Origin of the sequence: Dactylosporangium sp. NPDC005572, from assembly GCF_040605515.1 — a bacterium.
In the GTDB taxonomy this organism is placed as follows: domain Bacteria; phylum Actinomycetota; class Actinomycetes; order Mycobacteriales; family Micromonosporaceae; genus Dactylosporangium.
The window spans coordinates 1-56,312 of the sequence record NZ_JBEXCY010000038.1; the positions used below are offsets into that span (position 1 = coordinate 1).

Here is a 56,312-nt window from a genome sequence, read left to right on the forward strand (position 1 = left end):
TGGCCGCGGCGACGTCGACGCACTTGCCGCCGTAGCCGGTGATCGGGCCGACGGTCGCCGCCGACGCGGTGCTCATGCTGACGAACGCGATGCCGGCGGCCGCGAGCACGGTCGCCAGCGCGGCGAGGCCGAGCCGCAGGCGCGGCCTCGAACGGGTGGGGGTCACGGGCGGGGTCCCTTCTGGGCGGGGCGGCCCACGCCGAAGGACCCGATGTCGGGGGTCGGGTCCGAGGGCGGGCGGTAGATCTGTAAGGCAACCTCACAGATCCACCGGAGGCTATTCCCGCCCAGGACCACAAGTCAATACGAGACTCGAATTAAGGGAGTGAGCTGCTGATTTAAGCTTTCCCGTTAAGAATCTGGCCGGCGCCACCGGCCGTTTCCTGGACCGATTCCAGGTACGCCTTCATGTCCGTGTCCTTGAGGCCGGTGCCGGCCACGACCACGGTGTCGCCGACGATGAGCGTCGGGTACATCTTCGCCTGGTCCTGCGCGTACGCCTTGGCCGCGTTGGCCGACTTGAACTCGACGAAGATCGCCTGCTGGACGCGGCGCGGCATCGCGTCGCCCTTCTTCTCGTAGCAGTCGAACTGCTTGAAGCTCGCCACGGCGGAGCGGTACTTCACGTCGACGCCGGTCGAGTTCGAGTCCCACTGCCCGACCGGGCAGTTCGGGTCCTTGGTGAACAGCTCGCCGGTCAGCTTCCCCACGGTCTGGAAGCTCAACTGGCCCGCCTTGCCGGAGGCGGCGCCGGAGGCCTTGGCCGACCCGCTGGGCGCGGCACTGCCGGACGCGTCGGCGGCCGGGGCGGCCGAGGTGGCGGCCGACGGCGCGGCGGCCGGGGTGTCGGCCTTCTTGTCGTCCCCGCAGGCGGCGGTGAACAGCATGGTGGCGCAGGCGATGGAGCCGGCCAGCAGCAGACGCTTCATTGTCTTCTCTTCCATATGTGGTACCGCATAAGGCGGGTGATCTCGGTTGACGCGAGCAACGTATGCGTCCGGCGGCGCCGTTGACTCCCGGATGTATGCCACCCGACAACGAACGTGCGCCGCGTCACTCGAAACCGTCGAACCGCCTTGTGTGGCGCCGTTTTCCGACTGTCCGAACCGCTACGGGCGGCTGGACAGCAGCGCGTGCTGCCCCGCCGCGAGCAGCCCCGCGGGCACCGCGACGAGCGGCAGCACGGCCGGCGCCCAGCCGTCCGGAACGACGCCGGTGAACAGCCCGGCGCCCAGCAGCCCGACCGCGAGCAGGCCGCCGCCCGCGCCCACGAGCAGGCCCCGGCGCCGCGCGCCGGGCGAGGCCCGGCCGAGCAGCCGGCCCACCCCGACCGTCCGGTCGATCTGGGCGGCGAGGAAGGTTGCGAGCACCACGAACGGCAGCGGTCCCACCACCGCCGCGATGCGGCCGGCGAGGAACCACGCCGGCAGCGAGACGACGACGGTCATGACGGTGAGCACCAGCGCGACGAGCCAGGCGAGCACGGCGTGGGCGACCGCGCGGCCGGGCGCGAACGGCGGCACGGTGTCCACAGTGGACATCTCGGCGGCGGGCCGAGGGCGGATCGCCCATCCCCACAGCAGCAGGGCGACGCCCGCCAGCGCGGCCAGCACGGTGACCGCGGTCAGCCCGGTGAGCACCCGGACGTCGGCCGCACTCAGGTACTCGAAGCGGGCGCCGTCGCCGGCCACACACGTGACGCCGACGGGGAACACCCGGGTCTGGACGGTCCAGTACCCGCGCGGACCGAACCGCTCGATGCAGTCGTCCTCCGGGTCGAGCCAGTCCGGCGACAGCGACTGCGCCTCGAAGCCCGCGGCCATCGTGCCGAGCGTGCCGCCGATCAGCAGCGCCCACCCCAACGCCAGTTTCATGGCGCGATCATGGCAGGGCGGCGCTGCCGGCAACCGGACAGCGACCGCGGGCAACCAACCGTCCGCCGTGGCGGTCGCTAGCCCCGGACCGACAGCGCGGAGTTCTGCGCGATCGTGGTCAGTGCGGCCGGGGCCGGCAGCAGCGGCAGCGCGAGGAGCAGCACGAAGCCCGGGCCGTCGCTCCAGATCCACACGCCGGCCAGCAGCGCGAACGCGACCAGCAGGCCGCCCGTGCCGACCAGCAGGCCGCGGTGGCGGGACCGCAGCGACCCGCGGCCCAGCGCGCGGCCAGGGCCGACCGTGCGGTCGACGAGCGCCGCGAGGACGCCGCCGAGCACCAGCACGGGCAGCGGGAGGACGGCGCCGGCGATCGGGCCGGCGACGAACAGCGCGCACGCCACGAGCAGGGCCACGACGCCGGTGAACACCAGGACGATGAACCAGATGAGGACGGCGTGCGTCGCGACCTTGCCGCCCTCGTACGGGGCGGCGGGCTCCACGGTGGACGGTCCCGCCGGGCGGCGCAGCCAGCCCAGGCCGATGAGGACCAGCCCGGCGAGCACCGCCAGTACCATCGCCGCCAGAATCGACGACGCGATCACCGTGTCGCCGGGATCGACGAACTCGAGCCGCGCTCCGCCGTCGCTGACGCAGGTCGCGCGCACCGGGAAGTAGCTCGTCTCGATCGTGTACGTGCCGCTGGCCGGGCCGAAGCGGTCCACGCAGGCCTCGTCCGGGTCGAACCAGTGCGGCTTGAGCGACTCACCGGCCCAGGCGGTCACCAGAGTTCCGACGGATCCGGCGATCAGCAGCGCCCATCCCATGCCTAGTTTCATGCTCGCTGCGCGCCGCACCTCAGCCAGTCTCATGACCGGATGGTGCGGGACGGCGCCGGGTGGCGGCTACCGGCTTCCGGACAGGGGCGCGGCGGGTTACGGACGGGAGGCGCGGCGCAGCAGCTCGGCCATCGGCAGGGTGGCCGCGCCGAACGCGACGGCGTCGGGGCCGAGCTCGCACAGCTCGATCGACACCTGCCCGAACGGGTGCTCCAGGGCCTGCTCGCCGGCGGCCGCGCGGATCTGCGGCAGCAGCCGCGCGCCGAGCGCGAGGCCGGCCCAGCCGCCGAGCACGACGCGCTCGGGGTTGAACAGGTTGACCAGGTTGCCGATCCCGGCGCCGAGCATGCCGGCGGTCTCGGCCAGGATCTCGGCCGCGGCCGGGGTCTCGGCCGCCACGAGCGCGGCGATGTCGGCCAGCTCGTCCTCCGCCGTGGTCACGCCCGCGCCGGGGTCGGCCTGGCGGTACCGGTCGAGGATGCCCTCGGCGCCGACGTAGGCCTCCAGGCAGCCGCGGGCGCCGCAGCGGCACAGCCGCCCGCCGTACACCACCGTCGTGTGCCCCCACTCCCCCGCGCTGCTGGAGGCGCCGCGGTAAAGGGTGCCGTTGGTGATGACGGCCGCGCCGACGCCCGAGCCGACGAGCACGATGACCGCGTTGGCGGTGCCCCGCCCGGCGCCGAACCACATCTCGGCCTGGCCCTGGGTCTTCGCGCCGTTCTCGACGAACACCGGCGCGGTGACGCCCCGCTCGCGCAGCAGGCCCTCGAAGGAGACGCCCCGCCAGCCGAGCGTGGGCGCGTGCACCCGCACCGGGTCGGACTGCTCGACCGTGCCGGGCACGCCGACGCCCACACCGAGCAGCGCCGCCGGGTCGACGTCCTTGAGCACCGCCTCGACGCCGGCGGCGAGCTGGCCGGCGACCGCCTCGGGCTCGGGCCGCGACGACGGCAGCGGCTCGTCGACGGTGGCCAGGCGGCGCATCGACAGGTCGAACAGCTCCACCCGCACGCCGGTCTCGCCGACGTCGGCGCCGACGAGCCGGCCGAAGTCGGGGTCGACCCGCAGCAGCACGCGCGGGCGGCCGCCGTCGGAGTCGATCTGGCCGGCCTCGACGATCAGGCCCTCCTGGAGCAGCTCGCCGGTGACGCTGCTGGCCGTGGCCGCGCTCAGGCCGGTGATGCGGCTGAGGTCGTGGCGGCTCAGCGGGCCGCGGAAGAACAGCTCGGACAGCAGCGTGGAACGGTTGCGCCGCCGCATGTCCCGCGTCGTCGCCCGCTCCACCTCGATGCGCACCACCGCCCGGCCTCCCCTTCGCTCGGTAGCGATCGTGTCACGCGGATGCCCCGCCGTCGACACCGGCCGTCAGCGTCGCCGCGCGTACCGGGCCGCCGCGGCCACCAGCATCAGCCCGACGACGCTGAACGCGCCCACGAGCAGCGCCAGGCGGCCCGGCAGCGCCGGCAGCGCCGGCCGCTCGGTTGCCGGGGCGGCCTCGGCGCCGCTGGGCGCCGGCCGGGCCGGCGCCGGGCTCGCCTTCCGGGTCGCCGGGTAGTGCTGGATGCTCACCGGGCCGGGCTGGTCGGAGACCGTGAGGAAGCCGTTGCCGTCGGCGGTGTAGGCGATCGCCTCGCCCTGCGGCTCGTCGGGCAGCGGGGTCACGACCGGCGTGCCGCCGGTGATCGCCGCGGCCACGTCGCCGCCGGTGACGTCGAACTCGTACGCGTCGGAGTACGTGCGCACGACCGCCTTCGTCCCGTCGGGCGAGACCGCGGCGCCGGTGATGAGCGCGCTGCCGAAGACGCCGAGCGGGTTGGCGGTGCCGGTGCGGCTGGGCTGGAAGCGGCCGACCAGGGTCAGCGGCGCGCCCTCCGGGTTGTCGGTCGGCAGCGGGGTGTCCAGCCGGTACACCTCGCCGCCCGGCTCCTTGGTGACGATGACCGGGCGGCCCGCCCCGTCGACGAGCAGCGCCTCCGCGTCCCGCGGCTCTCCGTCGGGGTACCGCAGCCGATGGATCTTCGGGCTCTTGGCGCCCGGCTTCAGCGTCCACAGCGCGATCGTGCTGCGGCGGTTGCCCGAGCCGCCCATCAGCGGGCTGTTGTCGCCGATGTCGGCCACCCACACCGTGCCGGAGCGGTCGACGGCGAGGTCCTCCGGGTCGCGGGCGGTGGTCGGGTACCCCACGCTACGGGTCACCCGGCAGCCCTCGTCGAGGTAGAAGATCCGGGTGCGGCGCGGGTCGGGGTTGGAGTCGTTCTCGACGAGGAAGCCGCCCGGGACGACGGCCAGGCCGGACACCTCGGTCACGGCCGGATCGGCGATGCTGCACACCTCGGCGGACCTCACCGCGGCGGTGGCGGGGGCGGGCAGCAGCGACACCGACGCAGCGACGACGGCCGCCGTGAACGCCGCCCGCCGCATACCTGCGAGTCTGCCAGAGCCGCGCACCCCCGGGCAGGTCAATCGAGTCGATCACCCGTTCCGGGTGATCCTCTGTGACCCTCCGCCGGTCATGAGGGGAACGCCTGGGGCGGTGCGAGCAGCATCGTGTAGTCGGAGCTGCCGTTGGCCAGGTCGTGCTGGCCGCCGGCCGGGCAGAAGCCGGAGCCGAAGCCGCCGTAGGCCAGGCCCTGGCAGCGGGCACACCAGCGCCAGTCGCGCTGGTTGAGGCCGATGTTGCCCAGCAGCAGATAGTTCCAGCTGCCGCCGTGGTCATGGCCGCCGCCGGCCGGGCAGACGCCCGTCCCGAAGCCGGCGTACGTCAGGCCCTGGCACCGGTTGCACCAGCGCCAGTTGTCCTGGCCGCCGGCGTTGGGGACGCCGACCGGGACCTCGTAGCGGAACGAGCCGGTGTGGTCGTGCGTCCCGCCGGCCGGGCACGGCTTCGGGCCGTTGCCGGCGAACGCGAGCGCGCCGCAGCGGTTGCACCAGCGCCAGTCCGGTTGGGCGCCGGCCAGGCCGGCGTCGTGCGGCAGGCTGTAGTTGCGGCTGCCGCCGAGGGCGTGGCGGTCGCCGGCCGGGCACGGGCCGGGCGGGTTCCCGCCGTAGGCGAGGACGTCGCAGCGGGCGCACTGCCGCCACAGGTCCTGCCCGACGCTGGGCTCGACGTCGAACACCAGGGTGTAGGCGCCGCTGCCGGCGTACGAGTGCACGCCACCGGCGGCGCAGGGCCGCGGGATGTGCGCCGCCGGGATCGACCCGACCGGCGGGCGCATCCGGCTCAGGCAGGCGCACTTGTTGCACCACTGCCAGCCGTCCTGCACGGGCGACGGCACGTCGTGCAGCAGGCCGTAGAGCGCGCTGTCGATGAGCCCGTGGGTGCCGCCCTCCGGATGCGGGCAGGGGCCGTTGAAGGCGCCGTAGCAGTACGCCAGCCCCTGGCACCTCGAGCACCAGCGCCAGCCGGGCTGGTAGCGCGGGTACACCGGGACCGGGAAGCCGCCGGAGATGCCGACCCGGACCGACGGCCCCGAGACGCCCGGGCGGACGTCCTGGACCTCGACGCGGTACCCCTGCCCGTCGACGGCGAGCGTGATGGCGGCGCCGACCGTGGGCGGGATCGCCGCCTCGAACCGGGGCGGTGCCACCTCGCCGGCGCCGGCCTCGTTCGGGCGGGTCCCGAGGGTGTGCACGACGACCGCCGCGACGACGTTGACGTCGTCGCCGACCTGCGGGCGGTACTCGACGGTGAGCGCGCCCACCGGCAGCGGCGTGACGGCGACGACCGGCTTGCCGCCGTCCCAGCTCAACGGGGCGATCCGAGCCGTGCCGCCGAGGCCGACGTGCAGGACCCGCGAGTCGAACGGGCCCGCCGCGCCCCGCCCGGACCGCGGGTCGCCGGAGCCGCCGACGTCGCGCTCGACGAACCGGCGGTACAGTGCGGCCGCCGACAGCCGCCGGCCGCTGCTCCAGAATCTCGGGGGGTCGAGGAACGTGAACCCGGCCGCCTCGGGCGGCGGGTCGACCGGGTGCGCGCGCGGGCCGGTACTGCCCATGACGCAGTAGTCGTCGCCGTACACGCCGGCCGGGCCGAACGAGTGCATGAACCCGAGCAGGTGGCCGAACTCGTGCTGGAAGAACTCGACCGAGCCGCCCTGGTCGAGCACGACGTTGCCGTCGCCGGTCGCCCCGGCGTTGCACGGCGGCGGGTGCACGAACACCGCGACCCGGTCGATGCCGTCCAGCGAGCCGCCGTTGTCGACGTACAGCTGCCGGAAGACCTGCAGCATCCTGTCGCGGTCGCCGCGCAGCGCGTCCTGGCTCTCGTCGGAGACGGCCCAGATCCGCGGGATGACGAACTCGAGGTTGAGCAGGCCGAAGGTCATGCGCGACCAGTAGTCGCGCATGCTGAAGCCGTTGGGGCGCTCCAGAAGGGCGGAGAAGACCCCCGGCCCCCAGAACATGTGCCGCTGTGCGTCGGGGCTGACCTCGCGCCACATGAACCGCGCGAGCGCCACCCGGATCGGTCCCGGAAACATACCCGACGGAGCGCCGGGGGGCCGGGTTTGATACGTCAGCCGGCGAACAGCAGCAGGAGGCCGGCGACCGTGTAGGCGACCATCAGCGCCAGCAGCGGGACCTGGCCCGTCACGGCCTGGGCGCGGGGGAACAGCTTCAGTGCCCGGTCGTGGGCCAGGACCGTGCCGACCAGGTGGCCCAGGACGATGGTCGTGACCTGCAGGTTCGCCACGCCGGTCGGGGTGATGATCCCGGAGTACGGCCGGAACTCCTCGTCCCCGAGGACCAGGGCGACCGTGCGCTGGCCCTCCAGGACGAACAGCGACCAGTAGTGGGCCACGACGTAGCCGACGGCGATCGGCACGATCGAGTGGGCCAGCTCGCCCGGAGTGCGCTCGGCCGAGGTGTGGCCGCGGCGGCCGGCCTGGCGGGTGGCCACCGTGAAGGCCACGGCGACCAGGGCCACCACGCCGAGCAGGCCGGCCGTGCCGGTGACCGGGGCGGGCAGGCCGTTCTCCTGCGTGAAGCGCAGCCAGAACGGGGCGCCCGACAGGGCGTCGTAGAAGGTCGCGCCGAGCAGGATGACCACGACCGCGACCAGGCCCGGCGCCGGGCGCAGGCCGGCCATGCCGTCGAGCGGGTTGCGGAACACGAGCCTGCCGTCGGGGCGGCGACCGATGACCGCGAGCCGGCCGGCGAGGTCGCTGAGCACCTCGAAGGCGTCGCCGCGGGCGTGCCAGGCCGGGCCGAACACGATGCCGCCGGCCAGCATGACGACCGCGTACGCGGCCAGCCACCAGCCGATCACCGGCAGGGTCGCGCGGTTCGGGGCGACGAGCTCCAGCCAGGCGAACGCGAACAGGCCGGCGGCCGCCGGCCAGTAGCCGGCGGACTCGGGCAGCTCGCGGCGCGGCCGCGCCCAGGCGGTCAGGGTGCGCAGCGGGTTCAGCCGGCGCCAGACCGGGCCGAACAGCAGCGACAGCGGGACGAGGCCGACCCAGAAGAGGACGTACACCAGGCCGGCGGCCGGGTTGTCCGCGGTGTCGGGGCGGGTGAACGACCACAGCAGTACCGCTGCCAGCCCCAGACCGGCCACGCGCAGGACCCAGGCGGTGACCCGCGCGTCGACGGCGCGGGCCAGCCGGTCCGGCACCGGCCGGCCGGCGGACGGGTCCAGGCGCGGCTCCCGCCACGCGACCCCGAGCACGGCGAAGGAGATGACCAGGGCCAGGGCGGCGCCGATCACCAGCTGGGACAGCGTCAGGGGCAGGTCCTGCCGACCGCCGACGCCGTGCGCCAGGACGATCGCGGGTGGAATGGGCACGAGCGGTCTCCCGGTGGCGGCGGGGGTTTGTCAGGGCTGTGAATTTAGCGCCTTGTCGCCCGGTCCGGAACCCGGCATCATGTGCCGATGCGATCAGTGACGGTGATGCTGCTGACGCTCACCGCCGTCTTCGCCGTGCTGATGCCCGCCACGCCCGCGGCCGCGCACGGTCAGCTCGCCATGTCCGACCCGGTCGCCGACAGCACGATCTCCGAGCCTCGGCAAGAGCTCAAGCTGTACTTCACGGAGCAGCCGGCCTCGTTCGCCTGGTTCACCGTGACGGCGCCGTCCGGCGTGCGCGTCGACGGCGGCTGGCGCTCCGGCGAGCCGAAGCGCCTGGACAAGCCCGTCCAGGAGTACTTCCTGGTGGACGGCAAGTTCGAGCCGAAGACGTACCACACCGGCTTCCCCGCCGTGCTCACCGTCTCGCACTGGCCGGAGGCTGGGGTGTACGTGGCGGCCTACCAGTCGGTCGCCTCGGACGGCGAGCCGGTGAAGGGGACGCTGAAGTTCACCTATGCCGGGTCGGTCACGGCGCCGCCGGCCGGCTGGAGCGCTCCCACCGACGGGCCGTCGCAGTCGCTGAGCGACGCGCTGGCCGGCAAGACGACCGGTCAGCAGCCAGCCTTCCCGACGGCCACCGCCGCCGCGCCGGCGCCCACCGCGCCTGCCCCGGCCGCGCCGTTCGTGCTCACCGACTGGCTGATTCCGGGCCTGATCATCGCCGGGGTCGCCGTCATGATCGGCACGGCGGCACGCCGCGAGCCGGTGCCCGTGGCGAAGAAGCGGCGCCGCTCCGCTACCGCGGGGTCCCGCAGGTCTGCTGGATCTGGCGGGTGAGGCGCTCGGCGAAGGCCGGGTCGCTGATCGTCCGCTGCTGGAACTCGCTGACCTGCGCGTCGTTGAGCCCCTGATACCGCGGCGGCGACGCGTAGGCGGAGGCCATCCTGTTGTCCGCACCCCGCTGCCGCCCGCACCCGCCACGCCACGCTGTTGTCCACGTCCGCCCGCCCGCGCCCGCACGCCTGCCCGCGCCTGCACCCGCCCCTTCCGCGCCCGCCCGTCCGCGCGCGACGAGCCCTGGTTCGCCGCTTTCAACCCCAAACGGCGACGCAGCTCAACCCAGTAGCCGACATTTCCGAAATGTCCGGCAGTCCCAAGCACGCGCGGAGCCGGGTCCGTCGACTGGTCCATGATCGTGGGAACGTTGTGGTCGTTGGGGCAGCCAGATGTTTCCCATGATCATGGGCCGGATCCGCTCCAGGCGCGGCGAAGGGGCCCGGCCGAGCGCCGCCCGCGAGAGGTTCGTGCCCCGGAGGCCGGTTCGGAGGCGAAGAAACCTCACCGGGCGTGCTGACGGTCCGGCGGTGACGGCGGGGCGCCGGCGACAGATCGAACTGGCTACGATCCTGGTCGATCTTGACGGCCGCGCGGTCGTCGGAGCGGAGAGGGCCCGTGACCCGTCGTCTCGCCGTGGTGCTGTTACTCGGGCTCGCCGCCGCCGGGTGTTCCCAGGCCGCCGAGCGGCCCGTCGCGGTGTCGCCCGTCGACGTCGCGCAGGAGGCTGTGCGCGACGCAGCCGGGGCGGACTACGGCGGCGGGGCGGTGGTGTGGGGCGGCCGGACCGGTGAGCTCGACGCCGCCCGGCCGGTCGGGGACGGATGGATCCTTCCCGGTGGTGGGACGCCGATGCGTACTGCGCCCGCGCCCATCGCCGCCCGGAGCCGGCATGTCGTCGCCGCGCACGGTGGGCTCGTCCACGTCTGGGGCGGCGGTGACGGGCGCGGCACCGTATTCGACGACGGCGCCGTCCTCGACCCGCGCACCAACACGTGGACCGCGATGCCGCGAGGGCCCGTCGGCCTCACCGGTGCCCAGGCCGTCGTGGTGGGCGACCGCATCGTCATCGGCGGAGGCGCCAGCGAGCTGATCGTGGTGTACGACACCCGGGAGCGGGCCTGGACCACCATCGACGCCCGCGCGCAGGTCCTCGCCTTCGCCGTCTCCGCGGGCCGGGTCGTCGCCGCCACCCGCGGGCCCGACCGGCAGACCCTCCACGTCGGGCGGTACGGCTGGGACGGGCCGGGCGAGCCCGAGTTCGCGACGCTGCGGCAGGAGCGGCCGATCTCGGACAGCGTCGCCATCGCCGACGACGGCACCACCGTGACCCTCGCGGTGGCGGACGACGCCACCACCACGACGGTGTACCGCCTCGACGCGACCGGCCGGCCCCGCGAGACGGCGACCGTCGACGCCGGCGTCTTCGTGCCCGGGCAGGGCGCCGCGGCCGGCCTCGGCCGCACCTTCCGCCACGGCGGCGACTGGCTCACCATCGACAGCTACTCCGTGAGCGGCTTCTCCATCGACGCCCGGACCGCGAGCGGCCGCTGGCGGCTGGACGTCTGCCGGGACGGAGCCGCCTGGGTGCCCCTCGGCGGAGGTGGCCGCCGCTTCCTGCGCTACGGCGGCCGCCCCTGCGGCGGCGACGTGCCCGAGGACACCGGTCCGGTGCTGGCGGTGGTCGAGCTCCAGGCCTAGCGAGGGCGGGTCGTCGAGTAGAGGTGGCTGTCCGGGAACTCCTCCGCGGTCAGCACCGGGCCGACCACGATCACCGCCGTCCGCCGGATGCCCGCCGCCTCCACCTGGGCCGCGATGTCCGACAGCCGGCCGCGGAGGATCTGCTGGTCCGGCCGGCTCGCGCGGGCCACGACCGCGGCCGGGCAGTCCCCGCCGTACCACGGCAGCAGCTCCTCGACGAGGACGGCGATGCGCTGGACGGCCAGGTGCAGCACCAGCGTCGAGCGGCTCGCGGCCAGCGTGGCCAGCTCCTCGCCCGGGGGCATCGGGGTGGCGCGGGCCGCCGTCCGGGTCAGGATCACCGTCTGGGCGACGCCGGGGACGGTCAGCTCGCGGCCCAGGGCGGCCGCCGCGGCGGCGAAGGCGGGCACGCCCGGCACGATCTCGTACGGGATGCCGGCCGCGTCCAGGCGGCGCAGCTGCTCCGCCATCGCGCTCAGGATCGACGGGTCCCCCGAGTGCAGCCGGGCCACGTCCAGGCCCGCCGCGTGCGCCGCCGTCAGCTCGGCGAGGATCTGGTCCAGGTCGAGGTTGGCGGTGTCGACGAGGCGGGCCCCCGGCGGGCAGTACGCCAGCAGCTCCGCGGGGACGAGGCTGCCCGCGTAGAGGCACACCGGCGACGCCGCGAGCCGGTCGCGGCCGCGCACCGTGATGAGGTCCGCGGCGCCCGGTCCGGCGCCGATGAAGTACACCGTCATCTCCACACCACCCATTGCGTCACCGGCAGCATCGGCCGCCATCCCAGGAACCCGCCGACGGGCGCGGCGCGGTTGACGGCGATGCGGGTCAGCTCCCCGCCGTGCGTCGCGTGCAGGTCCAGCACGCGCCGCTCCGACTCGACGGTGACCGCGTTGACGACCAGCCGGCCACCCGGGCGCAGCGCCGCCCAGCAGCGCTCGAAGACGCCGTCGGCGGTGACGCCGCCGCCGACGAAGACGGCGTCGGGGGCTGGCAGGCCGTCGAGGGCGGCCGGGGCCGAACCCTCCACGACGGACAGTTGCGGCACGCCGAGCCGCGCGGCGTTGACCGCGACGCGCCCGGCGCGGACCGGGTCGCGCTCGACCGCCACGGCACGGCAGGACGGGTGGGCGCGCAGCCACTCGATCGCGATGCTGCCCGAGCCGGCGCCCACGTCCCACAGCAGCTCGCCGGGGCGCGGCCCGAGCGCGGCGAGGGTGACGGCCCGGATCTCGCGCTTGGTGAGCTGGCCGTCGCTGTCGTACCGCGGGTCGGCGAGCCCCGGCACCAGCGCCAGCCCGCCGGCGCCGCGGCAGGCGACGGCCACGATGTTCAGCGGCCCGGCGGCGGTGACGTCGTGGTGGATCCGCTCGCCGGGTCCGCCGAGCGCCTCGAGGACGGTGACCTCGCTGTCCGCGAACCCGGCGTCCTCCAGGATCCGCCAGACCTCGGCGGGCGTGCCCCGCCCGGCGCTGAGCACGAGCACCCGCCGGCCGTCGTGCAGCACGCCCCGGAGCCGGTCGACCGACCGGCCGACGGCACTCACGACGGCGACGTCGTCGAGCGCCCACCCGAGCCGCGCGCAGGCGAGCGAGACCGACGACGGGTGGGAGACGACGGTGACGCTCCGGCGCCCGAGGAGCCGCACGAGGGTGCTGCCGATGCCGTGGTACATCGGATCCCCGCTGGCCAGCACGCACACCCGCCGGCCGTGATGCGCGGCCAGCAGCCCCGGCAGGGCGGGCACGAGCGGGGAGGGCCAGGCGACACGCTGTTGAGCGCCGTCCGGCAGCAGGTCGAGCTGCCGCTCGCTGCCGAGCACGACCTCGGCCCCGGCCAGGGCGTCCCGACCGGCGGCGGTGAGCCCGTCGTACCCGTCGGCCCCGATCCCGACCACGGTCACGGGCGGCGCCGGAGCCGCCACGGCCACGGTCACCCGCCCCGCGGAGCGCTTCGGGTGGACCAGCACCGCGGCCGGCTCCCCCACGGCCAGCAGCGCGGCGGCCTCGGCCACGCTCGGGGTGCCCACCGCCGCCGCCACGCGCGCCGACGGCGTCGGCACCTCGACGCTTGCCAGTTCCGCAGCCGAGAACGTCACCACCCGCCAGTCGCGGGCCCGAGCCACGGCGGTCGCCAGCTCCAGCCGCGCATCCACTGTGGACACCGCCACCACGTTCTCCAGGTCCGGCAGCAATGCCAGGACCTCCTCCGCGGTGGCGTCCGGGCGGGCGCCGAAACCCACTGTCAGGCGCATGCGGCCACCAGCCGGTACGCGATCGCCGGCGCGCCCGCCCAGTGCAGGTGCAGGTACGACGCGTGGACCGGGCCCTGCACGAAGCCGTCCCGGGTGCCGGGCTGCCAGGCCCAGGCCGGGGTCGCGCCGGCCGGCGGGGTGACCCGCGTGCGGTGGAACTCGTGGCCGGTGACCCTCGTGCCGGCGGGCGCCAGCACGCTGTCCGCCACCGCGACCGCGTCGCGGTAGCCCAGCGTGAGCGACGGCGTCATCGCCGCCTCGGCGTCGAGGATGCCGCACATCGGGCGGCCGTCCAGGGAACGGCACAGCCACAGCAGGCCCGCGCACTCGGCGGCGACCGGCCCGCCCGCCTTCACCAGCCGGACCACGTCGTCGCGCAGGGCCGTGTTGGCGGCGAGCTGTTCGGAGTACACCTCCGGGAACCCCCCGCCCACGACCAACGCCCTGGTCCCCGGCGGGAGGCGCTCGGCGTGCAGCGGGTCCACGATGGACACCTCGGCGCCGGCCGCGGTGAGCAGCTCGACCGTCTCCGCGTAGCTGAACGAGAACGCGGGCCCGCCGGCAACCGCGACCACCGGGCGACCCGCCACCGGGTCCATTGTGGATGGTGACCAGGCGGCCGCCCCGAGCGGCATGGCGCCCGACGCGACCGCGTGCACGGCGTCGAGGTCGACGCTCGCGGTCACCAGCGCGGCCAGGGCCTCGACCGACGCCGTCGCCTCCGCGGCGCGCTCCACCACCGGCACCAGGCCGAGGTGGCGCGACGGGGCGGCGACCGCGTCGTGGCGGCGCAGCACGCCGAGCACCGGCGTGCCGACCTCGGCGCACGCGTCGCGGAGGATCTGCTCGTGCCGGTCGGAGCCCACCCGGTTCAGGATGACGCCGGCGATGTGGATGCCGTCGCCGAACGAGCGGAACCCGTGCACGACCGCCGCGATCGAGCGGGCCTGGGCGGTGGCGTCGACGACCAGCACGACCGGCGCCGCGAGCAGCCGCGCGACGTGCGCGGTCGAGCCGAACTCGCCCCAGCCGGTGCGGCCGTCGAAGAGCCCCATGACGCCCTCGACGATCGCGATGTCCGCGCCGGCCGCGCCGTGGGCGAACAGCGGGCCGATGCGGTCCTCGCCGACCAGCACCGGGTCGAGGTTGCGGCCGGGCCGGCCGGCCGCGAGCGCGTGGTAGCCGGGGTCGATGTAGTCGGGGCCGACCTTGAACGGCGCGACCCGCAGGCCGCGCGCGGCGAACGCGGCCAACAGCCCGGTCGCGACGGTGGTCTTGCCGTGGCCGGAGGCGGGGGCCGCGATGACGAGCCGGGCTACCATTCGATGCCCTGCTGGCCCTTCCGGCCGGCGTCCATCGGGTGCTTCACCTTCGTCATGTCGGTGACCAGGTCGGCCAGGTCGACCAGGTCGGGGTGGGCGTCGCGGCCGGTGACCACGACGTGCTGGTTGCCGGGCCGGTCGCGCAGGGTCGCGACGACGTCGGCGACGTCGACCCAGCCCCACTTGACCGGGTACGTGAACTCGTCGAGCACGTAGAAGCGGTACGCCTCGGCGGCGAGGTCGCGCTTGATCTGGGCCCAGCCCTCGGCCGCCTCGGCGGCGTGGTCGCGCTCGCTGCCGGGCCGCTGGATCCAGGACCAGCCCTCGCCCATCTTGTGCCACACGACGGACCCGCCCTGGCCGGTCTCGCCGAGGGTGCGCAGCGCGGCCTCCTCGCCGACCTTCCACTTCGGACTCTTCACGAACTGGAACACGGCGATGGGCCAGCCCGCGCTCCACGCGCGCAGCGCCATGCCGAACGCGGCGGTCGACTTGCCCTTGCCCTGTCCGGTGTGGACGGCGAGCACGTGCTGCCGGCGCCGCTGGCGCGTGGTGAGCCCGTCGTCGGGCACGTTCTCGACCTTGCCCTGCGGCATCGTTCTCAGCTCCAGTTCTGCAGCGCGGCGAGGGGGAGGCAGGACGCGTCGAGCGCGGCGGCGAGCCGCTGCGCGAGCCCGAGGCGGACCGGGCCGGACTCGCAGTCGACGACGACGGTCGCGACCCCGGCGAGCATGGGCGCGACGGTGAGCGGGTCGGGCCCGCTGGTCGCCCGGCCGTCGGTGACGACGACGAGCAGCGGCCGGCGGCGGGCGTCGCGGCGCCGCTCACCCTGCAGGGTGCGGGCGGCCTGGCGCAGGCCCTCGGCGAGCGGGGTCCGCCCGCCCGTCCGCAGCTCGGCGAGGCGGAGCACGCCGACCTCGTGGCTGGCGGTCGGCTCGAGCACGGTCGTCGCGCCCCGGCCGCGGAACGTGATCAGGCCCACCTTGTCGCGGCGCTGGTACGCGTCGCGCAGCAGCGACAGCACCGCCGTCTTCACGACGCCCATCCGCTGCCGCGCCGCCATCGACCCGGAGGCGTCCACGACGAAGAGGACGAGGTTGGCCTCCCGCCCGACCTTGACGGCTTCGCGGAGGTCCTCGGTCTTCACGGTGTACCGCTGTTCGCCGCGCAGCGCCGCCGCCCGGATCGTGTCGGGAACGTGGAGGCTGGTGAGCTTGCCGCCGAGGGGCCGGCGGGACCGGACGATCCGTCCGTGCCGCGAGTACGCCGGCGACCGCCGCCCCGCGTGCGACCCGGCCTGGCGGTTGGCCTTTCCGGCGATCGAGAGCAGCTTGGGCCGGTAGGGGGCGCCGGCGAACGCGACCGCCTGGGGCGCGCCGACGGCGTCTCCGGCGGTCTGTTCCTCGTCCCAGGATCGGCCGTCATCCCGGGATTGGTCATCCCAGGATGCCTCGGTCCCGGCGGGCGGCTGGGCCGGCGGCTGCCGGTCCGGGCCCGCGCCGGTCACCGCGCCGCCGCCATCGACGTCGCTCGGCGCCTCGTCATCGACCGGCGTCTCCGTCGGGCCACTATCGGGGCCGTCGTCGCCGTCGGGGCCGCCACCGGGGTCCTCGTCCGGGTCGTCGTCCGGCTCGTCGTCCGGGTCGTCGCCGGCCTCCTGCGCCAGGACCTCTTCCAGCTTCTCCAGGTCGGTGCCCGGCGGGTCCAGGGGGTCCCGCCGGCGGCGGTGCGGCAGCGCCAGGCGCGCCGCGTCGCGGACGTCGGCCTTGGTGACGGCGTCGCGGCCCGACCAGGCGGCCAGGGCGACCGCGGTGCGCGCGACCACGATGTCGGCCCGCAGGCCGTCCACGCGGTACGCCAGGCAGATCCGCGCGATCCGGTCCAGCTCCCGGTCCGGCAGCCGGACCCCGCCGAGCCGCGCACGGGCGGCGGCGATCCGGCCGGCGAGCCGCGCGTCCTCCTCCTCGAAGCGGGTGGCGAACGATCCCGGATCGGCCTCGTACGCGAGCCGGCGGCGGACCACCTCGGCGCGGGGCGCGGCCTCCTGCGGCGCGGTGACCCCGACGACCAGCCCGAACCGGTCGACGAGCTGCGGGCGGGGCTCGCCCTCCTCGGGGTTCATGGTGCCGACGAGCAGGAACCGCGCGGCGTGCTTGACCGACACGCCGTCGCGCTCGACGTGGGCGCGGCCCATGGCGGCGGCGTCGAGGAGCAGGTCGACGAGGTGGTCGGGCAGCAGGTTGACCTCGTCGACGTACAGCACCCCGCGGTGCGCGGCGGCGAGCAGCCCCGGCTCGTAGGCCTTGACCCCGTCGGCGAGGGCCCGCTGGAGGTCGAGGGTGCCGACGACCCGGTCCTCGGTGGCCCCGACGGGCAGCTCGACGAGCCTGGCGCGGCGCGCGGCCCGGGGCGCGCCGGGGTCGTGCGGCCCATCGGGGCACTCGGCGTCGGGTGCGGCCGGGTCGCAGGCGAACCGGCACCCGCCGACCACGGCGACCTCCGGCAGCAGGCTCGCGAGCCCCCGGACGACGGTGGACTTGGCGGTACCCTTCTCGCCGCGCACGAGCACCCCGCCGATCGCCGGCGAAACGGCCGTGAGCAGCAGCGCGAGGCGCAGATCGGCCAGGCCGACGACGGCCGAGAACGGATACGGTGGGGTCACGACACATCCCTTCGGCGGGTCCTCGCCCGCCATGGCGTTGGCAACGAGCGGCCGGAGTCTCCTGACTTCCGGATCGCCGCCGCCCCCCGGCCTTCCGACCCGCGTGGATCGTGGCCCGTGCGCTGGAGGACGCCTCCCCGGTCACAGTGGCGGGACCGTCCCGGCCTCACACCGGGTTCCTCCGCATACCGCTCGCAGGCCATCGTGTCCCACACCCCCCAAACCCGTCAACGTGACCGTTCCGACCCCACCCCCGCGCCGCCCTCGCCCGGAGTTCTCGCCGCCCGCACACTGCCGCCGCCCGTCCCCCGCTCCGCTCCACCCCAACTGGCGTCGATCTTGCACTCGTGCCGCCAGTCTTGCCCCGTTTCGGGGTGATTCTCGCCCGCCACAACCGCAAGATCGACGCCAGTGAAGCCCGGAACACCACCCGCCCAGAACGGGCTCATGATCGATGGAGCCTTTTGGCTGTCATGACAGCCAGATCACGCCATGGATCATGAGGCGGTCCGCCTTGATCGGCGTTTCGGACGGCCGGGCGCGGGCGCGGGCTGGCGCGGCGCTGGCAGACACCGGCGCGGGCAGACATGGAAAGGCCCGGCGCTGGGGCCGGGCGGTGAGTGGGCGGGCGGCATGAGGGAGGAACGCCGCCCGCCGGGCTCAGCGAAAGGTGGTGCTCTATATATAGATCGAGGCGCGATGCCGTCGAGGTAGGTGGTGCGGGGACCGGAGTCCCTTCGGGTCTTGCTCGGTGCTGAACACAGCATGCGGGCCCGGTCTTGGCAGCCACTTGGCGCTCACTTGTGGGCAGGTGTCAAGCGGGCGACAGTACGCCTCAGGCCGCCGCCGCGTCCTCCAGGAGCAGGCGTTCGGCCGCGGCAGCGCTGACCTCGGGCTCCTCGATCGGGTCGTCGCGCAGGTACTCCAGGCGTCTCCTGGTCCGCGCGTCGGCGGTCACGTGCCGCACCGACAGCAGGCGGACGCCGCTCTCGCAGTCCCACAGCCCCTCGGCCAGGGCGCCGTCGCAGGCGGCCGGCTCCAGGGCCAGGCGGGCCTTCAGGTAGCTGGCGCGCTCGTAGGAGTGCGGGCTGAACCACAGGCGGCGGATCGTCGGCAGCGCCGCGTGGGCCGGGTCGCCGCCGATGCGGACCAGGCCGGCGAGCAGGCGGTCGTAGCCGCAGAGGTCGTCCGGGCGGCGGTCGAGCCAGCCCAGGCCGGCGAGCAGGGCGGGGGCGTCGGACTCGTCGCCGTGGTCGGCGAGGACGGTGAGGCCGCGCCAGTACCGCTCGGAGTCCGCCTCGGCCACCCAGCGGCGCGCGGCGGGCACGGCATCGGGACCGGCGGGCTCGCAGGGGTCGTGCGGGAGGGTCACGGACGGTAGGGCCATCGGCAGCTCGAGGCAGCCGGTCCAGTCGCGCCACGGCAGGGCGCCGGGCAGGAACGCGTCGGGGACGCCGCTCATGCGCAGCCGGTCGGCGGCGACCGGGAGCAGGTCGTCCCACCAGTTCGCGGGCCAGTCGCGGGCGATCGACTGCAGGACGTCGATCCAGTGCGGGCCGATGCCGACGTACCGGCGGAGGCACTCGATGGCCTCGTCGGCGCCGGACCGGCCGAGGGCCGTGAGGACGGCCAGCACGTGGTCGACGTCCTCGTCGGCGGTGTACAGCTCGGCGACGAGCGGGCCCACCGGCAGGGCCAGGTCGCGGACGAGCCGGGCGAGGTACACGCCGCGCTCGTCGAACGGAGCGAACCAGCGGTGGTCGCGGCGGACGCAGGCGTACACCAGGTCGGGGGCCGCGGGGTCGAACCTGGCCCGGAACGCGCCCCGGCCGAGGCCGCGTTGCAGCGCTCCGGCTCGGGTACGGGTCGGCAGGTAGTGCCAGTCGTCGACGCTCATGGGATTGCAGTCTCCGTCACCGCGGCGCTCGCACGCCGCTCATTTCCGACGTAAAAGGCCTTGACAAAGCCGCCACAAAGCGCGGCGGCGCCGGTCGGCGTGAGCCGACCGGCGCCGTGAGCGCATCGCCACAACACCCGAGTGCGGGTGATCAGGCGCTGGAGTCCGAGATGTCGTTGTCGTTGAGGAAGCCGGCGCTGGTGAGGAAGTTCTCGAAGCGCTCGGTCAGCCCGTGCAGCTCCGTGCCCGCGCCGCCGATCGCCGCGGCACCGTGCACCTGGCCCAGGCTCTCCGTGCCCTCCGCCGCGCCGAAGCCCGAGTCGCCGCCCTCGGAGCCGTAGGCGCCGTAGGTGCTCTCCGACTCGTACTCGGTGTGCTCGTAGCGGGTGTACTCGGTGACCTCGTAGTGGTTACCGGCCGCGTCGGTGTACTCGATGTGCTTGATGTTCTCGAATTCCTCGTGCTCGAAGCTCTCGTGCTCCTGCGCGAGGATGCCGTACTGCGACTGGTAGTCCTGCTCGCCGCCGGACTCGACGTGGGCCTCGGCCAGGCCCGCGCTGCTCTCGGCGTGCTCGATCTCGCCGTACTCGCTCATGGGGGTGGTTCCTCTCGGGTGTGTCATGTTGGGGTGGTGCGCTGTTGCAACTAAAGGTACGGGTGCCCGGACCCCCCAAAATCCCGGAAACGTGCCAGCCCGCTATCCCCCGTTAGTACGCAATGACCGGTGCCGCTGTGTGACTGGTGGGGACGGTGTGCGTGACGCAGTCCGCGCCGTCCAGCCAGTGCAGCAGGAACGCGGCCGGCTCGGCGACGAAGCCGACCGGGCGGCCCGCGCGCATGCCGAGCTCGACCTGACGGTAGGTGCTGGGCGCCACCGTCAGCGTGGTCCCGGCGAAGCCGGCGGTCACCGGGCGGTGCAGGTGCCCGGCGAGGACCCGCGTGACCTGCGGGTGCCGCGCCACCACGGCGGCCAGCCGCGGGCCGTCGACCAGGCGGATCTCGTCCATGCCGGGGATGCCGACCCGGATCGGCGGGTGGTGCAGGGCGACGAACACGGGCGTGCCGGCCCGCTCGGCGAGCACGCCGTCGAGCCAGGCGAGCTGCTCGTCGCCGAGCCGGCCGCCGTCGGCCAGGCCGGGGTCGAGGGAGTCGAGGGCCACGACCGAGAAGCCCGGGTGGTCGGCGGCGTAGGTCGTGGTCGTCAGCCGCAGCGTCCTGAGCAGCGGCTCCCGGGCGTCGTGGTTGCCGGTGACGAGGTGCACGGGCAGCGGGAAGCCGTCGAGGAGCCGCCGGAGCACCGCGTACTCCTCAAGCCGGCCGCGGTCGGCGAGGTCGCCGGTGATCACGACGCAGTCGGGCCGCGGTTCGAGGGCGAGCACCCTGGTCAGGGCCGCGTACAGGCCCTCCGCAGGGGCCGCGGAGAGCGGGCCGGTCGTAATGTGGGGATCGCTGAGGTGCGCGATGAGCGGCATGCGCTCATCGTCCCAAACCGGCCTCCCGGGCCCGGACGATCGCCTCGGCCCGGTCGGCGACCTGCAGCTTGGCGAAGACGTTGGACACGTTGTTGCGGACGGTCTTCTGCGACAGGAACAGCGCCTGGGCGATCTGGGCGTTGGAGCGGCCGGCCGCCAGCAGGTCGAGGATCTCCCGCTCGCGGGCGGTGAGCTCGGGGAACGCGGTGGTCGCCGACGGCGGGCCGGCGGCGAAGAACTCGGCGATGCGCCGGGCGAGGGTGGCGCCGAACACGGCGCCGCCGGAGGCGACGGTGTTGATCGCCCGGACGATCTCCTCCTGCTCGGCGCCCTTCACCAGGTAGCCGCGGGCGCCGGCCCGCACGGCGGCGAAGACCGTGCCGTCGTCCTCGGACATCGTGAGGACCACCACACCGACCGACGGCGCCTCGGCGGCGATCCGGCGGGTCGCCTCGATCCCGTTGAGCCCCGGCATCTGCACGTCCATGACCACGACGTCGGGCAACTGCTCGACGGCGACCCCGACCGCCTCGACGCCGGTGGCGGCGGTGCCGACGACCTGGATCCCGTCGACCGAGCCGAGCAGCATCGCCAGGCCGTCGCGGAAGATCGGGTGGTCATCCGCCACGACCACGCGCACCGGCTCCTCAGCCACCCTGCACCTCCATTGACTGATCTTGGTCGGGGCCTATCGGCTCGGAACCCGGTCCAGGGGTGCCGAGCTTAGCGGCAGGTACGCCCGAACGACCGTGCCACCCGTCGCCGGGCACTCGATCTCGCACCGGCCGCCGAGCTCGGCGGCCCGCTCGCGCAGCGAGACCAGCCCGACCCCGGACGGGGTGCCGGGCGCGATGCCGGTGCCGTCGTCGGCGACCTCGACAAGGAGCGTGCGGCCGTCGCGACGGAACCGCACGACGCAGGTGCGGGCGGCGGCGTGCCTGGCCACGTTGGCCAGGGCCTCGGAGGCGATGCGGTAGGCCGCGACCTCGACCGCGGCCGGCAGGTCGTCGAGCTCGTCCGGGCCGGCCGGCTCGACCGTCGTGGTCAGGCCGGGGGTGCGCAGCCGCTGGGCGACCTGCCCGACCGCGCCGGCCAGCCCGACGTCGTCGAGGGCCGGCGGGCGCAGGTCGTGGACGAGCCGCCGGACGTCGGCGAGGGCGGTGGCGACGTCGTCGCGGGCCTGCCGGAGCATCGCGTCGGCGTTCGCCGTGCCGTCCTTGCCGCGCAGCAGGTTGCGGGCGGTGTCGATGCGCAGGGCCACGCCGCCGAGCGCCGGGCCGAGGCCGTCGTGCAGGTCGCGGCGGACCCGGCGGCGCTCCTCCTCGCGGGCGCCGACCAGCCGCTCGCGGCTGCGCTGGAGCTCGGCGGCGAGGTCGCTGGCCCGGGCGGCGGCGGCCGCCTGCCGCACGACGTCGGCGAGGAGCCGCTCGTCGCGCGGGGACAGCGCGGTGCGCGGGTCGCCGGCGGCGAGGATGAGGCGGCCGACGGTCTCGTCGCGGTACGTGATGGGCAGGGTCTGCGTCGCGGGCGGCGCGATGCCGTGCTCCGCGAGGAGGGTGCCTCCGGTCCGGTGTACCTCGACGGCCACGTAGGGCGAGTTGAACGCCTCGGCGACGCTCCGCGCGACGGCCAGCAGCTGGTCCTCCGGGCTGTCGGTGCGCTCGAGCTGCTCGGCGAGGCCGGAGACGACGCGGTACGGGTCGTGCCGCTGGCCGAGCACCACGCGCTGCACGAGCCGCCAGAGGCGGTTGCGCAGCGGGCCGTAGACGAGCAGGACCACGAGCAGGCCGACGAACCGGGCCGCGCCCGCGCTCTGCCCGTCGGCGCCCGGCAGCAGCGCGACGAGGGCGAGGACGCCGGCGTCGACGACCACGACGACGGTGGCGAGGGCGCCGTACAGCACGGTCCCGCCGAGCAGCCGGTCGATGTCGAACAGCTTGGGCTTCAGCACGCCGACCGCGATCGCGAAGCCGGTGACGCCGACCGCGACGAACAGGGCGGCGCCGGTGACGGACTGCGGCAGGGCGGCGGAGGAGAGCATGACGAGCACGTCGACCACGCCCGCCCACACCAGCCAGCGCATGCGCGTGCGCTCCAGGCCGGTCGCCAGGCGGTACCGCCGGATCACGATCGCGAACGGGATGAGCATGCTCAGCGGGAGCATGGCGTAGCCGACCCGCAACAGGACCGTCCAGACCTGGTCGGGCAGCGGTACCGCGAGGAGATCGATCTGGATGTGGGCGACCGAGCGCGGCATCGGGTCGCCCAGGGAGTCCGCGATCCGGGTGGGCGCGAACAGGATCGTCACCGGCATGATCGCGGTCGCGCCGAGGCTGCCGATCGCCGCCCAGCGCCACCGGCCCGACGGCAGCCGGCCGTCGGGGTAGAACACGAGCAGCAGCGGCAGCGAGAACAGCAGGCTCGCGCCGAGGCGCAGGTAGGCCCAGAGCGCGAGCTCGGTGCCGGGCAGCACATGGTCCTGGGTGATGGAGTACGCCACCCACGACGACGCGGTGCCGTCGACCGCCCAGTGCAGGCCGGTGACGCACAGGATCCAGGCGACCGCGTTGCGGGGCACGCGGCGCACGAGGAGCCCGCCGGGGATCGCGAGCGCGAGCCCGGTGGCGCCGGAGATCCAGCCCGCCTCCAGGCCGTCGGCGGCCCGGTTGGCGGCGCCGATCGCCAGGTCGAGCGCGGCCGCGGCGACCGTCGAGGCGACCGTGAGGGCCACGAGCAGGCCGGCGACCAGCGACGACACGGTGAGGCGGGGCATGCGCCCATGGTGCCAGTCACCGGGTCCCGGACCACAGAGGACCGGTGTCCCGGGCGACCCGGGACAGGCCCGGGGACAGCGGGCGGGGCGCGCGGCCCTGCCGCCCGGGTCGCGGCGGGCCGCAAGCTCTACGGCATACCCGGACAGCACCGCGCTGGACGTTCACATAAAGGAAGAACCCACTGCCATGACGATCCGCACCGAACCGATCCCGGCCCGCACCGACCTGGGCCCCGCCACCGCCACCCCCGGCATCTCCGCCCGCGCCACCCGCATCGCCGGGGCGATCCTCACCGCCGGCTCGCTGTCCTGGGCCGGGGCGATCTTCACCGTCGGCAACAACCCCGACGACTCGCTCGGCATGACCATCCAGGACCTCACCGGCGGCCTGTTCCAGCTCGGCATCTTCGCGCTGCTGGCGGTGCAGCTGCGCACCCGGGCCACCGGCGTCTCGAAGGCGGCCCGGGTCGCCCTCTACGTCGAGCACGTGATCCTGGCCATCGCCACGATCTGGAGCTTCGCGCACGCCGTCCCCGCCCTGCGCGACGCCGCCTGGCTGGTGCCGATGGACATCTGCTGGCCGCTGTCGATGTTCGGCATGTTCCTCATCGGCGTGAAGCTGTTCTTCAGCAAGCGCTGGAAGGGCCTGGCGCGGGTCTGGCCGTTCATCGCGGAGACCTGGTTCATCTGCACCGTGCCGGCGTTCGTCATCCTCGGCGAGAGCCGGGTCGTGGACTTCATCGGCGGCACGCACCTGGTCATCGGCTACGCGACGCTCGGCGCCATCCTGGCCCTGAAGCCGCGCCTGACGGGTGCCCGCTGATGTGGGCCGGCCCCAGCGCATGAGCCTTCGGCGCCGCCTTCACCCGAAGGCGGCGCCGGTCGCGTCCAGGGCCTCGCGGGTCACGTCGCCGAGCGGGGTGCCCGGCGGGCGGTCGAGCCACTCGGCGATCGCGACCCGCATCGCGACGAGGAACGCGGCGGCCATGAGCCGGGCCCGCATCCGGTCGCCGAGGCCCCGCGCGCACAGCTCGGCGGTGAGGTCGTCCTCCAGCGCGCTGTAGGTGGCGACCTGCTGCGCGGCGAGCGCCGGGTGCCGGCGCACCAACCGGACCTGCGTCACCCACTCCTGGTCGCGCGGGCCGAGCCGGCAGTGCGTCTCCACGCCGGCCGCGGTGAGCGCGGCCCACGGCCGCTCGTCCGCCGGGCGCTCCCGGACCGCGTCGACGAGCAGGCGCATCCGCAGGTGGTCGCCGTAGAGGAAGGCCTCCTCCTTGCTGGCGAAGTAGTTGGAGAACGTGCGCCGGGAGACCTCGGCGGCGTCGGCGATCGCCTCGACCGTGACCCGCTCCAGGCCGTGCTCGACCGACAGTGCCACCGCGGCCTCGTGCAGGGCCTGGCGGGTGGCGGACTTCTTGCGTTCCCGCAGGCCGGCGCTCACGGCGCACATGTTACCTAGTTCTCATCGAGCAAACTTGCGCAATGGGCAAGTTTTTTGGATGCTTGTATCAGGCAAGTATCTGGAGGACCCCCATGGACACCGTCACCCTGCTGCGGGACGAGGTGCGCGAGCTGATGAAGGTCGTGCGCCTGCTCAAGCAGCAGCACCAGCACCGCAGCGGCCTGGTCGCCCCGGGGATGGCGGGCATGCTGGCGGCCATCGACCGGCTCGCCGGCGGCTGCCACCTCAAGGAGCTCGCCCAGGTCTGCGCGCTGGACCAGTCGACCACCAGCCGGGCGGTCAGCTCGTTCGTGCAGGACGGGCTCGTGCGCCGGGTCGCCGACCCGCACGACGGGCGGGCCAGCTTCCTGGAGCTCACCGACGCCGGCCGGCAGGCGCTGCGCGAGGCCGACGAGTGGTACCGCTCGCTGTTCGCCGCGGCGCTGGGCGACTGGTCGCCCACCGACGTCGACGCCCTCCGCGGCCTGCTGCGCCGCTTCACCGAGGCCCTGGCCGCATCCGTTCAACCGGCCACCGTGCCGGCTCAAGCACCTCTCGTTCCGGAGGCAACCCGATGACCCAGACCGTCGACGGTCGCGCAGCCGCGGCCGCCACCGAGGAGCCGATGACCCATCGGCAGATCCTCGAGGCGCTCAGCGGCCTGCTGCTCGTGCTCTTCGTCGCGCTGGTGAGCTCCACCATCGTCTCGACCGCGCTGCCGAAGATCATCGGCGCGCTCAACGGCACCCAGAGCCAGTACACCTGGGTGGTCACCGCCACCCTGCTCACCGCGACCGCCTCGACGCCGATCTGGGGCAAGCTCGCCGACCTCTACAACAAGAAGCTGCTCGTCCAGGTCTCGATCGTCATCTTCGTGATCGGCTCGATGCTGAGCGGCCTGTCGCAGAACGCCGGCGAGCTCATCGCCGCCCGGGCCTTCCAGGGCATCGGCGTCGGCGGCCTGCAGGCGCTGGTCCAGGTCGTGATCGCGGCCATGATCCCGCCGCGGGAGCGCGGGCGGTACAACGGATATCTCGGCGGCGTCATGGCGGTCGCGACCGTCGGCGGCCCGCTGCTCGGCGGCCTCATCGTCGACACGTCGTGGCTCGGCTGGCGCTGGTGCTTCTTCGTCGGCGTCCCGGTCGCGGTCATCGCGCTGATCGTGCTGCAGAAGACCCTGCACGTCGCCACGCTCCGCCGGGACAACGTGAAGATCGACTACCTGGGCGCCGCGCTCATCGCCGCCGGCGTCAGCGTGCTGCTCATCTGGGTCTCGTTCGTCGACGGCTCGTTCGCCTGGCTGTCCTGGCAGACCGCGGTCATGGTCGGCGCCGGCGTGGTGCTGCTCGCACTGGCCGTGTGGGTCGAGAAGCGGGCCGCCGAGCCGGTGGTGCCGCTGCCGATCCTCGCCGAGCGCACCACGGCACTGTCGATCGTGGCGAGCCTCGCGGTCGGCATGGCGATGTTCGGCGGCGCGGTGTTCCTCGGCCAGTACTTCCAGATCGGCCGCGGCTACACGCCCACGGAGGCGGGGCTGCTCACCATCCCGCTCATGGCGGGCGTGCTGATCTCGTCGATCGTCGTCGGGCGGCTCATCACCAGCAGCGGGCGGATCAAGCCGTACATCGTGTTCGGCACGATCGTGCTCGTCGCCGGCTTCGGCGTGCTGTCGACGATCGACCACGCGACGTCGCTGTACTTCGTGGGCTTCGGCATGCTGCTGGTCGGCATCGGCGTCGGCTCGTCGATGCAGAACCTGGTGCTCGCGGTGCAGAACACGGTACAGCTGAAGGACATCGGCGCGGCCAGCTCGACGGTGGCGTTCTTCCGCTCGCTGGGCGGCACGATCGGCGTGTCGGTCCTCGGCGCGGTCCTGGCCCGCAGGGTCACCGACAACATCACGCACGCCCTCGCCGACGCCGGTCTGCCGGCGTCCGCGAGCGGCGGCGAGACGAGCAACCTGAACCTCAACGCCCTGCCCGAGGCGATGCAGCACATCGTCCGCGCCGCGTACGGCGACGCGACCGGCCACATCTTCCTGATCTCGGCCGGCATCGCGGTGGTCGGCGTGATCGCGGCCCTGCTCATGCGCCCGACGGCCCTGCGCACCACGCTGGACCTGAAGGTCGACGAGAAGGTCGGCGAGCCGAAGTAGACGTTCCCGGTCGGGAACACGGGCGGGGCAGCCACCCCCTGGGCTGCCCCGCCCTTCCTTTTGTCCGATCCTCGCCCGTTCGGGTGACGGCGGTTCGTGCCGCGTCACCGTCCCGGGCGGGTCTCGTTACCGGGTCAGCTAGGCATCCCCTGACCCGGCGAGCGGACGGACCCACCATGACTTCGGGAGTCGGAGGCGCACACAGGTCGCGCCGGCGATGGCTGATGGCGTCCGCCCCGGTCACCCTCGCCGCCGCCGGGGCCGTCCTGCTCGGCGGACCGTTCGCCGGGCTCGGCGCCGCCACCGCCGTCGTGCTCGCCGCCGTCGCCGCCGCGCTGCACGGCTGCTGGATGTTCCGGCTGGCCGCCGAGGCGCGCCGGGACGGGTGGCCGGGCCGGGTCACCGGCGGGATCGTGGCGCTCGGGGTGGGGCTGATCGGGGCCGCGGGCTGCGCGACCGCGCCGTACGCGAGCACCACCGCCGCGGTGGCGGTGCTCGCGTACGCCGGGCCGGCGGCCGGCGCCGCCCTCGTCGGTGGCCTGCTCCTGCTGCCCGGCGTCACCGGCGGCGGCGTCGGCGGCGCCGCACTGCGGGGGCTCGACGGCGTCTGCGTGGCGCTGTGGAAGTACCTCACCCTCCTCGTGCTCGTCCTGGAGCTCGACGGCGAGCCGAGCGCCGCCGTCTTCGTCACCTGCCTGCTGGCCGTCGTCGGCGTCACGGTCGCGGTGGTGAGCGGTGTGCGCGCGCCCCACCCGCGGTGGGCCGCCGTCACCGCGGCCGGCGGCGTGGCGCTGCTCATGCTCGGCCTCGCCGTGCTGGCGCTGCTACCGGCGCGCCGCGACACGTGGCTGCTCGCCGCGGGCGGCCTGCTCGTGGCCGGGTCGGTGCTCCTGTGGGCCGGCGCGTGCCGGTCCCTGTCCACCGCCCGCCGGGAGACCGCGCCGGCGGTGGCCGACGGGACGCTCATCGGCGACCCGCTGCTCGTCGCGCCCGTGCTCGCCGGGGGCGCGGCGGTGCTGTACGCGCTCTTCAGCCGGGGCCGGATCGGCACGGAGGCGATGGTGATCGGCGCCGTCGCCGTGCTCGCGGTGGTGCTCCGGGAGATGCTGGAGGCGGCCACGGTACACCGGTTCAGCGAGGGGCACGAGCCGGAGACCAGCCCGCAGCGCACCACCCACAGCGGCCTCGCCCTGGTCGGCGGCGGCCCCGGGGAGACCGTGCGCCGGGCCGGGCGGTCCGGCCGCATCGAGTGGCACGACGAGGCGGCCTACGTCCGGCGGGCCGTGCTGGAGCAGCACCTCCCGCAGGCCGCCGGGCGCGGGGAGCTCGACCTGGCCTTCCACCCCGTCTACGACCTCGTCGAGGGCCATCCGGTCGGGGTGGAGGCGCTGCTGCGCTGGCGGCACCCGCGGCTCGGCACGATCCCGCCCCGGGAGACGCTCGGCATCGCGCGGGAGTTGGGCGTGACGGCGGCCGTGCACGAGTGGGTGCTGCACCGGGCGTGCCGTCAGCTGTCGCTCTGGCAGCAGGAGGGGTACCGCCTGTGGATGAGCGTCAACGTGGGCTGCGACGACTTCGTGGCCCCCGGCTTCGCCGAGCGGCTGAGCCTGGCCCTGGACAGTCGCCAGGTCGAGCCGGCCGACCTCGTCGTCGAGCTCGCCGAGCGCGAGCTCGGCACCGACCCGGGCCGCCTGGCCGAGCCGCTGGCCACGGTGCGGGCGATCGGGGTGCGCACCGCGCTGGACGGCTTCGGCACCGGGGCCACGACCTCGGGCGACCTGCGCCGGCTCCCCGCCGACCTGCTCAAGGTCGACCGCTCCCTGTTCACGGTACCGGCGGGCAGCGGCGGCGGAATCGCGCCGATCATCGACGTCGTCGCGCAGCTGGGGCAGCGGCTCGACGTGACCGTGGTCGCCCACGGCCTGGAGGCGGAGGAGCACGTGCACCTGGTCCGCGCGGCCGGCTGCCGGCTCGGACAGGGCCACTACTACGGCACGCCCGCACCGGCGGAGCGGGTCGAGGCGGCGCTGGTCCGCCGGCGGACCTGGTGACCCTTGGGTGCGACGATCACCCGGCCGGTCCGGTCGGGGTCGCCCCTGCCGAATCTGCTCTCGGTCGTTGCGCTTACGCCCGCAGCGGAACGGGGCCCGGGCGGGCTGTGGGCGGCGGTGGGTTCGCCTATGTTCGGTGGCATGGCGCGTCTCCGCTACCACCCCGACCGGCGCCCCGACGACGACCCGCTGCCGCCGTTCCCCCAGCCGGCCGCCCACGCGCCGTGGCTCGACGAGCAGCTCTTCGGCCGCCGCATGCTGTTCGTGCGCGACCTGGAGCCCGACACGGCCGCCCGCGCCGCGGCGACCCTGCTGGCCCTCGACGCGATGTCGGCCGACCCGATCACCCTGCACATGAGTGCCGACCAGGGCGCCCTGGCCGCCGCCTGGACCCTGGTCGACGCCCTCGACGCCGTCAACGCCCCGGTGCACGCCACGGCGATCGGCCAGGTCGGCGCGGCCGCCCTGGGCGTCTTCTGCGCGGCCACGAAGCGCGCGGCGTTCCCGCACGCCCGGTTCCGCCTGGCCGAGCCGAAGGTCACCAGCCCCGGCGGCACGGCCGACCAGGTGGTGGCCGAGGCCGGCCGCTACCTGCGCGACCTGGAGGACCTGGTGTTACGCATCGCGGGCGCGACGGGCCGCCCGCGCTCCCGGGTGGAGGACGACCTCCAGTCCGGCACGATCCTGTCCGCGGAGGACGCCCTGGCGTACGGCCTGATCACCGAGATCGTCACCCGCTAGCCGGCGGGCCGGGGGCGCGGCGTCAGCGGCTGAACTCGGCGCGCCACCGTGCGGCGCCGTCGAGGTCGTGCCGCTCGATCCGCCGCGCGACCAGCCCGCCACCGGCGAAGGACTCGACATCGGCCCGGGTGAGCGGCCACGGCGGCCCAGGCTCGCCCTCCGAGCCGCCGGCGGCGCCCGGGACGGCTGGGTCTGCGACCGCAGCGGCCGGGTCCGCGACCGCAGCGGCCGAATCCGCGACTGCGGCCGCCGGATCAGCGAGCGCGGCCGCCGAATCCGCGACCGCGGCGGCTGGGTCCGCGAGCGCGGCGGCTGGGTCCGCGAGCGCGGCGATGACCAGCAGCGTGCCGCCCGGGGCGACCAAGGACCGCACCGCGGCGACCGCCCGCTCCCGCAGCGCCCGGGGCAGCGCCTGGACGGTCATGCTCTCCAGCACCAGGTCGAACCCGCCCGCGAAGCCCTCCGGCAGCGCGAACAGGTCGGCCACCACGTACTCGACAGGCGAGTCCGGGAACCGCTCGCGCGCCGTCCGCACCGCCGAGGGCGACACGTCGAACGCGGTCGTCGTCCAGCCGAGGCCGGCCAGGAACTCCGCGTCCGCCCCCAGACCGCAGCCGACCACGACGGCCCGGCCCCGGCTCGCCACTCCCCCGCCGCCCGCCACCGCCGCTTGGCCGCCGCCCGCCTCAGCCACTCCCCCGCCGCCCGCTTCGGCCGCCACCGCCGCTTGCCCGCCGCGCGCCTCAGCCACTCCCCCGCCGCCCGCCACCGCCGCTTGCCCGGCGCCCGCCTCAGCCACTCCCCCGCCGCCCGCTTCGGCCGCTTGCTCGGCGCGAGGCAGCAGGCCGCGCTCGGCGGCCCAGGAGGCCAGGAGGCGGTGTGGGCCGCCGCGGTCCCAGGGGATGGCGGTCACGCCCTCGCCGGCGGCGACGTACAGGGTGTCCCACCAGCCGACCGCGTCGTCCCGGGCCAGGGACTCGGCGGCCAGGCCGCGGATGTACTCGACAGCGTCCACCGCACCGACCCTACTTGCGCATGCGGGTCTCCCGCCCCCGGTCCGGGTGCCAGCTCTCCACGACCAGGTGGTCGGCCGACGGGGCCACGTAGGTGAGCACGACCTCCGTGACGTCGACGCGGAAGCGGTGCGAGCCGTCCTCCGGCGCCGGCTCCACCGCGACCTCGTGGGCCGTGCCGGCCACCTTGGCGTCGCCCGGCCAGGTCGCGGGGGCGTCGTCGTCGGGGTCGACGCTCGGGCTGTGCAGCGCCACGCGCGGGTCGCGGCGCAGGTCGCGGGCCTTCAGGGAGCCGGCCATGCTGCCCAGGACCATCCCGTCCGCGCCGAACTCCACCTCGGTGCCGCTGATGCGCGGCGACCCGTCCCGCCGCAGGGTCGCCATCGTGCTGTGCCGGGCGGCCTTGAACCGGGCCTCCACCCGCGCCGCCAGGTCAGGCTCGGCGGCGGCGAACTCGTTCCACCACATGCCAGCATCCTGGCACCCACCCCTGACAATTCCTGTCAGGGAAAGGGAAACAGGGAAAAGGGAACGAGGGAGGAACGATGCACCTCGCCGAGCCGCCGCTGTTCGCGGCGCTGCGCGACGCCCGCAGCGTGCTCGTCGCCGGCGCCGGCGGCGGGTTCGACGTCTACGCCGGCCTACCGCTCGCGTTCGCCCTGCAGGCGCGCGGCCAGGCGGTACACCTGGCGAATCTCTCCTTCAGCCGGCTTGAGCTGCTCGATCAGGACGCCTGGCTGGCCCCGGGGGTCGCCGAGGTGACCGCCGGCACGGAGGGGCTCGACGACTACTTCCCGGAGCGGGCGCTCGCGCAGTGGCTGCCGGGGACGGTGTACGCGTTCCCGCGGACGGGCGTCGAGCCGCTCCGCGAGGCGTACGCGGCGCTCGTCGACCACCTGCGCGTCGACGCCATCGTGCTGGTCGACGGCGGTACCGACATCCTGATGTGCGGCGACGAGGCCGGGCTGGGCACGCCCGCCGAGGACATGACCAGCCTGGCCGCCGTGGCCGGGCTGGACGGCGTGCCGACCCGGCTGGTGACCTGCCTGGGCTTCGGCATCGACGCGTACCACGGGGTCAACCACAGCCAGGTGCTCGAGAACCTGGCCGCGCTCGACCGCGACGGCGAGTACCTCGGCGCGCTGTCCATCCCGTCGCGCAGCCCCGAGGCGGTCCGCTACCGGGCCGCCGTCGAGCACGCCCAGCGGGCCACCCCGCTGCGGCCCAGCATCGTCAACGGGCAGATCGCCGCGGCGACCCGGGGCGACTTCGGCGACGTCCAGTTCACCACCCGCACGCAGGGCAGCCGGCTGTTCGTGAATCCCCTGATGGCGATCTATTTCAGCTGCACCGTCGCGGGGCTGGTGCGGCGCCACCGGTACCTCGGCCGCCTCGAACACACGCTCGGCATGCTCCAGGTCGCGCGGCGGATCGAGGAGTTCCGGGCGACGGTCACGCCGCGCACGCCGCGGGCATTCCCGCACTGACCGGCCCCGTAGTGGGATATTGGGACGGTGGAGGTTGTCACATCGCCCCCGACCGTGGTGGCGCGCCGACTTAGCATTCGGCCATGAGCGCCATGAGCGACCAGACCGACGAGCGCGACGAGAGCGCCGACTACGCCGAGTGGGAGCGGCTCGCGCTGGGTGTGCTGCGCAAGTCGGGCGTCACGGAGGACCGGCCGGTCCGGGAGCTGCTGTCGACCGTCGACTACAGCGGGGTGCCGATCGCGCCGCTGTACACCGGGGACGACCGGGCGCCCGCCGCCGGGCTGCCGGGCGCGCCGCCGTTCATCCGCGGGGCGGGCGACACCGCCGGCTGGGACATCCGGCAGCGGCACGCCGACCCCGACGCCAAGGCCACCCGGGAGGCGATCCTCACCGACCTGGAGAACGGCGTCACCTCGATCTGGCTGGCCGGCATCGCCCCCGGCGACCTGGCCGAGGTGCTCGACGGGGTGCACCTGAACCTCGCGCCGGTCGTGCTCGACAACGGCGCCGCCACGGAGGCCGCGGTGGACGCGTTCCTCGCGCTGCCCGGTGACGACAAGCGCGGCAGCTTCGGCGCCGACCCGCTCGGCTGGCAGGCGCGGACCGGCGAGCCGGCCGACCTCGACCTGCTGCGCCGCCTGAGCGGCAAGGACAGCGACCTGCGGATCGCGACCGTGGACGCCACGGTGTACCACGACGCCGGCGCGAGCGACGCCGAGGAACTCGGGTACGCCGCCGCGACCGGGCTGGCGTACCTGCGGGCGCTGGTGGGCGCCGGGCTGAGCACCGGCATGGCGCTGCGCCGCCTGGAGTTCCGCTACGCGGCCACCGCCGACCAGTTCGCGACCATCGCCAAGCTGCGCGCCGCCCGCCGGATCTGGGCCCGGATCGCGCAGGTCTGCGACGTGCCGCACCTCGGCGCGCAGCTGCAGCACGCCGTCACCAGCGACGCGATGATGACCGCCCGCGACCCGTGGGTGAACATGCTGCGCACGACGCTCGCGTGCTTCGGCGCCGGGGTCGGCGGCGCCGCCGCGGTCACCGTGCAGCCGTTCGACGCGCGGCTCGGGCTGCCCGACGGGTTCGCCCGGCGGATCGCGCGCAACACGCAGTCGCTGCTCATCGAGGAGGCCGGGGTGGCCCGGGTGCTCGACCCGGCCGGCGGCTCATGGTTCGCCGAGTCGCTCACCGACGCGCTCGCCCACGCCGCCTGGGACGTGTTCACCGAGGTCGAGCGGGCCGGCGGGATGGCCGCGGCGCTCCGCGGCGGGCTCGTCGCCGACCGGATCGAGGCCACCTGGCAGCGGCGGGCGGAGAACATCGCGCACCGGCGCGACCCGATCACCGGCGTCTCGGAGTTCCCGCATCTGGAGGAGCGCCGGCCGCAGCGCGCCCCCGCCCCGCCGCCTCCCACGGGTGGACTGCCGAGGCGGTGGTACAGCGAGCGCTTCGAACTGCTGCGGGACGCGGCGGAGGCGGCCGGGACGCCGACGGTGCCGCTGGTGACGCTGGGCCCGCCGGCCGCGCACTCGGCCCGCGCGTCGTTCGCCGCCAACCTGTTCGCGGCCGGCGGCATCCGGACCGTCCACAGTGGACCAGAGGCGGTCACGGGCGGCGTCGCCTGCATCTGCGGTTCCGACCGCTCCTATGCCGACGACGCCGCCGCGACCGCCGTACAACTGAAACGACAAGGTGTGAGCAGGGTCTGGCTCGCCGGAAAACCGGCCGGCTACGAGGGTGTCGACGCGTACCTGTTCGCCGGGTGCGACGCGCTGGACGTCCTGCGGCAGACGCATCAGGACCTGGGAGTGGTGGCGCTGTGATTCCCGACTTCTCCGAGGTCGCCCTCGGCACCCCACGGGTCGACGAGAGCGCCGCCCGGCCCGGCGCCGAGGCCTGGCACACGCCGGAGGGCATCGACGTCAAACCCGTCTACACCGCCGCCGACCTCGACGGTGTCAACCTCGGCACGCTGCCGGGGATCCCGCCGTACCTGCGCGGCCCCTACCCGACGATGTACACGACGCAGCCGTGGACGGTGCGGCAGTACGCCGGCTTCTCGACCGCCGAGGAGTCCAACGCCTTCTACCGGCGCAACCTCGCCGCCGGCCAGAAGGGCCTGTCGGTCGCGTTCGACCTGGCCACCCACCGCGGCTACGACTCCGACCATCCGCGCGTGGCCGGCGACGTCGGGATGGCCGGCGTGGCGATCGACTCGATCCTGGACATGCGGCAGCTCTTCGCGGGCATCCCGCTCGACCGGATGAGCGTCTCGATGACGATGAACGGCGCGGTACTGCCGGTGCTCGCGCTCTACATCGTCGCCGCCGAGGAGCAGGGCGTCGCCCCGGAGCAGCTGTCCGGGACGATCCAGAACGACATCCTCAAAGAGTTCATGGTCCGCAACACCTACATCTACCCGCCCGCGCCCTCCATGCGGATCATCAGCGACATCTTCGCGTACACCTCCCGGCACATGCCGAAGTTCAACTCCATCTCGATCTCGGGCTACCACATCCAGGAGGCCGGGGCGACCGCCGACCTGGAGCTGGCGTACACGCTCGCGGACGGCGTGGAGTACCTGCGGGCCGGCCGGGACGCGGGCCTCGACGTGGACGTGTTCGCGCCGCGGCTGTCGTTCTTCTGGGCCATCGGCATGAACTTCTTCATGGAGGTCGCGAAGCTGCGGGCCGGCCGGCTGCTGTGGGCGCGGCTGGTGCGCGAGTTCGGCGCCACGAACCCGAAGTCGCTGAGCCTGCGCACGCACTGCCAGACGTCGGGCTGGTCGCTCACCGCGCAGGACGTGTTCAACAACGTGGTGCGCACGTGCGTCGAGGCGATGGCCGCGACCCAGGGGCACACCCAGTCGCTGCACACCAACGCGCTCGACGAGGCGCTCGCGCTGCCGACCGACTTCTCGGCCCGCATCGCCCGCAACACCCAGCTGCTGCTCCAGCAGGAGTCGGGCACCACGCGGGTGATCGACCCGTGGGGCGGCAGCGCCTACGTCGAGCGGCTCACGCACGACCTCGCGGCCAAGGCGTGGGCGCACATCGAGGAGGTCGAGCGGGCCGGCGGCATGGCCCGGGCGATCGACGAGGGCATCCCGAAGCTGCGCATCGAGGAGGCGGCGGCCCGGACGCAGGCCCGCATCGACTCCGGTCGGCAGCCGGTGATCGGCGTCAACAAGTACCGCCCCGACGCCGACGAGCCGATCGAGGTGCTGAAGGTCGACAACTCGGCGGTGCGCGCGCAGCAGATCGCGCGCCTGGAGCGACTGCGGGCCGATCGCGACGCCGACGCGTGTGCTGCTGCCCTGGCGGCGTTGCGTGAGGGCGCCGCCGGCGGCGGCAACCTGCTGGAGCTGTCCGTGGCCGCGGCCCGCGCGCACGCGACGGTCGGCGAGATCTCGCTCGCCCTCGAGGAGGTCTTCGGGCGGCACACGGCGCAGATCCGTACGATTTCCGGCGTGTACCGCGACGAGGCCGGCAACGTGACCAACATCGAGCGGGTGCGCGCCGCCACGGCCGAGTTCGCCGAGGCCGAGGGCCGCCGCCCGCGCATCCTGGTCGCCAAGATGGGCCAGGACGGCCACGACCGCGGCCAGAAGGTGGTGGCGACCGCCTTCGCCGACCTCGGCTTCGACGTCGACGTGGGCCCGCTGTTCCAGACGCCGGCCGAGGTGGCCCGGCAGGCGGTCGAGGCGGACGTGCACGTCGTGGGCGTCAACTCGCTCGCCGCGGGGCACCTCACGCTGGTGCCGGCGCTGCGCTCGGAGCTGGCCGCGCTGGGCCGCGACGACATCATGGTCATCGTCGGCGGCGTGATCCCGCCGCAGGACCACGACGAGCTGCGCGCCGCCGGCGCCGCGGCGATCTTCGGCCCGGGCACCGTGATCGCCGACGCGGCGCTGGACCTGTTGGGAGAGCTGCGATCGCGCCTGCGCCACTGACCTCGTACGTCGAGGGCGTCCTGGCCGGCGAGCGCGCCTGGATCGCCCGGGCGATCACGCTGGTCGAGTCCACCCGGGCCGACCACCGCCCGCTCGGCCAGGAGCTGCTGGTCGCGCTGACCCCGCACGCCGGGCGGTCCCGGCGGATCGGCGTGACGGGCGTGCCCGGCGTGGGAAAGTCGACGTTCATCGACGCGTTGGGCACCCAGCTGACCGGGGACGGGCACCGGGTCGCGGTCCTGGCCGTCGACCCGTCGTCGACCCGCACCGGCGGCAGCATCCTCGGCGACAAGACGCGCATGACCCGCCTGGCCGTCGACCCGGCCGCGTTCGTGCGCCCGTCGCCCACCTCCGGCACGCTGGGCGGCGTCGCGCGGGCCACCCGCGAGGCGATGGTGGTGGTCGAGGCGGCCGGCTACGACGTGGTGCTCGTCGAGACGGTCGGGGTCGGGCAGTCCGAGACCGCGGTGGCGGACATGGTGGACTCGTTCCTGCTGCTGGCCCTGGCCCGCACGGGCGACCAGCTCCAGGGCATCAAGAAGGGCGTGCTGGAGCTGGCCGACGTGATCGCGGTCAACAAGGCCGACGGCCCGCACGAGGCCGACGCCCGCAAGGCGGCCCGTGAGCTGGCCGGCGCCCTGCGGCTGCTGCGCCCGGGCGGCGCCGGCGCCGACTGGTCGACGCCGGTCGTGACGTGCAGCGGCCTCACCGGCGCCGGGCTGCCGGCGTTGTGGGGCCTGCTGGAGTCGCACCGGGACCACCTGGAGCGCGACGGCGGCCTGGCCCGGCGGCGTGAACGCCAGCAGGTGCAGTGGATCTGGTCGACCGCCCGCGACGCGCTGCTCGACGGCCTGCGCACGAACGCGGCCGTGCGGGCGCTCGCGCCGCAGGTGGAGGAGCAGGTGCGGGCCGGCACGCTGACGCCGGGGCAGGCCGCGGACGCGCTGCTCGCCGCCTACCGCTCGCCGGCGCCCTAAGGCCTGTTTCATACCTGAGGCCGGGCTGCGGCGGGCCCAGATATGAAACAGGCCTTAGACCTCGACGGGTTCTCCGGTCTCCAGGTCGACCACGGAGATGGCCTCCATCGGACAGGACGCCACCGCGTCGAGGACGGCCTCGTCGTCGGGGTCGACGTCGGTGGTCACCGGGTGGGCGCGGCCCTCGGCGTCGTCGAGCTCGAAGCGGTCGGGCGCGATGCCGACGCAGCTGCCGGAAGCGATGCACGTGTTCGCCACGGTGATCCGCCACATGGGACCAACCTATCGAACTCCGCCACTGTCCGTCGTCCTGTACCCAAACGGCAATTTCCGAATGCAATCGCTCATGATTTCAACGACTCATTGAAAGACTCGAACTTCCGCGCGTAGCCTGTGCTCCGGAGCCGCCGCCCGCGCGATGCATCGCCCGTGATGCATCGCGCCTGATGCATCAGCCTTGGTAGATCACCGTTTCGGGAAGGTGCACGCCATGTCGACGACCTACCCCGGCACCATCCCGTTCCGCACCGGCCGCGCCGCCGAGGGCCCGCTCATCTGGGGCCAGCTCGCCATCTGGAACGTCCTGCGCTGGCTCCCGCCCGACGACACCACGCTCAACCTGCTCGTCGAGGTCCCCGTCCCGCCCGGCCGCGACCTGCCGGCCGTGCTCGACGCGCTGCGGACGCTCGTCGAGCGGCACGACTCGCTGCACACGGTGTACCTCGACGGCCCGCTCCAGCGCGTCCTTCCCCAGGGCGAGGTCCCCCTGGAGGTCCACGAGCTGGGCGACCGCGGCTCGGCCGAGGCCGCCGCCGAGCTCGGCGAGGCCCTGCGGGTGCGGTGGTTCGACATGGCCGCCGACCTGCCGCTGCGGGTCGCCGTGCTGGTCCGCGACGGCGCGCCGCAGACGGTGCTGCTCGCGGCCAGCCACATGGCGGTCGACGGGTGGAGCTTCGCGATCGTCCGCGGCGACCTGGCGAACCTGCTCGCCGACCCGCCGGTCGTCGTCGAGCCCGGCCAGCAGCCCCTCGAACGCGGCGAGTACGAGCGGTCCGCCGTCGGGCGGCGCCGGGCGGCGAAGGCGCTGGCGTTCTGGGAGAAGCACCTCGCCGAGATCCCGGCGAGCATGATCGAGAGCATCCGCGACGGCCGGCCGCCGAACCTCGACTGGGGCCTGATCCAGTCGCCGGCCCTCGCCCTGGCCACCAACGACCTCGCCGCCCGCCACGGCGTCCCACCGGCGACCGCTCTGCAGGGCCTGACGGCGCTGCAGCTCGCGGCGTACACCGCCGAGCGGGAGACGTTCCTGCGCTCGATCGTGTCGACCCGGTTCCGGCCGGCGAGCCGCGGGGTGGTCGCCGCGTTCAACCAGAACGCGCTCTTCCGGCTCGACTGCGACCCGGCCGGGTACCGCGACGAGACGGTCGGCGGCCTGCTGCGCCGCTCGGCGGACGCGGCCCTGACGGCGTACGCCCACTGCGAGTACGACCCGCTCGACCTCGACGCCATGTTCGTGGCGGTCGCCGAGCGCCGCGGGATCACACCGGACGGCTACTGCTTCTTCAACGACACCCGCTTCGTCCTGGACCGGTCGCCGGGACACCTCGTGCCGCCGGCCGAGCTGGCCGAACGGATCCAGGCGGCGCTGCCGGCGACGAAGCTGCGCTCCCCGGTGATCGACCGCCGGCCGATGCACGCCAACTTCTTCATGTTCCTGATGGATCTGGGCGACACCGCCGAGCTCATGTTGTGCGTCGAGCACGGCTTCCTGGGCCGCCGCGGCCCGCTCGGCTTCCTCACCGACCTGGAGCGCCTGGCGGTCCGCGCGGCCACCGACGACCAGGTCACGACGGCCGCGCTGTACACGGCGGCCCGCTGAGCGGCGGTCGGCCACCGGGCAGATGCGGACAGGTGGTGCGATGGGGGAATTTCGGGGTGATTAGGCTCCGGGAGGCCCCACATACCGGTGAGGCTGCCGCCGAGTCGCATCATGCGAGCCGGGGACCCATTGTGTCCTGTTTGGGGTGAATCCGCGCGCATCGAGCGCGGTAGGGGCGACTGTTCCGTTCCGAATCCGTCAGCTAACCCGGTAGGCGGCCGATGGAGGGAACAGTATGTCCAGACCTCCGTGGATCGTCGCCGCCGTGTGCGCGCTGGCGGTCCTGTTGACACCGAACGCCGTCTCGGCCGCACCGACGCCCGGGGACGAAGGCGGCACCACCGAGCTCATGCAGAAGCTCGACACCGCGAACCGGGCGTACATCGACGCGCAGAACGCGCTCGCCGCCTCCCAGCAGCGCCAGGCCGGGCTCGCCGCCCAGCAGGCCGAGCTGGAGCCGCGGTACGAGAAGCTCCGCGACGAGACGCAGTCCATCACGATCGCCGCGTACCAGAACGGGGGCGGGCTGCGCAGCGCGTCCTCACTGCTGGACAGCGCCTCGCCGGGGGTCTTCGCCGACAAGGTGAGCACCCTGGAGGTCCTCGCGCGGCAGAACGCCGCGCAGCTCAAGCAGCTGTCGTCGCTGCGGGAGCAGCTCGGCGGTACCAAGGCCACCATCGACGCCGAGGTGGCCAGGCAGCAGGCGCAGCTCGCGGTGATGGCGAAGCAGAAGACCGAGGTCGAGCAGGCCCTCGTGGCCGCGCAGAACAAGGCCGCGCAGAAGGGTCTCGACACGGCGACGACCACGAGCGCCAACGCGCCGTCGACGAACGCCGAGCCGGCGCCGCGGCGGGCCGACGGGTCGTGGCCGGCCGAGTCGTGCTCCGCCGACGACCCGACCACGAAGGGCTGCCTGACCCCGCGCACGCTGCACGCGCTCCAGCAGGTGCAGAAGGCCGGGTTCAAGCACTTCGTGTCGTGCTGGCGACCACCGGGCGAGCCTTACGAGCACCCCAAGGGCCGGGCGTGCGACTTCGCGGCCGACACCAGCGGCTTCGGCGGGGTGGCGACGGGCGCGTCGAAGGAGTACGGCACGCAGCTGGCCACCTGGCTGGTCCGCAACGCCAGCGCGCTGGGTGTCATGTACGTGGTCTGGTTCCGGCAGATCTGGACCCCGGCCGCCGGCTGGCACGCGTACAACAGCGGCAACGGCGACCCGAGCTCCGACCACACCAACCACGTGCACCTCTCAGTGTATTGATCAGTGCATTGATCGGAGGGCGCCCAGCAGCGCCTCCACCGCCGGCTGCCCGGCCCGGCCCGCCGTCACGAGCGCATCGAGGCGGCGGGCCCCGGCCCCGGGCAGGTCGGTGACCCGCACCCGCGACCGGTCGACGGCCCGCAGCGCCAGGCCGGGCGCGATCGACGCCCCGTGCCCGGCCGCGACCAGGGCGAACACCGCCGGGTAGTCGACGCAGGTGTGGACTCTGCGCGGCGTGAAGCCGCGCTCGCGGCCCAGCCGCTCCAGCACCTGGCCCGTCGTCGAGGACGGCGGCCCGGCGATCCACGGCCGGTCCGCGAGGTCGCCGTAGCCCTGCACCGCCGGCCAGCCGACCGGGACCAGCACCCGGTACGGGTCCTCGACCAGCGGTACCACCGTCACACCTCGCCGCTGTTCGAGGCCGAGGCCGGCGTCCCGCTCGGTGATCGTGACGTCGAGGCCGCCGAGCCGCAGCTCGCGCAGCGCGGCGGCGCCCTCCAGCTCGGTGATCGAGCAGACCACGTCGGGGTGGTCCCGGGCCAGGCCGGCCATCGCCGGGATGAGCAGGTGCTGGATCACCGTCGAGAACGCGGCGACCCGCACCCGGCCCGCGGCCCGGCCGGCCATCGCGGCGAGCTCCCGCTCGGCCTCGGTGAGCTGCTGCTCGATCGCCTCGGCCCGTGCGGCGAGCACCCGCCCGGCCGCGGTCAGCTCGGCCCGCCGGCCCGATCGGTCCACGAGCGGCCGGCCGACCGCGTGCTCCAGCTGGGCGAGCTGCTGGGAGACGGCCGAGGGCGTCACGTGCAGGGCCGCGGCCGCGCCGGCGAGGGTGCCCCGGCGGGCGATGGCGGCGAGCACGAGGAGCCGGCGCGGATCGAGCTCCATGGGTTGAGCCTCGCTTAAGTTGTACTGTAGAAATCCTCGCTCGCACGTTAGCTCAACTGCATGCGAACATGCTTCGGTGAGCCTGCAACTCCTCGTGTCCGTGATCGGCTGGGCCGGCGCCGCCGCGCTCGTCGCCGCCTACGCCCTCGTCTCCGCCAAGCGCGTCGCCGGTGACGGCGTGACCTTCCAGGCGATGAACATCGCCGGCGCGTTCGCGCTCGCGCTCAACTCGGCCGTCAACGGCGCCTGGCCGTCGGCCGTGCTCAACGTGGTCTGGGTCGGTATCGGCGGGGTGGCGGTGTTCCGCCTGGCCCGCGCCCGGTCACAGCCGGCCTGAGTACCAGGGCGTGCGGACCTTGTAGAAGACGAACTCGCCGGACGCCGCGCAGGCCACGTACTTGTGGCTCCAGGTGCACGAGTCGAGCCGGACGTCGAGGTCGCCGAGCTGGCGGGAGCGCGCGTTGCCGGCCTGGACGCCGGTCCACGGGAACGGCCCGGACGCCGGCACCTCGAGGGGGAACAGCAGGTAGCTGCCCTCGTCGAGGCGGGCCGCCTGGGTGCCGGGCCAGCTGGTGACGATCTTTCCGGTCGTGTCGACGAGCGAGGAGCGCTTCCCGTCGCCGGTGCCGTGCCGCAGCATCACCCGGTCGCCGACCGGCACCAGGTGCCCGGCGTGGTCGGCGTCGAGCCGCCAGTCGGGCTTGCCGGTGCGGATGTCGAGCGCGGTGACGTGGCGCTCCTCCCCCACGCAGACCCGCCGCTCGCCGCACACGGTCAGGAACGTGGGCAGCGACCCGGCCTCCGGCGGCGACCAGCTCCACTGGGGCTTGCCGAGGGCCTTGCGGTCGTAGGCGCGCACCTGGCCGCTCTGCCGGTTGGCCACGAAGACCTGCTCGTCGTACGGGTACACGAGGTCGTCGGGGCCGGCCAGCCCGGTCGCGGCCGAGAGCGCCTTGCCGCTCGACAGCCCGACGACCTCCAGGCCGCCGCCGGGGGTGGCGCGCACGATGTGCGGGTCGACGGTGAACGGCTCGTCGAGCTGCACGCCGTCGACCGAGGTGGGGACCTGCTGGCCGCTCCAGTTGTCGACCAGCCACCAGCTGCGCGGGCCGCCCGGCTGGTCGAGGGCGGCGATCTCCTTGGCCGTGCCGACGTCGATGATCGACAGCTTGTGGTCGCTGTCGCGGTACCGCAGGAAGTACTTGCCGACCAGGACCCACACGTCGCGCTCGGCGACCTCGAACGTCGCGAACGGCACGCCGTTGGACGCGTTGAGCAGGGTCACCGTGCGCACGCCGTCCTTGTCGGGCCGGCCGGTGACCTCGACCGAGCCGCGGGCGCCGCGGAACGTGTCGACCTCGGTGAGCGAGCTGTTGACCCAGATGGGCTTGCCGGGCTCCTCGACGTCGACGGCGCGCAGGTCGAAGTGCCCGCCGCCGGTCGGGTGGCCGATGAAGGCGCGGCCGCCGTCGAGGTAGGCCCGGGTCGCCCCGGGGCCGGCGGCCTGGTAGCCGACGGCCGCCACGCGGGTGAGCCGGTCGAACGCATACGGCTGCTGGTTGAGCCGGTAGACGACGAGCCCGGCGGTGAGCAGCACGGCGAGCACCAGCACGATCGCGGCGGTCCAGCGGGCACGCCGGGAAAGCCACAGCGACCGGCGCGGGCGCAGGTCGTCGGCAAGGGCGTGCGTGTGCACTTGCCGACCTTACCGTGCCGGGCTACGGAAGCTGTTGCGGCACTACGCCAAGCTGTGGCGGCACTACGCGAAGCTGTTGGGGCCGAGCAGCGCCTTCAGGTCGCCCTTGAGCGCGGTCGTGTTGTCGACCCGGTAGGGGCCGAGGCGCAGCAGGGTGACCCGCGAGCCGTTGAGCAGCTTCACGTGGACCTCGGCCTTGCCGGGGTGGTTGACCAGGATCTCCTTGAGCCGGTCGACGAGTGGCGGGGTGCACCGGTTGGCCGGCAGCGACAGCACGACCGGCCGGTTCTCCTCCGCCGTGCTCACGTCGGGGATGGACAGGTCCATCGCCATCAGCCGGGGCGTCTCGTCGCGCCGGTCCACCCGCCCCTTCACCACGACGATCGCGTCCTCGGCGATGTACTGGCCGACCAGCTCGTACGTGTTGGGGAAGAAGAGCGCCTCGACGGCGCCGCCGAGGTCCTCCAGCGTCGCCGACGCCCACGGCTTGCCCTGCTTGGTGATCCGCCGCTGGACGCCGGTGAGCATGCCGGCCAGGGTGATCACCGCGCCGTCGGGGACGGCGCCCTCCTCGGAGAGGCTGCTGATCGCGGTGTCGGCGGCCTTCGACAGCACCGACTCCAGGCCGAACAGCGGGTGGTCGGACACGTACAGGCCGAGCATCTCCCGCTCGAAGGTGAGCAGCTCGCGCTTGTCCCATTCGATCTGCGGGATCGGCTGGGTCATCACCGCGCCCGCGCCGCCGCCGTCGTCGGCCGCGCCGAACGCGTCGCCGAACAGGTCGAACTGCCCGATGGCCTCGTTCTTCTTGATGTCGGCGTAGGCGTCGATGGCGTCGGCGTGGATCGCCAGCAGGCCGCGCCGCGGGTGGTCCATCGAGTCGAACGCGCCCGCCTTGATGAGGGATTCAATGGTCTTCTTGTTGCAGGCGACGGCGTCGACCTTGCTGAGGAAGTCGTGGAAGTCCTTGTACGGCGCGGCGCGGCGGCACCGCACGATCGCGTCGACGACGTTGTGGCCGACGTTGCGCACGGCGGCGAGGCCGAAGCGGATGTTGTTGCCGACCGGGGTGAACGGGCCGGCGGACTCGTTGACGTCGGGCGGCAGCACCTCGATGCCCATGCGGCGGCATTCGCTGAGGTACAGCGCCATCTTGTCCTTGTCGTCGCCGACGCTGGTCAGCAGGGCCGCCATGTACTCGGCCGGGTAGTTGGCCTTGAGCCAGGCGGTCCAGTACGACACCAGGCCGTAGCCGGCGGTGTGGGCCTTGTTGAAGGCGTAGTCGGCGAACGGCACGAGCACGTCCCAGAGCTTCTGGATCGCCTCGTCGGAGTACCCGTTGCCGCGCATGCCGTCGCGGAACGGCACGAACTCCTTCTCCAGGACCTCCTTCTTCTTCTTGCCCATCGCCCGGCGCAGCAGGTCGGCCTGGCCCAGCGTGTAGCCGGCGAGCTTCTGCGCGGCGCGCTGCACCTGCTCCTGGTACACGATGAGCCCGTACGTCGGGCCGAGGATCTCCTTGAGCGGCTCCTCCAGCTCCGGGTGGATCGGGATCATCTCCTGCTGCCCGTTCTTGCGCAGCGCGTAGTTGGTGTGGCTGTTGGCGCCCATCGGACCGGGCCGGTACAGCGCCAGCACCGCCGAGATGTCCTCGAAGTTGTCGGGCTTCATCAGCCGCAGCAGTGAGCGCATCGGGCCGCCGTCGAGCTGGAACACGCCGAGCGTGTCGCCGCGGGCCAGCAGCTCGTAGGCCGCCTTGTCGTCGAGCGTCAGCGACAGCAGGTCGACCTTGCGGTTGTGGTTGCGCTCGATGTTCTTGACCGCGTCGTCGATGATCGTGAGGTTGCGCAGGCCGAGGAAGTCCATCTTCAGCAGGCCGAGCGTCTCGCAGGTCGGGTAGTCGAACTGCGTGATGATCGCCCCGTCGGCGTCGCGCCGCATCAGCGGCACGTGCTCGATGAGCGGCTCGGCGGACATGATCACGCCCGCGGCGTGCACACCCGTCTGGCGGATCAGGCCCTCGAGCCCCTTGGCGGTGTCGACGACCTTCTTGACGTCCGGGTCGCTGTCGTACAGCTGGCGGAACTCCACCGCCTCGGAGTACCGCGGATGGTTCGGGTCGAAGATGCCCGTCAGCGGGATGTCCTTGCCCATCACCGCCGGCGGCATGGCCTTGGTGATCCGGTCGCCGACCGCGAAGGGGAAGCCGAGCACCCGCGCCGAGTCCTTGATGGCGGCCTTGGCCTTGATCGTGCCGAAGGTGGCGATCTGGGCGACGCGGTCGTCGCCCCACTTCTCGGTCACGTACCGGATGACGTCGCCGCGCCGGCGCTCGTCGAAGTCGATGTCGATGTCGGGCATCGAGATGCGGTCGGGGTTGAGGAACCGCTCGAAGATCAGGCCGTGCGGCAGGGGGTCGAGGTCGGTGATGCCCATCGCGTAGGCGACCAGGCTGCCGGCCGCCGAACCACGCCCCGGCCCCACCGCGATGCCCTCGTTCTTGGCCCACAGGATGAAGTCGGAGACGACGAGGAAGTAGGCCGGGAAGCCCATCTTCACGATCATGTCGGCCTCGTACTCGGCCTGGTTGCGGTGCTCCTCGTCGTAGCCGTTCGGGAAGCGGCGCTGCATCCCGCGCCAGACCTCGGCCCGGAAGAACGACTCCTCCGTCTCGCCCTCCGGCACCGGGAAGCGCGGCATGAGGTTGCGCGACTCGAACATGCCGGTGGTGTCGACCCGCTCGGCGACGAGCAGTGTGTTCCGGCACCCCTGCTGCCACAGGTCGGACGTGTCCACGGCGCGCATCTCGTCGGCCGACTTGAGGTAGTAGCCCGAGCCGCCGAACTTGAACCGGTTGGGGTCGTTGACGTTCGACGCGGTCTGCACGCACAGCAGCACGTCGTGCGCCTCGGCCTGGGTCTCGTGCGTGTAGTGCGAGTCGTTCGTCACCACCGGCGGGATGTTCAGCCGCTTGCTGATCTCGGTCAGCCCCTCGCGCACCCGCCGCTCGATGTCGAGGCCGTGGTCCATGACCTCGAGGAAGTAGTTCTCCTTGCCGAAGATCTCCTGGTACTTGGCGGCGGCCTTCAGCGCCTCGTCGAACTGGTCGAGCCGCAGCCGGGTCTGCACCTCACCCGACGGGCAGCCGGTGGTGGCCATCAGGCCCTCGGCGTGCTCGGCGATGATCTCCGCGTCCATCCGCGGCCACTTGACGAAGTGTCCCTCGATCGACGCCCGCGAGTTGAGCCGGAAGAGGTTGTGCAGGCCGGTGCTGTTGCGCGCCCAGATGGTCTTGTGCGTATACCCACCCGAGCCGGACACGTCGTCGTTCTTCTGGTCGGGCCGCCCCCAGCGGATGCGCTGCTTGGTGAGCCGCGACTCGGGCGCCACGTACGCCTCGACGCCCAGGATCGGCGTCACGCCGGCCGCCTTGGCCTTGGTGTAGAAGTCGTAGGCCCCGTGCATGTTCCCGTGGTCGGTGATCGCGACGGCGGGCATGCCGAGCCGGTTGGCCTCGGCGAACATCTCCTTGAGGCGGGCCGCCCCGTCGAGCATGGAGTACTCGGTGTGCACGTGGAGATGCACGAACGAGTCAGCCATGCTGCGCCTCCTGGAGTTGTCGGGTGCCAATGTTCCGGCGGACTACCCTAGCCCCTCTCGCGGGGTCGGCGGGCGGGGCGACACACCCTTCACTCAGAGCAGTCCCGCGCTCACGAGCCCACGACGTAACGCCCGCCACACTCACGCCCCGCCACTCGGCCGGCGCCGCCGCACCGCGGCGCCTCGCCTGCGGTGCCGAGACCGCGATCGCCGCCGGCGGGCCATGATCATGGGAAACAATTGGCCGTCGGGGCAGCCAAAAGTTTCCCTCGATCATGACCGCCGTCGACGCCTGGCGGCCGCTCGACGCGCCGCGTGCCGAGCATTGATCATGAAAGACTCAAAAGGGGAAAATCGGATCCCCGGAAAAGTGTCGGACCCTCCTGTTACACCAGAGTCATGGGGATCCGAACCGGGCGTGGAGTGAGCGTCGAAGAGGCGCTCCGGATGGTTCTTACGTTGCCCGAGGTCGAGCAGCGGCAGCACGGCAACCACATCGGGTTCCGCGTGCGCGACCAGGGCTTCGCCTACCTGTGCGCGGACGACGGCACGATGCTGGTCAAGGCCACGCGCGAGGAGCAGGCGGCGCTGGTCGAGGACGACCCGCGGGCCTACAAGAAGGCGCGCACGTGGGGCCGGATCGGCTGGGTCCAGGTGCGGTTGCGCAAGGCGCACGAGGACGAGGTCGCCGACCTCATCACGGAGGCGTGGCGGATGACGGCGCCGCCGCAGATCGTCGCGAACGCCGGCCTCACGGTGATCTGACGGAAGGGGGTCGGCGCAGCGCGGACGGGACGGTCGCCGTCAGGCCGGCTGCAAGCGCGGGTGAACCCGGCAGTGTGGCCGGCCGCGGCGAAGCGCTTCATGGTGTGCGGGGGACCACGCGCACCTGAGGCCGACCTGCGGCCCGGCCGAAGGGCACCCGGGACCACCGGGCGCCCCGGCGCCGGGCGGCGGCGGGAGCGGGAGCGTCCGACCGCCGCACACCGACCGCAAGCCGACACAGCAAACCCCGTTGCGAGCCCGCCGACCCAGCAGTATGGTTCTTCTCAAGACGAGTAAGACTCAGTGAGAGAAAGACTCGAACCGAGAAGGACCAGGGACCAGTGGACGAAGCCGAGTTCCTCGCCAGCTACGACCCCCGGGCCTACCCGCCCGTGGCGGTGACCGTCGACGTCGTCGCGTTCACCATCCGCCAGGACGAGCTCACCGTCCTGCTCGTGCGCCGCGCCTGCCCGCCGAGCGAGGGCATGTGGGCGCTGCCCGGCGGGTTCGTGCGCGAGTGGGAGGACCTGGCCACGGCCGCCGCCCGCGAGCTGGCCGAGGAGACCGGCGTCGCCACCGCGCACCGCCGGCTGCACCTGGAGCAGCTCGGCACCTACGGCGCACCCGACCGCGACCCGCGCATGCGCGTCGTCTCGGTCGCGTACCTGGCGTTCGCCCCGCACCTGCCCGACCCGGTCCCCGGCAGCGACGCCCGGGTGGCGGCCTGGACCCCGGTGCACGAGGCGACCGACCTGGCCTTCGACCACGCCACGATCCTGGCCGACGGCCTGGAGCGGGCCCGGTCGAAGCTCGAGTACACGCCGCTCGCGACGAAGTTCGTCGACGACGAGTTCACCGTCGCCGAGCTGCGGGGGGTGTACGAGATCGTGTGGGGCGAGCCCCTGCACGCCGGCAACTTCCACCGCAAGGTGCTGTCGGTGCCCGGCTTCGTCGAGAGCACCGGCGGCGTGACCGAGCGCGGCGGCGCCCGCGGCGGCCCCCGCGCCAAGCTGTACCGGGCCGGCGACGCCCGGCTGCTGCACCCGGCCCTGCTCATGCCGAGCCGGGAGGAGACCGTGCGATGACCCCGCTGGAGGCGATCGCCTACGTCGAGACGGCCACCGCCGAGGAGCTCTTCGGCGGCGCCGACCCGGCCCGGCAGTACCGCAGACTCGCCCGCCTCACGCATCCCGACACCGCCGGCCCGGGAGGGGCCAGGGCGTTCGCGCGGCTCGCCGAGCTGTGGCACCGCCGCGGCACGATCCACAGCCCGCACGGGCGGTACTCGACGAACCACCGGGACTTCGAGGGCGACCTGGCCAACCTGTACCGCGTCCCCGAGGGCCACCTGAAGCTGGTGCGCGACCCGTCGTGCAACGACCTCATGGCCCGCGAGGCGAAGGCCCTGCGCCGGCTCGCCGAGCACGGCGACCCGAGGTACCTGCCGTACGTGCCGAGGCTGGTGGACAGCTTCCGGCACAAGGACGCCGGCGTGGTCCGCCGGGCCAACGTCATCGGCACCTCGGCCGCGGGACCACTGCACAGCCTGGCCGACGTCGCCACGAAGAGGCCGGACGGGCTCGACCCGCGCGACGCCGCGTGGATGTGGCGGCGGCTGCTGGTCGCGCTCGGCACGGCGCACCGGGCCGGCGTGGTGCACGGTGCGGTACTGCCGGAGCACGTCCTCATCCAGGCCGAGGACCACGGCGTGATCCTCGTCGACTGGTGCTACAGCGCCGCGGAGCCCGGCGAGCGCATCGCCGCGATCGTCCCGCGCCACCGCGACTCCTACCCGCCCGAGGTGCTCGCCAAGGAGACCCCGGGCCCGTTCACCGACCTGGCCATGGCCGCCCGGCTCATGGCCGGCCTGATGGGCGACCGCGCACCGCAGCCGCTGCGCCGGTTCGCCGACGGCTGCCGGCTCGCCGCGCCGCGCCAGCGCCCCGACGACGCGTGGCGGCTGCTGGCGGAGCTCGACGAGCTGCTGCACCGCCTGTACGGCCCCCGCAAGTTCCGACCATTCACCCTGTAGGTCACGCAGAAAGGGAGCACCATCATGGGAAGCGGGATCTGGTCCACCGACGTCTACGACGCCGCCGACCGCTACCGGCGCGCCACCGGCGCGAGCGCCTTCGCGTACAGCGACTCCGGCGCCCGCAGTACGCACAAGTCGCTCGACCCGAAGGGTGTCGGCCTCCGCGAGAGCCGGGACTCGGACGAGCACCCGAACTCGGTCGCGATCGCCGTACTGTTCGACGTGACCGGCTCGATGGGGTCCGTCCCCCGGGTCCTCCAGCAGAAGCTGCCCCAGCTCCTCGGCCTGCTGCTGCGGAAGGGGTACTGCACCGACCCGCAGATCCTGTTCGGCGCGATCGGCGACGCCACCTGCGACCGGGCGCCGCTGCAGGTCGGGCAGTTCGAGTCGGACAACCGGCTCGACGAGGACCTCGGGCGCTTCCTGCTGGAGGGCGGCGGCGGCGGGCAGATGACCGAGTCGTACGAGCTCGCGATGTACTTCATGGCCCGCCACACCGGCATCGACTGCTACGAGAAGCGCGGCCGCCGCGGGTACCTCTTCATCATCGGCGACGAGCAGGCGTACCGGAAGGTGAAGCCGGACGAGGTCGAGCACGTGATCGGCGACAAGCTCGCCGAGCCGATCGCCCTGCGGGCCATGGTGGACGAGCTGCGCCAGATGTACGACACGTACTACATCCTGCCGGCCGGCGCCTCGTACGCCGGGAACTCGACGATCCTCGACTTCTGGCGCAACCTGCTCGGCCAGAACGTCATCGAGCTCGACGACCTCGACGCGGTGTGCGAGACGATCGCGCTCACCGTCGGGCTCGGCGAGGACGCGATCGACCTCGACGAGGGCCTCGACGACCTGCGCGACATCGGCTCGGCGTCGACCACGACCGTCGGCAAGGCGCTCGCGCGCATCGGCGGCGACCGCGGCCCGGTCGCGACCGGCACCGCCCCGGCCGACCTGGCCGCGCCCGCGGCGGTGGACCGGCTGTAATGCACGTCATCGTCGTCGACCTCGGCTTCGGGGACTGCGGCAAGGGCACCGTCGTCGACTGGCTGTGCGCCACGCGCGACGTCCACACTGTCGTGCGGTTCAACGGCGGTGCCCAGGCGGCCCACACGGTGGTGCTCGCCGACGGCCGCAAGCACACGTTCGCGCAGTTCGGGTCGGGCACGCTGCGGGGCGTGCGCACCCACCTGTCCCGCTTCGCGGTCGTCGACCCGCTCGCGCTCGTCACCGAGGCGGAGCACCTGACCGCGCTCGGCGTCCCGGACGTGTGGCGCCTCCTCACGGTCGACCGGTCGGCGCTGGTCTCGACGCCGTACCACCGCGAGGCCAACCGGGCCAAGGAGCGCGCCCGGGGCGCCGGACGGCACGGGTCGTGCGGGATGGGCGTCGGCGAGTCCATGGCGTACGCGCTGGCGCACCCGGACGATGCGCTCCGCGCCGGTGACTGCCTCGATCCGGCGGAACTGCGGCGCAAGCTCGCCCTGCTGCGCGACCGCCTCGGCGGCGGCGGGCCGCCGGTCGACGACTGCGCGCGGGCCTACGAGGGGTTCGCGGCGACGGTCGCGATCGTCGAGGGCATGCGCTTCGACGACGGCCCCTGCGTGTTCGAGGGGGCTCAAGGTGTACTGCTGGACGAGTGGCACGGCTTCCACCCGTACACGACCTGGAGCACCACGACGTTCGCGAACGCCCTCGAACTGCTCGGCGGCCGCCCGGCGTACCGGCTCGGCGTGCTGCGGACGATCACCACGCGGCACGGAGCCGGGCCGCTCGTCACCGAGGACCCGCAGCTCGCGATCACCGACCCGAACAACCCGGCCAACCCGTGGCAGGGGGCGTTCCGGGTCGGGCACTTCGACGCCGTCGCCCACCGCTACGCCCTCGACGTGGCGGGCGGGGTCGACGGACTGGCCCTCACGCACCTGGACCTGCCCGTGGACCGGATGTGCACGAGCTACGGCGGGGTGACGCTGCGGGCCGGCCCACCCGGCGACCTCGCGCGGCAGTCGCTCGTCACGCAGTCACTCGCCCGGGCGGCGCCGCGGTACACGAGCGTCACCAACTGGAAGCAGGCCGTGGAGGACACGCTCGGCGCGCCCGTCGTGGTGCAGTCGTGGGGCCCGACGGCTGAGGACAAGACGACCCTGCACCTCAGCCGCACCACAGCCACACCTCAGCCCGTCGTGTGAGGCCCGGCCCCCTCCTCGGAAGGGATGCCGGACGGCGCGTCGCTACCGCTGGGGTGCCCGCTCGCGGCGGACCACCGGGCGGCGGCCCTTCAGGGTCGTGCGGCGCAGGGTGTCGATCACCTCGTCGACGGACGTGTCCGGCACCTCGACCAGCGCGAACCGGTCGGCGATCTCGATCGCGCCGATGTCGCGGCCGGTCAGGCTCGACTCGCCGGTGATCGCGCCCACCAGGTCCTGCGGGCGGATCCCGGCGCTGCGGCCGGCGCCGACGAACAGCCTGGTCATCCCGCCCGGCGGGAGGCGCCGCTCGCGGCCCCGGGCGCCGCGGGCGTCGGCGTCGCGGACGCTGACCCGACGGCCGGGCCGCTCCCCGGGCCGCTCCCCCTCGCGCTCGCGCGGTGCCCGGAGGGTGATCTCGGGGATCTCCTCCTCGTCGCCGTCGCCGACGCTGCCCGACTCGTGTGCCAGCTTCACGGCGGCGAGTGCGATCTCCATGAGGTCGAACTCGTCCGTGAGCGTCTCCACGACCACCCGGAAGCGCTCCAGGTCGCGGTCGGCGATGAGGCTCTCGTGCAGCGCCGCGCGGGTCAGCTCCAGCCGCCGGGCCCGCAGGTCGGCGACGGTCGGCACCTTCTCGATCGTGATCCGCTGCTTGGTGACCCGCTCGATGGTCTTGAGCATCCGGTGCTCGCGCGGCTCGGCCAGGGTGATGGCGACACCCTCGCGGCCGGCCCGGCCGACCCGGCCGATGCGGTGCACGTACGACTCCGGGGCCGACGGCACGTCGTAGTTGACCACGTGGGTCAGGTGCTCGACGTCCAGCCCGCGGGCGGCGACGTCGGTGGCCACCAGCAGGTCGGCGGTGCCGTTGCGCAGCCGGGCCATCACCCGGTCGCGCTGCTCCTGGCCCATGCCGCCGTGGAGCGCCTCCGCGCGGTACCCCCGCCCGTTCAGCGTCTCGGTGAGCTGGTCGACCTCGTCGCGCGTGCGGCAGAACACGATCGCCGCGCCCGGCGCCTCGACGTCGAGGACCCGTCCCAGGGCGGCCGGCTTGTACGCGCGGGACACCATGTAGGCGACCTGGCGGACCAGCGGCGCCTCACCCGCGGGGGTGGGCTCGCGGCCGATCTGGATCCGGATCGGGTCCGTCAGGTGGCTGCGGGCCAGGCCCTCGATCCGGGGCGGCATGGTCGCGGAGAACAGCACCGTCTGCCGGTCCTCCGGGGTCTCCTGGAGGATCGCCTCGATGTCCTCGGCGAAGCCCATGTCGAGCATCTCGTCGGCCTCGTCGAGCACCACGACGCGCAGGTCGTGCAGGCGCATCGTGCCCCGGCCGATGTGGTCCAGCGCCCGGCCCGGGGTGGCGACCACCACGTCGATGCCCTGCTCCAGCGCCCGCAGCTGCCGGCCGATCGGCTGGCCGCCGTAGATGGGCAGGACCCGGGTGCCGATCTCCCTGCCGTACCGGTGAATCGCCTCCGACACCTGGACCGCCAGCTCCCGGGTGGGCACCAGCACCAGCGCCGACGGGTTGTCGCCCCCGGGCGCGGGCATGTTCTGCAGCAGCGGCAGGGCGAACGCGGCGGTCTTGCCCGTGCCGGTCGCCGCCTGGCCGAGCAGGTCGCGCCCGGCCAGCATGGGCGGGATCGCCTCCCGCTGGATCGGCGTGGGCTCCTCGTAGCCGAGCCCGGTCAGGGCTTTGAGCAGCTCGTCGCGCAAACCGAGGTCAGCGAAGCCGGTGGTGTCCTCGTCGTGTGTGCTCGCGGTCACGGCGGCGCTCCTCAGTTGGCGATTTTACTAAGCATCCCAGGCGGGCAGTTCCCACCGGTGGCGTGGTCGGTCTCTGTGATCTGCAACTGGTACGACGAGCAGATCGTCGGTGCGGGCAAACAGCCGCTGCTCTTGCTGCTCGCGGGCCTCGTGGGCGGGTTCGCAGCGATCCGCACGAGCACCCGCATGATCCGGGCACAGGTGAAGTGGTGGCCCGGCAACCTTACGGCGGGCGGCGTTCACTTGCATCATGAGTTCTTCGGTGTACTGCTGATGCTCGTCACCGGAGCGCTGTCGTTCGCCGGCGTTCCGTTCCGCGACGCCCTCGCCTTCGGGTTCGGTGTCGGCGCCGGTCTGGTCCTCGACGAGTACGCGCTGTTGCTGCACCTGCGCGACGTGTACTGGACGCGGGAGGGCCGCAGCTCGATCGACGCCGTGATCGCCGCCACCGTCGTGACGGGCATGCTCGTGATCAGCACCGTGCCGTTCGGGCTCGACAACGTGGAGAGGCGGGAGGCGACGACCCGGTGGGCGGTGGTCGGCGTCGTCTGCCTGAACCTCGCCCTGACCATCATCACCGCACTGAAGGGTAAGCCGTGGCTGGCGCTGCTGAGCGTGGCGACGCCGTTCGCGGGGGTGATCGGGGCGCTGCGCCTGGCCACTCCGTCGAGCCCGTGGGCGCGGTGGCAGTACGGTCCGCGGCAGCTGGCGCGCGCTTCGGCGCGGGCGGAGGCGTGGTCGCGGCGGAAGGACCGGCTGATCACTATGCTGGGCGGGGTGGCAACGTCTGACAACTGGTCCGCCCAGCGCGCCCGGGCGATCGCGCACCACGGCGCCGCCCTCGATCAGCGGCGGGCGGCGGAGGCCGCCGAGGCCACGGCGCAGATCGCCGCCTTCGTCACCGAGGCGCGCGAGGCCGGCCTGCCGGCGGAGCCGCTGAAGGCCCGCTCGTACGGCGGCCGCACCTACCGCACGCGGCTGCGCGGCTGGTACCTGAACCCGGCGCGCACGATCGCCGTCGGCGAGGACGGCCGGTACTACTCGCTGCTCGTGCCCACCTCGGCCACCGGCTGGCTGACGGGCGTCACGGTCGAGCCGCAGCCGCCGCGCCTGATCGTCGGCGAGGGCGCCCGCGACGGCGAGTCCATCCCGCTCGCCACGCTGCTGCAGCGCCGCCTATCCGGGAAGCCGTAGGTACTCCGGCGGCACCTCGTCGGTGAGCCACACCCCGTTGTCGGAGCGGAAGAACATGTGGCCGTCACGGCCCATCTGCCCGGCGAGCACCGTGAAGATCACGATCGCCCCGCCGCGCCGCATGCCGACCCGCCGCGCGGTCTCGGTGTCGGGCGAGAGGTGCACGTGGTGCCGCCCGCCCCGGTTGAGCCCGCTGGCGAGAATCGACTCCCGCACGCCCGAACTGGTGCCGTGGAACAGCACCTCCGGCGGCTCCGCGGCCTGCAGCCCGAGCTCGACGGGCACGGAGTGCCCCTGGCTCGCCCGGATGCGCTCCACCCCGTCGTCCCCGAGGACGACGGCGAACCGCTGCTTGTCGTTCCCGGCCACGACGGTGTCGAGCGTGCTCCGGTCGATCCCCATGGCGGCGAGGAACTCCGGCACCGGCACCCAGCCGGCGGCGTCGAGGGTGAGGCCGACCCGCGCGGGGTCGTGGCGGAGGACCTTCGACATCCGCTTGCTCACTTTGACCATCTGATCTCTGTCCATCTCACCCCCATTCTCCCCACCGCTGTCCACCGATTTCGCGTCAGCCGGTCGCTTCCCGGGGCCGGAGGCCGTCGAAGATCACCTGGGCGGCCCGGCTGCCCGCCCCCGCGTACTCCACCGCCCGCGAGGCCCCGACCAGCACCGCGATCACCTCTCCGGCACCCACGTCCGGTCGCACCGCCCCGGCCTCTTGCGCCCGGGCGAGCAGCACCTCGACGGCGGCCCACAGCTCCCGCCCGACCTCGGCCACCGCGCTCTCCACGTCGACCCCGGCCCCGGCCAGCGCCCCGGCGAACGCGTTCTTCGTCGCGCTCTGCCCGACGACGAGCTCCAGGAACCCGAAGAACGCCTCCCCCGGCTCCCCACCCCCGACCCGCTCCCGGGCGACGTCCGCCAGCCTCCGCATCCGTTCGACGAGCACCGCCTCCAGCAGCGCCTCCTTCGTCGGAAAGTGCCGGAACACGGTCCCGATCCCGACCCCGGCCCGCCGCGCCACCTCCTCGGTCGAGGCCCCGACCCCGTGCTCGGCAAACACCGCTTCGGCCGCCTCGAGCACCCGCCCCCGGTTCCGCCGGGCATCGGCCCGCAACGGCTTCTCGTTGACAACCGGAGTAGCCGCTCCGTATCTTCTAATCGGAGTCACGAGTCCGATTATACGGAGGTACCAGATGCTCCTCTCGGTCGTCCTAGGCTTCGTAGCCGGCTTCTTCGCGGGCAACGGCCTCCCGTACTACCTCCAGGGCAGCACGGGCGAGGGCCACAACCCGTCCCCGTTCCGCGACAGCCCAGCCGTGAGCGTGCTGACGGGCTGGGGCGCGTTCATGATCGCGGGGGCGGCGTGGTGGCAGGCGGACGCGGCCGCCCATCCGGCGGCCGCCTGGCTGGCCGCGGCGGCCGGCGTCCTGGCCGTGGGCCTGATCCACACCCGCACCTGGCGCGACCCCAACCCCTGGGGCAAGCGCACCCGCCACCCCTGACGGTGGGTTGACCGTGGAAACCGTTCGTCGCCAGGGCAGCGCGAGGTTTCCACGGTCAGCTTCGGTCGACGTCGCGAGGATGGCGACGCGCAGGACGCGCTCGGCCTCCGTGGCGCGCCTCTGTGGCGCACCTCTGTGGCGCACTTCGGCCAGGCGTCGTTGAGGGCGGCGCTCTGGGGTCGGCTCGCCGCGGTGGCCGGCCGCCCGGATGCCGCCCCACCATGACGAACGTCCGCGGCTGGCTATGGAGCGGCAGCCGGGGGCCGGTGCGGCCTCAGCCCCGGTGGACCACCCGATCGGGCC

50 protein-coding genes and 2 riboswitches (1 of these 52 running past the window's edge) are annotated in these 56,312 nt (G+C 73.8%); of the genes, 21 read left to right on the forward strand and 29 right to left on the reverse strand.

The features are described from left to right. Nucleotides 1-338: 338 nt before the first annotated feature. From ABZS66_RS20395 to ABZS66_RS20425, 7 genes are all read right to left on the reverse strand, one after another. Entirely contained in the window at nt 339-929 is a 591-nt protein-coding gene (locus ABZS66_RS20395) for a hypothetical protein (protein ID WP_354759805.1), read from the reverse strand. Nucleotides 930-1,109: 180 nt separating this feature from the next. Continuing rightward, nucleotides 1,110-1,874, reverse strand: coding sequence for a hypothetical protein (locus tag ABZS66_RS20400; protein ID WP_354759807.1), 765 nt, complete (start codon nt 1,872-1,874; stop codon nt 1,110-1,112). 77 nt (nt 1,875-1,951) lie between these two features. Further along, nucleotides 1,952-2,743: a hypothetical protein gene (locus tag ABZS66_RS20405; RefSeq protein ID WP_354759809.1), complete on the reverse strand. Its 792-nt coding sequence runs from the start codon at nt 2,741-2,743 to the stop codon at nt 1,952-1,954. Nucleotides 2,744-2,806: 63 nt separating this feature from the next. Continuing rightward, the gene (locus ABZS66_RS20410) at nt 2,807-4,009 is read right to left on the reverse strand and encodes an ROK family protein (protein ID WP_354759811.1); all 1,203 of its coding nucleotides are present in this window, start codon (nt 4,007-4,009) and stop codon (nt 2,807-2,809) included. 66 nt (nt 4,010-4,075) lie between these two features. Next, nucleotides 4,076-5,131, reverse strand: a complete 1,056-nt coding sequence (locus ABZS66_RS20415; protein WP_354759813.1) for a hypothetical protein — start codon at nt 5,129-5,131, stop codon at nt 4,076-4,078. A gap of 89 nt (nt 5,132-5,220) precedes the next feature. Further along, nucleotides 5,221-7,167, reverse strand: coding sequence for a hypothetical protein (locus ABZS66_RS20420; protein WP_354759815.1), 1,947 nt, complete (start codon nt 7,165-7,167; stop codon nt 5,221-5,223). 56 nt (nt 7,168-7,223) lie between these two features. Next, on the reverse strand, nt 7,224-8,492 hold the full coding sequence (locus tag ABZS66_RS20425; RefSeq protein ID WP_354759817.1) for a hypothetical protein: 1,269 nt from the start codon (nt 8,490-8,492) through the stop codon (nt 7,224-7,226). 87 nt (nt 8,493-8,579) lie between these two features. On the opposite strand from ABZS66_RS20425, the gene ABZS66_RS20430 reads away from it, so the two are divergent. Continuing rightward, entirely contained in the window at nt 8,580-9,332 is a 753-nt protein-coding gene (locus ABZS66_RS20430) for a copper resistance protein CopC (protein WP_354759819.1), read from the forward strand. Here ABZS66_RS20430 and ABZS66_RS20435 read toward each other — a convergent pair. Then, a complete protein-coding gene (locus ABZS66_RS20435; protein WP_354759821.1) occupies nt 9,292-9,438 on the reverse strand; it encodes a hypothetical protein in 147 nt (48 codons plus the stop codon). The two genes, ABZS66_RS20430 and ABZS66_RS20435, sit on opposite strands and share 41 nt — an antisense overlap. A 509-nt stretch (nt 9,439-9,947) precedes the next feature. On the opposite strand from ABZS66_RS20435, the gene ABZS66_RS20440 reads away from it, so the two are divergent. Beyond that, nucleotides 9,948-11,030: a hypothetical protein gene (locus tag ABZS66_RS20440; RefSeq protein ID WP_354759823.1), complete on the forward strand. Its 1,083-nt coding sequence runs from the start codon at nt 9,948-9,950 to the stop codon at nt 11,028-11,030. On the opposite strand, the gene cobM is transcribed toward ABZS66_RS20440, so the two are convergent. The 10 genes from cobM to ABZS66_RS20490 form a co-directional block, all read right to left on the reverse strand. Next, nucleotides 11,027-11,767 (reverse strand): precorrin-4 C(11)-methyltransferase, encoded by a 741-nt coding sequence (gene cobM / locus ABZS66_RS20445; protein WP_354759825.1) that lies wholly within the window; start codon nt 11,765-11,767, stop codon nt 11,027-11,029. The genes ABZS66_RS20440 and cobM overlap by 4 nt on opposite strands. After that, nucleotides 11,764-13,281: a precorrin-6y C5,15-methyltransferase (decarboxylating) subunit CbiE gene (gene cbiE / locus ABZS66_RS20450; protein ID WP_354759827.1), complete on the reverse strand. Its 1,518-nt coding sequence runs from the start codon at nt 13,279-13,281 to the stop codon at nt 11,764-11,766. The genes cobM and cbiE overlap by 4 nt, the downstream gene beginning before the upstream one ends. Beyond that, nucleotides 13,272-14,603 carry a cobyrinate a,c-diamide synthase gene (locus ABZS66_RS20455; protein WP_354759829.1) on the reverse strand — a complete coding sequence of 444 codons (1,332 nt, stop codon included), beginning with the start codon at nt 14,601-14,603 and terminating at the stop codon, nt 13,272-13,274. Before ABZS66_RS20455 ends, cbiE begins: the two co-directional genes overlap by 10 nt. Beyond that, the gene (gene cobO / locus ABZS66_RS20460) at nt 14,597-15,199 is read right to left on the reverse strand and encodes a cob(I)yrinic acid a,c-diamide adenosyltransferase (protein WP_354759831.1); all 603 of its coding nucleotides are present in this window, start codon (nt 15,197-15,199) and stop codon (nt 14,597-14,599) included. The genes ABZS66_RS20455 and cobO overlap by 7 nt, the downstream gene beginning before the upstream one ends. Nucleotides 15,200-15,204: 5 nt before the next feature. Beyond that, complete coding sequence (locus ABZS66_RS20465) at nt 15,205-17,265, reverse strand: VWA domain-containing protein (protein ID WP_354759833.1); 2,061 nt, start codon at nt 17,263-17,265, stop codon at nt 15,205-15,207. 54 nt (nt 17,266-17,319) lie between these two features. Then, a riboswitch (cobalamin riboswitch) is annotated at nt 17,320-17,447 on the reverse strand. 653 nt (nt 17,448-18,100) lie between these two features. Beyond that, complete coding sequence (locus tag ABZS66_RS20470) at nt 18,101-19,162, reverse strand: hypothetical protein (protein ID WP_354759835.1); 1,062 nt, start codon at nt 19,160-19,162, stop codon at nt 18,101-18,103. 151 nt (nt 19,163-19,313) lie between these two features. Then, the gene (locus ABZS66_RS20475) at nt 19,314-19,757 is read right to left on the reverse strand and encodes a hypothetical protein (RefSeq protein WP_354759837.1); all 444 of its coding nucleotides are present in this window, start codon (nt 19,755-19,757) and stop codon (nt 19,314-19,316) included. A 112-nt stretch (nt 19,758-19,869) separates the two neighbouring features. Continuing rightward, nucleotides 19,870-20,634, reverse strand: a complete 765-nt coding sequence (locus tag ABZS66_RS20480; RefSeq protein ID WP_354759839.1) for a phosphodiesterase — start codon at nt 20,632-20,634, stop codon at nt 19,870-19,872. 4 nt (nt 20,635-20,638) lie between these two features. Further along, nucleotides 20,639-21,289, reverse strand: a complete 651-nt coding sequence (locus ABZS66_RS20485; protein WP_354759841.1) for a response regulator transcription factor — start codon at nt 21,287-21,289, stop codon at nt 20,639-20,641. Between the two features lie 33 nt (nt 21,290-21,322). Then, complete coding sequence (locus ABZS66_RS20490) at nt 21,323-23,407, reverse strand: sensor histidine kinase (protein ID WP_354759843.1); 2,085 nt, start codon at nt 23,405-23,407, stop codon at nt 21,323-21,325. A 187-nt stretch (nt 23,408-23,594) separates the two neighbouring features. Here ABZS66_RS20490 and ABZS66_RS20495 point away from each other — a divergent pair, with 187 nt between their 5' ends. Then, entirely contained in the window at nt 23,595-24,230 is a 636-nt protein-coding gene (locus tag ABZS66_RS20495) for a hypothetical protein (protein WP_354759845.1), read from the forward strand. 39 nt (nt 24,231-24,269) lie between these two features. Here the strand turns inward: ABZS66_RS20495 and ABZS66_RS20500 are convergent, their stop codons facing one another. Beyond that, a complete protein-coding gene (locus tag ABZS66_RS20500) occupies nt 24,270-24,857 on the reverse strand; it encodes a TetR family transcriptional regulator (protein WP_354759847.1) in 588 nt (195 codons plus the stop codon). Between the two features lie 83 nt (nt 24,858-24,940). Between ABZS66_RS20500 and ABZS66_RS20505 the strand changes: the two genes are divergently transcribed. From ABZS66_RS20505 to ABZS66_RS20520, 4 genes are all read left to right on the forward strand, one after another. Next, on the forward strand, nt 24,941-25,426 hold the full coding sequence (locus ABZS66_RS20505; protein ID WP_354759849.1) for a MarR family winged helix-turn-helix transcriptional regulator: 486 nt from the start codon (nt 24,941-24,943) through the stop codon (nt 25,424-25,426). Beyond that, the gene (locus ABZS66_RS20510) at nt 25,423-27,003 is read left to right on the forward strand and encodes an MDR family MFS transporter (protein WP_354759851.1); all 1,581 of its coding nucleotides are present in this window, start codon (nt 25,423-25,425) and stop codon (nt 27,001-27,003) included. Before ABZS66_RS20505 ends, ABZS66_RS20510 begins: the two co-directional genes overlap by 4 nt. 224 nt (nt 27,004-27,227) lie before the next feature. Continuing rightward, nucleotides 27,228-29,054 (forward strand): EAL domain-containing protein, encoded by a 1,827-nt coding sequence (locus ABZS66_RS20515; RefSeq protein WP_354759853.1) that lies wholly within the window; start codon nt 27,228-27,230, stop codon nt 29,052-29,054. A gap of 141 nt (nt 29,055-29,195) precedes the next feature. After that, nucleotides 29,196-29,795, forward strand: a complete 600-nt coding sequence (locus ABZS66_RS20520; RefSeq protein ID WP_354759855.1) for an ATP-dependent Clp protease proteolytic subunit — start codon at nt 29,196-29,198, stop codon at nt 29,793-29,795. 22 nt (nt 29,796-29,817) lie between these two features. Here ABZS66_RS20520 and ABZS66_RS20525 read toward each other — a convergent pair whose 3' ends face one another. After that, the gene (locus ABZS66_RS20525; RefSeq protein WP_354759857.1) at nt 29,818-30,810 is read right to left on the reverse strand and encodes a class I SAM-dependent methyltransferase; all 993 of its coding nucleotides are present in this window, start codon (nt 30,808-30,810) and stop codon (nt 29,818-29,820) included. 10 nt (nt 30,811-30,820) lie between these two features. Continuing rightward, nucleotides 30,821-31,276: a pyridoxamine 5'-phosphate oxidase family protein gene (locus tag ABZS66_RS20530; protein ID WP_354759859.1), complete on the reverse strand. Its 456-nt coding sequence runs from the start codon at nt 31,274-31,276 to the stop codon at nt 30,821-30,823. A 77-nt stretch (nt 31,277-31,353) separates the two neighbouring features. Between ABZS66_RS20530 and ABZS66_RS20535 the strand changes: the two genes are divergently transcribed. The 4 genes from ABZS66_RS20535 to meaB all read left to right on the forward strand — a co-directional run bounded on the left by ABZS66_RS20535 (nt 31,354) and on the right by meaB (nt 37,227). Further along, entirely contained in the window at nt 31,354-32,295 is a 942-nt protein-coding gene (locus ABZS66_RS20535; protein WP_354759861.1) for a DUF1152 domain-containing protein, read from the forward strand. Nucleotides 32,296-32,378: 83 nt separating this feature from the next. After that, nucleotides 32,379-34,121 (forward strand): methylmalonyl-CoA mutase subunit beta, encoded by a 1,743-nt coding sequence (locus ABZS66_RS20540; RefSeq protein ID WP_354759863.1) that lies wholly within the window; start codon nt 32,379-32,381, stop codon nt 34,119-34,121. Next, the gene (scpA, locus tag ABZS66_RS20545) at nt 34,121-36,250 is read left to right on the forward strand and encodes a methylmalonyl-CoA mutase (RefSeq protein ID WP_354759925.1); all 2,130 of its coding nucleotides are present in this window, start codon (nt 34,121-34,123) and stop codon (nt 36,248-36,250) included. The genes ABZS66_RS20540 and scpA overlap by 1 nt, the downstream gene beginning before the upstream one ends. Nucleotides 36,251-36,270: 20 nt before the next feature. After that, nucleotides 36,271-37,227, forward strand: coding sequence for a methylmalonyl Co-A mutase-associated GTPase MeaB (gene meaB / locus ABZS66_RS20550; protein ID WP_354759927.1), 957 nt, complete (start codon nt 36,271-36,273; stop codon nt 37,225-37,227). A gap of 54 nt (nt 37,228-37,281) precedes the next feature. Here the strand turns inward: meaB and ABZS66_RS20555 are convergent, their stop codons facing one another. Further along, nucleotides 37,282-37,500 (reverse strand): ferredoxin, encoded by a 219-nt coding sequence (locus tag ABZS66_RS20555; protein WP_354759865.1) that lies wholly within the window; start codon nt 37,498-37,500, stop codon nt 37,282-37,284. A gap of 217 nt (nt 37,501-37,717) precedes the next feature. Here ABZS66_RS20555 and ABZS66_RS20560 point away from each other — a divergent pair, with 217 nt between their 5' ends. Both ABZS66_RS20560 and ABZS66_RS20565 read left to right on the forward strand, forming a co-directional pair. Beyond that, on the forward strand, nt 37,718-39,106 hold the full coding sequence (locus ABZS66_RS20560; RefSeq protein ID WP_354759867.1) for a condensation domain-containing protein: 1,389 nt from the start codon (nt 37,718-37,720) through the stop codon (nt 39,104-39,106). A gap of 87 nt (nt 39,107-39,193) precedes the next feature. Then, a riboswitch (cyclic di-AMP (ydaO/yuaA leader) is annotated at nt 39,194-39,339 on the forward strand. A gap of 2 nt (nt 39,340-39,341) precedes the next feature. Then, nucleotides 39,342-40,367: a hypothetical protein gene (locus tag ABZS66_RS20565; RefSeq protein WP_354759869.1), complete on the forward strand. Its 1,026-nt coding sequence runs from the start codon at nt 39,342-39,344 to the stop codon at nt 40,365-40,367. Here ABZS66_RS20565 and ABZS66_RS20570 read toward each other — a convergent pair whose 3' ends face one another. Continuing rightward, nucleotides 40,368-41,252: a LysR substrate-binding domain-containing protein gene (locus tag ABZS66_RS20570; RefSeq protein WP_354759871.1), complete on the reverse strand. Its 885-nt coding sequence runs from the start codon at nt 41,250-41,252 to the stop codon at nt 40,368-40,370. A gap of 76 nt (nt 41,253-41,328) precedes the next feature. On the opposite strand from ABZS66_RS20570, the gene ABZS66_RS20575 reads away from it, so the two are divergent. Continuing rightward, complete coding sequence (locus ABZS66_RS20575; RefSeq protein WP_229834097.1) at nt 41,329-41,589, forward strand: hypothetical protein; 261 nt, start codon at nt 41,329-41,331, stop codon at nt 41,587-41,589. Here ABZS66_RS20575 and ABZS66_RS20580 read toward each other — a convergent pair. Together ABZS66_RS20580 and dnaE are read right to left on the reverse strand one after the other, a co-directional pair. After that, the gene (locus tag ABZS66_RS20580; RefSeq protein ID WP_354759874.1) at nt 41,575-42,948 is read right to left on the reverse strand and encodes a PQQ-binding-like beta-propeller repeat protein; all 1,374 of its coding nucleotides are present in this window, start codon (nt 42,946-42,948) and stop codon (nt 41,575-41,577) included. The two genes, ABZS66_RS20575 and ABZS66_RS20580, sit on opposite strands and share 15 nt — an antisense overlap. A 63-nt stretch (nt 42,949-43,011) precedes the next feature. Next, the gene (gene dnaE / locus ABZS66_RS20585) at nt 43,012-46,548 is read right to left on the reverse strand and encodes a DNA polymerase III subunit alpha (protein ID WP_354759876.1); all 3,537 of its coding nucleotides are present in this window, start codon (nt 46,546-46,548) and stop codon (nt 43,012-43,014) included. A gap of 399 nt (nt 46,549-46,947) precedes the next feature. On the opposite strand from dnaE, the gene ABZS66_RS20590 reads away from it, so the two are divergent. From ABZS66_RS20590 to ABZS66_RS20610, 5 genes are all read left to right on the forward strand, one after another. Next, nucleotides 46,948-47,313, forward strand: a complete 366-nt coding sequence (locus tag ABZS66_RS20590) for an MmcQ/YjbR family DNA-binding protein (protein ID WP_354759877.1) — start codon at nt 46,948-46,950, stop codon at nt 47,311-47,313. A gap of 341 nt (nt 47,314-47,654) precedes the next feature. Then, nucleotides 47,655-48,398, forward strand: a complete 744-nt coding sequence (locus ABZS66_RS20595) for an NUDIX domain-containing protein (RefSeq protein WP_354759879.1) — start codon at nt 47,655-47,657, stop codon at nt 48,396-48,398. Further along, nucleotides 48,395-49,345 (forward strand): lipopolysaccharide kinase InaA family protein, encoded by a 951-nt coding sequence (locus ABZS66_RS20600; protein ID WP_354759881.1) that lies wholly within the window; start codon nt 48,395-48,397, stop codon nt 49,343-49,345. The genes ABZS66_RS20595 and ABZS66_RS20600 overlap by 4 nt, the downstream gene beginning before the upstream one ends. A gap of 24 nt (nt 49,346-49,369) precedes the next feature. Next, nucleotides 49,370-50,335, forward strand: coding sequence for a hypothetical protein (locus tag ABZS66_RS20605; RefSeq protein WP_354759883.1), 966 nt, complete (start codon nt 49,370-49,372; stop codon nt 50,333-50,335). After that, nucleotides 50,335-51,540, forward strand: a complete 1,206-nt coding sequence (locus ABZS66_RS20610) for an adenylosuccinate synthetase (RefSeq protein ID WP_354759885.1) — start codon at nt 50,335-50,337, stop codon at nt 51,538-51,540. The genes ABZS66_RS20605 and ABZS66_RS20610 overlap by 1 nt, the downstream gene beginning before the upstream one ends. 42 nt (nt 51,541-51,582) lie before the next feature. Here the strand turns inward: ABZS66_RS20610 and ABZS66_RS20615 are convergent, their stop codons facing one another. Beyond that, nucleotides 51,583-53,310 (reverse strand): DEAD/DEAH box helicase, encoded by a 1,728-nt coding sequence (locus tag ABZS66_RS20615; protein WP_354759887.1) that lies wholly within the window; start codon nt 53,308-53,310, stop codon nt 51,583-51,585. 75 nt (nt 53,311-53,385) lie between these two features. On the opposite strand from ABZS66_RS20615, the gene ABZS66_RS20620 reads away from it, so the two are divergent. After that, nucleotides 53,386-54,504: a hypothetical protein gene (locus ABZS66_RS20620; protein WP_354759889.1), complete on the forward strand. Its 1,119-nt coding sequence runs from the start codon at nt 53,386-53,388 to the stop codon at nt 54,502-54,504. On the opposite strand, the gene ABZS66_RS20625 is transcribed toward ABZS66_RS20620, so the two are convergent. Further along, nucleotides 54,487-55,032, reverse strand: a complete 546-nt coding sequence (locus tag ABZS66_RS20625; RefSeq protein ID WP_354759891.1) for an RNA 2'-phosphotransferase — start codon at nt 55,030-55,032, stop codon at nt 54,487-54,489. The two genes, ABZS66_RS20620 and ABZS66_RS20625, sit on opposite strands and share 18 nt — an antisense overlap. A 40-nt stretch (nt 55,033-55,072) precedes the next feature. Further along, nucleotides 55,073-55,621, reverse strand: a complete 549-nt coding sequence (locus ABZS66_RS20630) for a helix-turn-helix domain-containing protein (protein ID WP_354759893.1) — start codon at nt 55,619-55,621, stop codon at nt 55,073-55,075. A gap of 79 nt (nt 55,622-55,700) precedes the next feature. Between ABZS66_RS20630 and ABZS66_RS20635 the strand changes: the two genes are divergently transcribed. Continuing rightward, the gene (locus tag ABZS66_RS20635; RefSeq protein ID WP_354759895.1) at nt 55,701-56,009 is read left to right on the forward strand and encodes a hypothetical protein; all 309 of its coding nucleotides are present in this window, start codon (nt 55,701-55,703) and stop codon (nt 56,007-56,009) included. Nucleotides 56,010-56,283: 274 nt separating this feature from the next. On the opposite strand, the gene ABZS66_RS20640 is transcribed toward ABZS66_RS20635, so the two are convergent. After that, a protein-coding gene (locus ABZS66_RS20640; protein WP_354759897.1) for an FAD-dependent monooxygenase crosses the window boundary here: on the reverse strand, nt 56,284-56,312 show its final stretch. It continues 892 nt past the right edge of the window; the window shows 29 of its 921 coding nt (coding positions 893-921); its start codon lies off the right edge, out of view; it ends in the stop codon at nt 56,284-56,286.

What these genes read in the sequence shown, in the direction of transcription:
- ABZS66_RS20395 (WP_354759805.1), bottom strand. Translation starts at nt 929, where the DNA reads ATGAAGCGTCTGCTGCTGGCCGGCTCCATCGCCTGCGCCACCATGCTG.
- ABZS66_RS20400 (WP_354759807.1), bottom strand. Translation starts at nt 1,874, where the DNA reads ATGAAACTGGCGTTGGGGTGGGCGCTGCTGATCGGCGGCACGCTCGGC.
- ABZS66_RS20405 (WP_354759809.1), bottom strand. Translation starts at nt 2,743, where the DNA reads ATGAGACTGGCTGAGGTGCGGCGCGCAGCGAGCATGAAACTAGGCATG.
- ABZS66_RS20415 (WP_354759813.1), bottom strand. Translation starts at nt 5,131, where the DNA reads ATGCGGCGGGCGGCGTTCACGGCGGCCGTCGTCGCTGCGTCGGTGTCG.
- ABZS66_RS20430 (WP_354759819.1), top strand. Translation starts at nt 8,580, where the DNA reads ATGCGATCAGTGACGGTGATGCTGCTGACGCTCACCGCCGTCTTCGCC.
- ABZS66_RS20435 (WP_354759821.1), bottom strand. Translation starts at nt 9,438, where the DNA reads ATGGCCTCCGCCTACGCGTCGCCGCCGCGGTATCAGGGGCTCAACGAC.
- cobM (WP_354759825.1), bottom strand. Translation starts at nt 11,767, where the DNA reads ATGACGGTGTACTTCATCGGCGCCGGACCGGGCGCCGCGGACCTCATC.
- cbiE (WP_354759827.1), bottom strand. Translation starts at nt 13,281, where the DNA reads ATGCGCCTGACAGTGGGTTTCGGCGCCCGCCCGGACGCCACCGCGGAG.
- ABZS66_RS20455 (WP_354759829.1), bottom strand. Translation starts at nt 14,603, where the DNA reads ATGGTAGCCCGGCTCGTCATCGCGGCCCCCGCCTCCGGCCACGGCAAG.
- cobO (WP_354759831.1), bottom strand. Translation starts at nt 15,199, where the DNA reads ATGCCGCAGGGCAAGGTCGAGAACGTGCCCGACGACGGGCTCACCACG.
- ABZS66_RS20470 (WP_354759835.1), bottom strand. Translation starts at nt 19,162, where the DNA reads ATGAGCGTCGACGACTGGCACTACCTGCCGACCCGTACCCGAGCCGGA.
- ABZS66_RS20475 (WP_354759837.1), bottom strand. Translation starts at nt 19,757, where the DNA reads ATGAGCGAGTACGGCGAGATCGAGCACGCCGAGAGCAGCGCGGGCCTG.
- ABZS66_RS20480 (WP_354759839.1), bottom strand. Translation starts at nt 20,634, where the DNA reads ATGCCGCTCATCGCGCACCTCAGCGATCCCCACATTACGACCGGCCCG.
- ABZS66_RS20490 (WP_354759843.1), bottom strand. Translation starts at nt 23,407, where the DNA reads ATGCCCCGCCTCACCGTGTCGTCGCTGGTCGCCGGCCTGCTCGTGGCC.
- ABZS66_RS20495 (WP_354759845.1), top strand. Translation starts at nt 23,595, where the DNA reads ATGACGATCCGCACCGAACCGATCCCGGCCCGCACCGACCTGGGCCCC.
- ABZS66_RS20500 (WP_354759847.1), bottom strand. Translation starts at nt 24,857, where the DNA reads ATGTGCGCCGTGAGCGCCGGCCTGCGGGAACGCAAGAAGTCCGCCACC.
- ABZS66_RS20505 (WP_354759849.1), top strand. Translation starts at nt 24,941, where the DNA reads ATGGACACCGTCACCCTGCTGCGGGACGAGGTGCGCGAGCTGATGAAG.
- ABZS66_RS20510 (WP_354759851.1), top strand. Translation starts at nt 25,423, where the DNA reads ATGACCCAGACCGTCGACGGTCGCGCAGCCGCGGCCGCCACCGAGGAG.
- ABZS66_RS20515 (WP_354759853.1), top strand. Translation starts at nt 27,228, where the DNA reads ATGGCGTCCGCCCCGGTCACCCTCGCCGCCGCCGGGGCCGTCCTGCTC.
- ABZS66_RS20520 (WP_354759855.1), top strand. Translation starts at nt 29,196, where the DNA reads ATGGCGCGTCTCCGCTACCACCCCGACCGGCGCCCCGACGACGACCCG.
- ABZS66_RS20530 (WP_354759859.1), bottom strand. Translation starts at nt 31,276, where the DNA reads ATGTGGTGGAACGAGTTCGCCGCCGCCGAGCCTGACCTGGCGGCGCGG.
- ABZS66_RS20535 (WP_354759861.1), top strand. Translation starts at nt 31,354, where the DNA reads ATGCACCTCGCCGAGCCGCCGCTGTTCGCGGCGCTGCGCGACGCCCGC.
- ABZS66_RS20540 (WP_354759863.1), top strand. Translation starts at nt 32,379, where the DNA reads ATGAGCGCCATGAGCGACCAGACCGACGAGCGCGACGAGAGCGCCGAC.
- ABZS66_RS20555 (WP_354759865.1), bottom strand. Translation starts at nt 37,500, where the DNA reads ATGTGGCGGATCACCGTGGCGAACACGTGCATCGCTTCCGGCAGCTGC.
- ABZS66_RS20560 (WP_354759867.1), top strand. Translation starts at nt 37,718, where the DNA reads ATGTCGACGACCTACCCCGGCACCATCCCGTTCCGCACCGGCCGCGCC.
- ABZS66_RS20565 (WP_354759869.1), top strand. Translation starts at nt 39,342, where the DNA reads ATGTCCAGACCTCCGTGGATCGTCGCCGCCGTGTGCGCGCTGGCGGTC.
- ABZS66_RS20570 (WP_354759871.1), bottom strand. Translation starts at nt 41,252, where the DNA reads ATGGAGCTCGATCCGCGCCGGCTCCTCGTGCTCGCCGCCATCGCCCGC.
- dnaE (WP_354759876.1), bottom strand. Translation starts at nt 46,548, where the DNA reads ATGGCTGACTCGTTCGTGCATCTCCACGTGCACACCGAGTACTCCATG.
- ABZS66_RS20590 (WP_354759877.1), top strand. Translation starts at nt 46,948, where the DNA reads ATGGGGATCCGAACCGGGCGTGGAGTGAGCGTCGAAGAGGCGCTCCGG.
- ABZS66_RS20600 (WP_354759881.1), top strand. Translation starts at nt 48,395, where the DNA reads ATGACCCCGCTGGAGGCGATCGCCTACGTCGAGACGGCCACCGCCGAG.
- ABZS66_RS20605 (WP_354759883.1), top strand. Translation starts at nt 49,370, where the DNA reads ATGGGAAGCGGGATCTGGTCCACCGACGTCTACGACGCCGCCGACCGC.
- ABZS66_RS20610 (WP_354759885.1), top strand. Translation starts at nt 50,335, where the DNA reads ATGCACGTCATCGTCGTCGACCTCGGCTTCGGGGACTGCGGCAAGGGC.
- ABZS66_RS20625 (WP_354759891.1), bottom strand. Translation starts at nt 55,032, where the DNA reads ATGGACAGAGATCAGATGGTCAAAGTGAGCAAGCGGATGTCGAAGGTC.
- ABZS66_RS20635 (WP_354759895.1), top strand. Translation starts at nt 55,701, where the DNA reads ATGCTCCTCTCGGTCGTCCTAGGCTTCGTAGCCGGCTTCTTCGCGGGC.